At 36.6% G+C, this 57671-nt stretch carries 62 protein-coding genes, 2 tRNA genes and 1 other annotated feature (2 of these 65 cut by a window edge); of the genes, 53 read left to right on the top strand and 11 right to left on the bottom strand.

The annotated features are described in order from the left end of the window. On the top strand, positions 1-128 hold the final stretch of the coding sequence (gene leuS / locus AC6UD4_RS03810; protein ID WP_500693625.1) for a leucine--tRNA ligase. The gene continues 2290 nt to the left of window position 1, outside the view; the window shows 128 of its 2418 coding nt (coding positions 2291-2418); the start codon falls outside the window, past its left edge; the stop codon is at positions 126-128. A gap of 73 nt (positions 129-201) precedes the next feature. Continuing rightward, complete coding sequence (locus AC6UD4_RS03805; RefSeq protein ID WP_500693626.1) at positions 202-1884, top strand: putative polysaccharide biosynthesis protein; 1683 nt, start codon at positions 202-204, stop codon at positions 1882-1884. Positions 1885-1928: 44 nt separating this feature from the next. Here the strand turns inward: AC6UD4_RS03805 and AC6UD4_RS03800 are convergent, their stop codons facing one another. Then, the gene (locus tag AC6UD4_RS03800; protein WP_500693627.1) at positions 1929-2753 is read right to left on the bottom strand and encodes an NAD(P)H-hydrate dehydratase; all 825 of its coding nucleotides are present in this window, start codon (positions 2751-2753) and stop codon (positions 1929-1931) included. A 110-nt stretch (positions 2754-2863) separates the two neighbouring features. On the opposite strand from AC6UD4_RS03800, the gene pepV reads away from it, so the two are divergent. Next, on the top strand, positions 2864-4267 hold the full coding sequence (pepV, locus tag AC6UD4_RS03795) for a dipeptidase PepV (RefSeq protein ID WP_500693628.1): 1404 nt from the start codon (positions 2864-2866) through the stop codon (positions 4265-4267). A 37-nt stretch (positions 4268-4304) separates the two neighbouring features. Here pepV and AC6UD4_RS03790 read toward each other — a convergent pair whose 3' ends face one another. Further along, the gene (locus AC6UD4_RS03790) at positions 4305-4937 is read right to left on the bottom strand and encodes a deoxynucleoside kinase (protein WP_500693629.1); all 633 of its coding nucleotides are present in this window, start codon (positions 4935-4937) and stop codon (positions 4305-4307) included. Positions 4938-5094: 157 nt separating this feature from the next. On the opposite strand from AC6UD4_RS03790, the gene AC6UD4_RS03785 reads away from it, so the two are divergent. Genes AC6UD4_RS03785 through AC6UD4_RS03775 form a run of 3 tightly spaced genes read left to right on the top strand, consistent with a single transcriptional unit; the run spans position 5095 to position 6926 of the window. Continuing rightward, positions 5095-5781, top strand: coding sequence for a CPBP family glutamic-type intramembrane protease (locus AC6UD4_RS03785; protein WP_500709179.1), 687 nt, complete (start codon positions 5095-5097; stop codon positions 5779-5781). Between the two features lie 14 nt (positions 5782-5795). Continuing rightward, positions 5796-6422, top strand: coding sequence for a hypothetical protein (locus AC6UD4_RS03780; RefSeq protein WP_500693631.1), 627 nt, complete (start codon positions 5796-5798; stop codon positions 6420-6422). 3 nt (positions 6423-6425) lie between these two features. Beyond that, positions 6426-6926, top strand: a complete 501-nt coding sequence (locus AC6UD4_RS03775; protein WP_500693632.1) for a phosphatidylglycerophosphatase A family protein — start codon at positions 6426-6428, stop codon at positions 6924-6926. 32 nt (positions 6927-6958) lie between these two features. Here the strand turns inward: AC6UD4_RS03775 and AC6UD4_RS03770 are convergent, their stop codons facing one another. Continuing rightward, positions 6959-7186, bottom strand: coding sequence for an SH3 domain-containing protein (locus AC6UD4_RS03770; protein WP_500693633.1), 228 nt, complete (start codon positions 7184-7186; stop codon positions 6959-6961). A 588-nt stretch (positions 7187-7774) separates the two neighbouring features. Between AC6UD4_RS03770 and AC6UD4_RS03765 the strand changes: the two genes are divergently transcribed. The 3 genes from AC6UD4_RS03765 (at position 7775) to AC6UD4_RS03755 (ending at position 10530) form a co-directional block, all read left to right on the top strand. Beyond that, entirely contained in the window at positions 7775-8011 is a 237-nt protein-coding gene (locus tag AC6UD4_RS03765) for a hypothetical protein (RefSeq protein ID WP_500693634.1), read from the top strand. A gap of 297 nt (positions 8012-8308) precedes the next feature. Continuing rightward, complete coding sequence (locus AC6UD4_RS03760; protein ID WP_500693635.1) at positions 8309-9580, top strand: BspA family leucine-rich repeat surface protein; 1272 nt, start codon at positions 8309-8311, stop codon at positions 9578-9580. A gap of 104 nt (positions 9581-9684) precedes the next feature. Then, on the top strand, positions 9685-10530 hold the full coding sequence (locus tag AC6UD4_RS03755; protein ID WP_500693636.1) for a glycosyltransferase family 8 protein: 846 nt from the start codon (positions 9685-9687) through the stop codon (positions 10528-10530). Between the two features lie 111 nt (positions 10531-10641). On the opposite strand, the gene AC6UD4_RS03750 is transcribed toward AC6UD4_RS03755, so the two are convergent. Then, positions 10642-10725: transfer RNA gene (locus AC6UD4_RS03750), tRNA-Leu, on the bottom strand. Positions 10726-10856: 131 nt separating this feature from the next. Here AC6UD4_RS03750 and AC6UD4_RS03745 point away from each other — a divergent pair. The 4 genes from AC6UD4_RS03745 to AC6UD4_RS03730 all read left to right on the top strand — a co-directional run bounded on the left by AC6UD4_RS03745 (position 10857) and on the right by AC6UD4_RS03730 (position 15049). After that, complete coding sequence (locus AC6UD4_RS03745) at positions 10857-11315, top strand: MarR family winged helix-turn-helix transcriptional regulator (RefSeq protein WP_500693637.1); 459 nt, start codon at positions 10857-10859, stop codon at positions 11313-11315. A gap of 210 nt (positions 11316-11525) precedes the next feature. Next, complete coding sequence (locus AC6UD4_RS03740) at positions 11526-13073, top strand: UDP-N-acetylmuramoyl-L-alanyl-D-glutamate--2,6-diaminopimelate ligase (RefSeq protein ID WP_500693638.1); 1548 nt, start codon at positions 11526-11528, stop codon at positions 13071-13073. Next, on the top strand, positions 13063-14319 hold the full coding sequence (locus AC6UD4_RS03735) for a carboxylate--amine ligase (protein ID WP_500693955.1): 1257 nt from the start codon (positions 13063-13065) through the stop codon (positions 14317-14319). Before AC6UD4_RS03740 ends, AC6UD4_RS03735 begins: the two co-directional genes overlap by 11 nt. Before the next feature lie 4 nt (positions 14320-14323). After that, positions 14324-15049 carry an aspartate/glutamate racemase family protein gene (locus AC6UD4_RS03730; protein ID WP_500693639.1) on the top strand — a complete coding sequence of 242 codons (726 nt, stop codon included), beginning with the start codon at positions 14324-14326 and terminating at the stop codon, positions 15047-15049. A 22-nt stretch (positions 15050-15071) separates the two neighbouring features. Here AC6UD4_RS03730 and AC6UD4_RS03725 read toward each other — a convergent pair whose 3' ends face one another. Beyond that, a complete protein-coding gene (locus AC6UD4_RS03725) occupies positions 15072-15407 on the bottom strand; it encodes a DUF1516 family protein (protein ID WP_500693640.1) in 336 nt (111 codons plus the stop codon). A gap of 91 nt (positions 15408-15498) precedes the next feature. Here AC6UD4_RS03725 and AC6UD4_RS03720 point away from each other — a divergent pair. From AC6UD4_RS03720 to AC6UD4_RS03690, 7 genes are all read left to right on the top strand, one after another. Further along, positions 15499-15569: transfer RNA gene (locus AC6UD4_RS03720), tRNA-Gly, on the top strand. Between the two features lie 220 nt (positions 15570-15789). Beyond that, positions 15790-17481 carry an arginine--tRNA ligase gene (gene argS, locus AC6UD4_RS03715; RefSeq protein WP_500693641.1) on the top strand — a complete coding sequence of 564 codons (1692 nt, stop codon included), beginning with the start codon at positions 15790-15792 and terminating at the stop codon, positions 17479-17481. Between the two features lie 100 nt (positions 17482-17581). Beyond that, complete coding sequence (locus AC6UD4_RS03710; RefSeq protein WP_500693642.1) at positions 17582-19696, top strand: transglycosylase domain-containing protein; 2115 nt, start codon at positions 17582-17584, stop codon at positions 19694-19696. Positions 19697-19749: 53 nt separating this feature from the next. Then, positions 19750-20097, top strand: coding sequence for a YlbF family regulator (locus tag AC6UD4_RS03705; RefSeq protein WP_500693643.1), 348 nt, complete (start codon positions 19750-19752; stop codon positions 20095-20097). Between the two features lie 59 nt (positions 20098-20156). Then, positions 20157-21368, top strand: a complete 1212-nt coding sequence (locus AC6UD4_RS03700; RefSeq protein ID WP_500693644.1) for a metallophosphoesterase family protein — start codon at positions 20157-20159, stop codon at positions 21366-21368. Further along, positions 21358-23919 (top strand): AAA family ATPase, encoded by a 2562-nt coding sequence (locus AC6UD4_RS03695; protein WP_500693645.1) that lies wholly within the window; start codon positions 21358-21360, stop codon positions 23917-23919. Before AC6UD4_RS03700 ends, AC6UD4_RS03695 begins: the two co-directional genes overlap by 11 nt. A gap of 15 nt (positions 23920-23934) precedes the next feature. Further along, a complete protein-coding gene (locus tag AC6UD4_RS03690; RefSeq protein ID WP_500693646.1) occupies positions 23935-24894 on the top strand; it encodes a 3'-5' exoribonuclease YhaM family protein in 960 nt (319 codons plus the stop codon). 36 nt (positions 24895-24930) lie between these two features. On the opposite strand, the gene AC6UD4_RS03685 is transcribed toward AC6UD4_RS03690, so the two are convergent. The 3 genes from AC6UD4_RS03685 to AC6UD4_RS03675 form a co-directional block, all read right to left on the bottom strand. After that, a complete protein-coding gene (locus tag AC6UD4_RS03685) occupies positions 24931-25812 on the bottom strand; it encodes a peptidylprolyl isomerase (RefSeq protein ID WP_500693647.1) in 882 nt (293 codons plus the stop codon). 120 nt (positions 25813-25932) lie between these two features. After that, positions 25933-26223, bottom strand: a complete 291-nt coding sequence (locus tag AC6UD4_RS03680) for a hypothetical protein (protein WP_500693648.1) — start codon at positions 26221-26223, stop codon at positions 25933-25935. 3 nt (positions 26224-26226) lie between these two features. Next, complete coding sequence (locus tag AC6UD4_RS03675; protein WP_500693649.1) at positions 26227-26667, bottom strand: HIT family protein; 441 nt, start codon at positions 26665-26667, stop codon at positions 26227-26229. A gap of 115 nt (positions 26668-26782) precedes the next feature. Between AC6UD4_RS03675 and AC6UD4_RS03670 the strand changes: the two genes are divergently transcribed. Genes AC6UD4_RS03670 through trmB form a run of 3 tightly spaced genes read left to right on the top strand, consistent with a single transcriptional unit; the run spans position 26783 to position 29378 of the window. Next, positions 26783-27520: an ABC transporter ATP-binding protein gene (locus AC6UD4_RS03670; RefSeq protein ID WP_500693650.1), complete on the top strand. Its 738-nt coding sequence runs from the start codon at positions 26783-26785 to the stop codon at positions 27518-27520. Beyond that, the gene (locus tag AC6UD4_RS03665; protein WP_500693651.1) at positions 27513-28727 is read left to right on the top strand and encodes an ABC transporter permease; all 1215 of its coding nucleotides are present in this window, start codon (positions 27513-27515) and stop codon (positions 28725-28727) included. The genes AC6UD4_RS03670 and AC6UD4_RS03665 overlap by 8 nt, the downstream gene beginning before the upstream one ends. A gap of 9 nt (positions 28728-28736) precedes the next feature. Next, positions 28737-29378 carry a tRNA (guanosine(46)-N7)-methyltransferase TrmB gene (gene trmB, locus AC6UD4_RS03660; RefSeq protein ID WP_500693652.1) on the top strand — a complete coding sequence of 214 codons (642 nt, stop codon included), beginning with the start codon at positions 28737-28739 and terminating at the stop codon, positions 29376-29378. On the opposite strand, the gene AC6UD4_RS03655 is transcribed toward trmB, so the two are convergent. Beyond that, positions 29375-29707 (bottom strand): hypothetical protein, encoded by a 333-nt coding sequence (locus tag AC6UD4_RS03655; RefSeq protein WP_500693653.1) that lies wholly within the window; start codon positions 29705-29707, stop codon positions 29375-29377. The two genes, trmB and AC6UD4_RS03655, sit on opposite strands and share 4 nt — an antisense overlap. Positions 29708-29789: 82 nt before the next feature. Between AC6UD4_RS03655 and AC6UD4_RS03650 the strand changes: the two genes are divergently transcribed. The 25 genes from AC6UD4_RS03650 to rpmF all read left to right on the top strand — a co-directional run bounded on the left by AC6UD4_RS03650 (position 29790) and on the right by rpmF (position 52139). Continuing rightward, positions 29790-30113, top strand: a complete 324-nt coding sequence (locus AC6UD4_RS03650; protein ID WP_500693654.1) for a thioredoxin family protein — start codon at positions 29790-29792, stop codon at positions 30111-30113. Between the two features lie 19 nt (positions 30114-30132). After that, positions 30133-30771: a YtpR family tRNA-binding protein gene (gene ytpR, locus AC6UD4_RS03645; RefSeq protein ID WP_500693655.1), complete on the top strand. Its 639-nt coding sequence runs from the start codon at positions 30133-30135 to the stop codon at positions 30769-30771. 44 nt (positions 30772-30815) lie between these two features. Next, on the top strand, positions 30816-33134 hold the full coding sequence (locus AC6UD4_RS03640; protein WP_500693656.1) for a DNA translocase FtsK: 2319 nt from the start codon (positions 30816-30818) through the stop codon (positions 33132-33134). A gap of 77 nt (positions 33135-33211) precedes the next feature. Next, a complete protein-coding gene (murC, locus tag AC6UD4_RS03635; protein ID WP_500693956.1) occupies positions 33212-34543 on the top strand; it encodes a UDP-N-acetylmuramate--L-alanine ligase in 1332 nt (443 codons plus the stop codon). Positions 34544-34555: 12 nt separating this feature from the next. Then, positions 34556-35257, top strand: a complete 702-nt coding sequence (locus tag AC6UD4_RS03630; RefSeq protein ID WP_500693657.1) for a Bax inhibitor-1/YccA family protein — start codon at positions 34556-34558, stop codon at positions 35255-35257. Between the two features lie 93 nt (positions 35258-35350). Beyond that, positions 35351-38014 (top strand): DNA polymerase I, encoded by a 2664-nt coding sequence (gene polA / locus AC6UD4_RS03625; protein ID WP_500693658.1) that lies wholly within the window; start codon positions 35351-35353, stop codon positions 38012-38014. Between the two features lie 12 nt (positions 38015-38026). After that, the gene (mutM, locus tag AC6UD4_RS03620; RefSeq protein ID WP_500693659.1) at positions 38027-38869 is read left to right on the top strand and encodes a DNA-formamidopyrimidine glycosylase; all 843 of its coding nucleotides are present in this window, start codon (positions 38027-38029) and stop codon (positions 38867-38869) included. After that, positions 38862-39455 carry a dephospho-CoA kinase gene (gene coaE, locus AC6UD4_RS03615; protein ID WP_500693660.1) on the top strand — a complete coding sequence of 198 codons (594 nt, stop codon included), beginning with the start codon at positions 38862-38864 and terminating at the stop codon, positions 39453-39455. The genes mutM and coaE overlap by 8 nt, the downstream gene beginning before the upstream one ends. A gap of 17 nt (positions 39456-39472) precedes the next feature. After that, positions 39473-39964, top strand: coding sequence for a transcriptional regulator NrdR (gene nrdR, locus AC6UD4_RS03610; RefSeq protein WP_500693661.1), 492 nt, complete (start codon positions 39473-39475; stop codon positions 39962-39964). Then, positions 39961-41304, top strand: a complete 1344-nt coding sequence (locus tag AC6UD4_RS03605; RefSeq protein WP_500693662.1) for a DnaD domain protein — start codon at positions 39961-39963, stop codon at positions 41302-41304. Before nrdR ends, AC6UD4_RS03605 begins: the two co-directional genes overlap by 4 nt. 2 nt (positions 41305-41306) lie before the next feature. Further along, positions 41307-42233, top strand: coding sequence for a primosomal protein DnaI (dnaI, locus tag AC6UD4_RS03600; RefSeq protein WP_500693663.1), 927 nt, complete (start codon positions 41307-41309; stop codon positions 42231-42233). Positions 42234-42494: 261 nt separating this feature from the next. Further along, entirely contained in the window at positions 42495-44468 is a 1974-nt protein-coding gene (thrS, locus tag AC6UD4_RS03595; RefSeq protein WP_500693957.1) for a threonine--tRNA ligase, read from the top strand. A 17-nt stretch (positions 44469-44485) separates the two neighbouring features. Further along, positions 44486-44610: a sequence feature (ribosomal protein L20 leader region), on the top strand. 38 nt (positions 44611-44648) lie between these two features. After that, complete coding sequence (gene infC, locus AC6UD4_RS03590) at positions 44649-45155, top strand: translation initiation factor IF-3 (protein WP_500693664.1); 507 nt, start codon at positions 44649-44651, stop codon at positions 45153-45155. A gap of 41 nt (positions 45156-45196) precedes the next feature. After that, a complete protein-coding gene (rpmI, locus tag AC6UD4_RS03585) occupies positions 45197-45391 on the top strand; it encodes a 50S ribosomal protein L35 (RefSeq protein ID WP_010021583.1) in 195 nt (64 codons plus the stop codon). Positions 45392-45425: 34 nt separating this feature from the next. Further along, the gene (gene rplT, locus AC6UD4_RS03580; protein WP_010021582.1) at positions 45426-45782 is read left to right on the top strand and encodes a 50S ribosomal protein L20; all 357 of its coding nucleotides are present in this window, start codon (positions 45426-45428) and stop codon (positions 45780-45782) included. 103 nt (positions 45783-45885) lie between these two features. Beyond that, positions 45886-46431, top strand: coding sequence for a YqeG family HAD IIIA-type phosphatase (locus AC6UD4_RS03575; RefSeq protein ID WP_500693958.1), 546 nt, complete (start codon positions 45886-45888; stop codon positions 46429-46431). Next, complete coding sequence (gene yqeH, locus AC6UD4_RS03570) at positions 46431-47549, top strand: ribosome biogenesis GTPase YqeH (protein ID WP_500693665.1); 1119 nt, start codon at positions 46431-46433, stop codon at positions 47547-47549. The genes AC6UD4_RS03575 and yqeH overlap by 1 nt, the downstream gene beginning before the upstream one ends. Positions 47550-47561: 12 nt before the next feature. Then, entirely contained in the window at positions 47562-47873 is a 312-nt protein-coding gene (gene yhbY, locus AC6UD4_RS03565; RefSeq protein WP_500693666.1) for a ribosome assembly RNA-binding protein YhbY, read from the top strand. Between the two features lie 11 nt (positions 47874-47884). Beyond that, positions 47885-48454: a nicotinate-nucleotide adenylyltransferase gene (locus AC6UD4_RS03560; protein ID WP_500693667.1), complete on the top strand. Its 570-nt coding sequence runs from the start codon at positions 47885-47887 to the stop codon at positions 48452-48454. Next, on the top strand, positions 48447-49049 hold the full coding sequence (gene yqeK / locus AC6UD4_RS03555) for a bis(5'-nucleosyl)-tetraphosphatase (symmetrical) YqeK (protein ID WP_500693668.1): 603 nt from the start codon (positions 48447-48449) through the stop codon (positions 49047-49049). The genes AC6UD4_RS03560 and yqeK overlap by 8 nt, the downstream gene beginning before the upstream one ends. 8 nt (positions 49050-49057) lie before the next feature. Continuing rightward, complete coding sequence (rsfS, locus tag AC6UD4_RS03550) at positions 49058-49417, top strand: ribosome silencing factor (protein ID WP_500693669.1); 360 nt, start codon at positions 49058-49060, stop codon at positions 49415-49417. 1 nt (position 49418) lies between these two features. Further along, positions 49419-50156, top strand: coding sequence for a class I SAM-dependent DNA methyltransferase (locus AC6UD4_RS03545; RefSeq protein ID WP_500693959.1), 738 nt, complete (start codon positions 49419-49421; stop codon positions 50154-50156). A gap of 5 nt (positions 50157-50161) precedes the next feature. After that, the gene (locus tag AC6UD4_RS03540; protein WP_500693670.1) at positions 50162-51280 is read left to right on the top strand and encodes a nucleotidyltransferase; all 1119 of its coding nucleotides are present in this window, start codon (positions 50162-50164) and stop codon (positions 51278-51280) included. Between the two features lie 82 nt (positions 51281-51362). Continuing rightward, positions 51363-51917 carry a YceD family protein gene (locus AC6UD4_RS03535; protein ID WP_500693671.1) on the top strand — a complete coding sequence of 185 codons (555 nt, stop codon included), beginning with the start codon at positions 51363-51365 and terminating at the stop codon, positions 51915-51917. Between the two features lie 42 nt (positions 51918-51959). Beyond that, positions 51960-52139, top strand: a complete 180-nt coding sequence (rpmF, locus tag AC6UD4_RS03530; RefSeq protein ID WP_010021570.1) for a 50S ribosomal protein L32 — start codon at positions 51960-51962, stop codon at positions 52137-52139. A gap of 86 nt (positions 52140-52225) precedes the next feature. Here rpmF and yidC read toward each other — a convergent pair whose 3' ends face one another. Both yidC and AC6UD4_RS03520 read right to left on the bottom strand, forming a co-directional pair. Next, on the bottom strand, positions 52226-53197 hold the full coding sequence (gene yidC, locus AC6UD4_RS03525; protein ID WP_500693672.1) for a membrane protein insertase YidC: 972 nt from the start codon (positions 53195-53197) through the stop codon (positions 52226-52228). A 70-nt stretch (positions 53198-53267) separates the two neighbouring features. Next, positions 53268-53552 (bottom strand): acylphosphatase, encoded by a 285-nt coding sequence (locus AC6UD4_RS03520; protein ID WP_500693673.1) that lies wholly within the window; start codon positions 53550-53552, stop codon positions 53268-53270. A gap of 86 nt (positions 53553-53638) precedes the next feature. On the opposite strand from AC6UD4_RS03520, the gene AC6UD4_RS03515 reads away from it, so the two are divergent. The 5 genes from AC6UD4_RS03515 to pheT all read left to right on the top strand — a co-directional run. After that, positions 53639-54406, top strand: coding sequence for a TrmH family RNA methyltransferase (locus AC6UD4_RS03515; RefSeq protein WP_500693674.1), 768 nt, complete (start codon positions 53639-53641; stop codon positions 54404-54406). Positions 54407-54493: 87 nt separating this feature from the next. Then, positions 54494-54976 (top strand): HDIG domain-containing metalloprotein, encoded by a 483-nt coding sequence (locus AC6UD4_RS03510; protein ID WP_500693675.1) that lies wholly within the window; start codon positions 54494-54496, stop codon positions 54974-54976. A gap of 17 nt (positions 54977-54993) precedes the next feature. Continuing rightward, entirely contained in the window at positions 54994-55332 is a 339-nt protein-coding gene (locus AC6UD4_RS03505; RefSeq protein ID WP_500693676.1) for a winged helix-turn-helix transcriptional regulator, read from the top strand. 262 nt (positions 55333-55594) lie between these two features. Then, positions 55595-56632, top strand: coding sequence for a phenylalanine--tRNA ligase subunit alpha (gene pheS, locus AC6UD4_RS03500; protein ID WP_500693677.1), 1038 nt, complete (start codon positions 55595-55597; stop codon positions 56630-56632). Positions 56633-56646: 14 nt separating this feature from the next. After that, positions 56647-57671, top strand: partial view of a phenylalanine--tRNA ligase subunit beta gene (gene pheT, locus AC6UD4_RS03495; RefSeq protein ID WP_500693678.1) — the start only. Its footprint extends 1387 nt past the window's final position; only the first 1025 of its 2412 coding nucleotides appear in the window; its start codon is at positions 56647-56649; the stop codon falls past the right edge of the window.

The following is a 57671-nucleotide window of genomic DNA, read 5'->3' as shown; positions in this document are numbered from 1 at the left end:
ATGCTGGAAAGGACGAGTCTGAAAAAGTTGCTTTAGATGATGAAAATGTTAAATCATTCCTTGATGGAAAGACTGTTAGAAAGGTAATCGTCGTTCCAAAGAAAATTGTTAATATTGTTGCAAATTAAGCTTGAATAAATTTGAAATTATTTTTCGAAATGGTTAAAATTTATATTTGTAACGTGAAAGTAGGGGAAATTTGTGAACAACGATTTCGAACAAGATGAATTAGAAAAAGAAGAAATTGAAGATAGTGAAAGATCACAAGGTAAGATGGTTAAAGGATCAGCCTGGATGACCATTGGAAGCATCCTCTCACGAATTCTTGGTGCCATTTACATCATTCCTTGGCGATTGATTTTTGGAGCGTCATTGTTTCCGCTTGCCAACACGTTGTATACCATGGGTTACAACATTTATAGTGAGTTTTTGACAATTGCCATTGCGGGGATTCCGTCGGCGGTTGCAAAAGAAGTGGCCCATTATAATGCGTTAAATGAGTATGGGGTAAGTGCGCGACTTTATAAGAAGGGAATTACCCTTTCGGTTATTACCGGAGTCGTTTGTGCACTTTTAATCTATTTTTTTGCTCCAATCTTAGCTGGTAGTGGGGGTAAAAATGCGGTTCCGGTGATTCGTTCGTTAGCATGGGCCGTCCTAATTATTCCTGCGATGAGTTTAACTCGTGGATATTTTCAAGGCTTCCAACAGATGGCTCCGTCAGCAATGTCACAATTTGTTGAGCAACTCGCGCGTGTCATTTACATGTTGGCTTCAGCCTTCTTCATTATGATCGTGATCCACGGAAGTTGGGTAACCGCCGTTACCCAGTCAACTTTTGCCGCCTTCATCGGTGCTATTTTTGGTTTTTTAGCACTAGGATGGTATTACTGGCGACGACGTGATCATTTTCAGGGGCTTATTGCTTCAAGTGATAACGCTATTAACGTTAAGACTAACGATCTTTATAAAGAAATTATTAGTCAAGCGGTTCCGTTTATTATTCTTGGTTCTGGCATTACCATTTTTCAATTAATTGACCAATATTCCTTTTTTAGTATTATGCGTTGGGCAACTAATTATACTAATACTAATTTACAGTATATTTATGCTATTTTTGCGGCTAATGCGAATAAATTGATTATGATTGTGGTTTCGTTAGCTTCCGCCTTGGCAATTACCGTAGTTCCGTTGCTTTCTGAAGCCCGAACCAAAGGTGACATTCATTCAATTAGTAAGCAACTTAGTAATGCGTTAATTTTATTTGAATTTGTCATGCTTCCTGCAGCTTTAGGGATGGCAGCTATTGCTGGTCCGATCAACCGAACCTTTTATGGAACCGCCAATATGGATTTAGGAGCGGACATTTTAACGTTTTCTGCTATCATTTCAATTAGTCTAGGCTTGTTTACGGTGGTTACCGCATTAATGCAAGGAATCTCTGAAAATAGACGAGCAGTTAAATACTTTGTGGTTGGAATTGTAATTAAGTTAGTTGCGCAAGTTCCTTTAGTTTACTTCTTTGGAGCTTTTGGAGCCTTAATGGCAACCGCAGTTGGATTTACAGTTGCTAACTATCTGATTGTGCATTCCTTAAGACATGAGTTTGGATTGGAAATGAGTAGTATTAAATCTAATTCTGTTAAAATTTTAGCGTTTGCTTTGATCACATACTTTGTGGCCTTAATTGTAGTTTATGGAGCTAACTTCTTGTTTGGGATGGTAGTCAATTACAATAGTTCACTAATCAGTTTGTTTGTTTCGATTTTGGCTACGTTAGCTGGTGGATTTGTGTACCTATTCTTGGTACTTAAAAGTCGGGTAGCTGATAAGGTCTTAGGAAATAAGATGCAAAGTGTGAGGAAGTTTTTACACATTCGATAAAAAAAGAAGATCCAGTCAGGATCTTCTTTTTTTATAAATTAAATTCATGCTTCGTGTTCATGCATAAAGCGTGGAAGCCGTTGTGAAATTTGATGAGGGAGAACTATATATTGAGTGGCTGCTAGTTCGTCGGCAATTGCACTGTGGGAATAAACGGCTGCTAAAACAGCATCAACCTCGTCGTCAAATTGGGCAACGAATCCACCGATAATTCCTGCAAGAGTATCACCCATCCCTCCAGTTGCTTGAGCAGGCGTCCCAGTCGTGTTTTGGTATACTTCATCTGGGGTATAAACCTGAGTACGATCAGATTTAAGAACGACAATCCCACCAATTTTGTCGCGGGCTTCTCGGTTACGTGCCTCAGTTTGATCGGCCATTTTAATTCCGGATAAACGTTGCCACTCCATTTGATGCGGGGTAAAAATTAATTTGGCTTGTGGTAATTTTAACCCACGTTCAGCGATCATCGTGATGGACGAACCATCAATTAAGAGGATTTGATCGGGGGTGACATTATCAAATACGGTTTCCATAATTTCACAACTATGATCATCGGTCCCAAGTCCAGAGCCAATGGTAATAACTTTCATAGCTTTAATGAGTTGAACCATTTGATCAGTGTCGTTATAGTCTGCAAACATTGCTTCGGGTAGCCAAGAGTGGAGCGCACTTTGATTCGTTGAATCCGTGATAGTAGTTGTGAGTCCAACGCCAGAGTAAACTGCTCCAAGCGAACTCATTATGATTGCACCACCAAAGTTTTCGTTTCCACCAACTAAAGCGATTTTACCGTAAGTTCCTTTAAAACTATTTTTGGGTCGAATGCGGATGGTTTTAGTTAGAATTGATTTATCAATTTTCTTCATTTTGTTCACCTCGGTTGCATTATATCATGCGTTGGTTGAATGTTGTCCAAATGAGTTGTTACTTTCTTGATTATGTTAGAATAAGGAATAACTAAGTAGGAGGGTATAACATGGCAATTGACTGGAAAGATAAAGCACAAAATTACAAAGATGATTACTTAAATGACTTAAAAAAATTGATTTCAATTGATAGTTCGAGGGACTTGGAGCACGCAACGGACGAATACCCATTGGGCCCAGGTCCAGCTCATGCATTACAACAGTTTCTCTCTTTTGGTGATCGTGATGGGTTTACTACCAAAAACATTGATAACGTAGTGGGATACATTGAGTATGGTTCAGGCGATGAAACCATGGCAATTTTGTCACATGCTGATGAGATGCCCGGTGGCGCAGGTTGGAATTCCAATCCATTCGAACTAAAGCTTGAGGGTGACAATGCAATTGGTCGAGGAGTTTCTGATGACAAAGGACCAGGACTTGCCGCCTATTATGGATTAAGAATGCTTAAAGATGCAGGGATTCAGCCGAAGGTCAAAATTCGCTTGATAATTGGAACGGACGAAGAGTGTGACTGGACTGGAATGAAACGCTATTTTGAGGTTGAACCAGATCCTTCATTTGGATTTTCGCCAGACGCCGAATTTCCCTTGATCAATGGGGAAAAGGGTAATGTGACGCTTGAAACGCATTTTGCTTCCAATAAAAGCGATGGTGAGAACACTCTGATGCATTTTAATGCCGGATTGCGTGAAAATATGGTACCACGTGATGCGGAAGCCGACGTTGTTGCTGCGGATGTCTCCAAAATGGCCGATGAATTTGAAAAATATTTAGATAGGGTTCCCGTAACTGGAAGCTATGAAATCGAAGGGAACAATATTAAAATCAGTGTAGTCGGGAAAGCAGCACATGGAATGGAACCTAAGAACGGTATCAATGCTGGAACCTATTTAGCTGACTTTTTGGTTGATTATAGTTTTGATACTAGTGGTGCTAATATCCTGAACTTCATCGACGAAAAACTGCATGATGATTCTCGTGCTCATAAATTGGGGCTTAATTTTACTGATGATGTGATGGGGGAACTAACCATGAACGTCGGTCTAATGAATTTTGATCATGAAAATGGTGGGATGGTCAACACTAACTTTAGGTATCCCAAGGGGATTACGACTGATAAAATTTTAGCTAAAGTTCAAGATGCCGCTGATCGGTTTAACGGGTCAACCAAACAAATTTCGCAAATGGTGCCCCACTTTGTTGATGCAGACGATCCCATTGTAAAAACCTTAATGGGTGTTTATCGCGATCAAACTGATCAGGATGACGCTCAACCAGAAGTTGTTGGTGGTGGGACGTATGCGCGAATGATGAAACGTGGGGTTGCCTTTGGAGCACTTTTCCCAGGAACAGAGGACACGATGCACCAAGCTAACGAATACACACCTGTTAATGATTTGATTTTGGCAATGTCGATTTACGGTCAGTCAATTTATGAATTGTCTAAGTAGAGATAAAAAAACTTTGAACAACGTGTTCAAAGTTTTTTTATCGGATCGTTTTTAATTTTTTATCAATTTTTGCCAATACCTTAGAAACGTTTTGGGGATCTTCTAGATCGTACTTTTGAAGATTAATTTTCATCTTAGGACTGACATTGTATTCGTCATACCATTTTTGGTAAGCTTTCCACATTTTGTAATAATATTCTTCCAGTCCTGGATCGTTGTCCCATTGTTCATAATCACGACCACGCTTTTTGATTCGGTATAAGATGGTGTCGAAATCGCTGTAGGCATAGACTAAAAGGTCGGGACTTGTTTTTGGAAGCTCTTTAAGTTCATCCATCATATTGTCAAGTAGTTTTAAATAAACTTCTAATTCAACGTCAGAAATATTTCCCTCAGCATTATTTTCTTTGGTGAAAAGCGCGTCTTCATAAATAGATCGATCCAACACGTTGTTGTCTTGCTTTAACGCCTTTTTAATCATCGAAAAGCGTTTATTTAAAAAGTATATTTGGAGTAAGAAGCCATACTGTTTTGGATCTTTATAATAAAGTGGCAAAACAGGATTGTCTCCCACTGGCTCGTAGAAGGGCTCTGTTCCATAATGTGCGGCAATTTTTCCCGTTAAGGTTGTTTTACCGACACCAATCATTCCAGCTGTAATAATCACCATGCTTAGCTCCTCTTTTAGTTTAATAACGTCTTTTAGTATATCATTTCGAATCAGTTAGGTTAACGATGGATTTGAACACTAATTTTCCTTCTTTGTTTCAGACCTTATTATTATGGTATTCTATGTTAGTGGAAAAATTTGGAGATGAATTGGATTAATGAAGTGGGAAATGAGTTTAATTAAATTTTTGAAAAGAGCCGTTGTATTTATTGGACTAATTTTTTTGATTTTTGCGGTTCAAGTACCAGTTCAAATGATTGGAATTCACGATTATCATGGATTCAAGGCTTTTCTTTATGGATCCTCTTACATTGTTATTTTTCTTGTCGTAATTAGTTTAGCGCTATGGGCTTATCGAAGTGTGTACAGGCAACGAAGTCATCGGCTTACTGGTCACGATTTAAAGATTATTTTATTGTCAATCTTTAGCTTTTTTGTTATTGAGATTGTGCTTCAAGTTTTAAATAAATTGATTTTTAACCAACTGGGAACAAAGAATAATAATGCCATTTTAAGTCTTTTTCAAAGTAACATGACGGTGTTGGTCTTGATGAGCTTTTCGGCGATTTTTTTATCCCCAGTGTTAGAGGAATTGGTGTTTAGAGGATTTTTTATTAATGCCTTTTTTAATCAAAATGCGTTTTGGCTGCCAATTGTTTTTAGTGGGTTACTTTTTTCTTGTGGTCATATGAGTTCTAACGTGATTAGTTTTATGATTTATGCTATTTTGGGAATGATTTTAGCGTATGTATACAAGAAAACGGGGAAAATTGAAGTTTCGATTGGGGTCCACTTTTTAAATAACCTAATTGCAACCGGATTTATGCTAATGGCAGTCTTATAGTGGTGGAGTGAAAAATGGACGTAGTTGAATTTAATTATTTTAATCAATTAAAGAATCAATTAATGGCGGCTGATGAAGAGTTGGAGCAGCTTAAAAAGCAGTATTTACACTGGATCATGAATCTTGATCAACTCAAAAATGATTATGACGTGAACACAATTGATGAATTAGCTAGTGTTTTAAACGATGGGGATGACGATCAAAAGTCAGCGGATTTAAAAAATGCCCTACTCAATAATGATAAGGATTATTTGTTGAATGGGATGAAAGAGTTGAATAATACTGACTTTCAGAAGTGTAACGTAATTAATCAACGAATTCATAATTTAACTCAAAAATTACGTGAAGTTGAAATATTTTATAAGAATGTCGTTATTCCGATAGTTAACGAGATGAAGAAGAGTAAAATAATAGATGTTATTGGCGTTTCAAGTTCTAGAAATAGTAGTGACGTGGTTTTGAACTTTAGATTTTTATCGAGTTTTGCCGAATTTCAAAGAGATTTTCATAAAGAGATGTATGTTGATGCAATTATAAAGGGTCATCTTAAGGATAAAAGTGTAATGACAATGATGATTACTCAAGATAATTATCCAAACGAATATGATATGACCCTGATGAAAGATATGGAGGAAGATTAACTAATGGTAGATCGAGGAGACTATAAATATCCTGACACTCAGGCGTATAATTTTGTGCTTAAGCGACTGAATGAACATGGAGTAACGATTAAAGATATTGCACAGATTGCAATTGATTTACAGAAAAAATATTCAAATGTTCCTGATTTAGACTATGTTTGTGGGATTGTTAATGATATTTTGCATAAAAGGGAAGTATTGAATAACGCAATGGTAGGGCTTGAACTGGATCGTTTAGCACAAGATGGCGAGTTAGAAGAGCCACTTGAAAGCATTGTCTCCCATGATTTGGGGGTGTTTGGCGTTGATGAAACGTTGGCACTTGGAATTGCTTCAATCTATGGGACGATTGGGGTTACTAATTATGGTGAAATTGACACTAATAAAAATGGAATTGTAAAAGAACTCGATACAAACGGTCAAATTGTCAATACTTTTATTGATGATATTGTTGGAGCTATTGCTGGCGCTACTGCCGCTAAAATTGCACATGATAATGCTTAAAAAAAGGTCCTCACAAAAGTGAGGACCTTTTTTTAGTTTGACTTCTTTACTGCTTTGATGCATTTTGAATTAAACCTGAATTCATCATGAATACTGGTTGATTCACCAACGTCATGTCTCACGACTTTTAACCAATCGTCTTGGTTATCACCTAAGCCAGTTGGGTTAACAAATGTAACTTCGACTAAATCGCCAACTTCATAAGGAAGATTTTTATCGTATTCAACTAAATTATAAGTTTCATAAGCTTTTGTTTTCATATTATTTCCTCCATTGGTTAATTATATCAAATTATGTTTTAATCGCTAAAATTATGCAGTAAATTTTTGTCAATAAAGCGACTGATTGGTTATATTATATAATAATAATTATTATATTATGAGACAAAAGTGAATTAATAATTAGGATAAATACTGATGTCAAGGTATTATAATTATGTTTTGTGAAATTTAAGACTCTATTGTCGTTGTTTTTAATAAAGTTTATAATCTAAATTGTGAAGTAAGCAGTAAGAGATTCATAATGAAATATTGAATGTTGAGATTAAAAATAACTAGACAATTTTGTGAATGCTAATGTAGGAAATAGTGTTCACGTGGTGTTAGAAAGTGTGAGAAGCTTTTAACACCGTAATTAATACTGTCATAAATGATAAGTTGGTGGAAGATAAGTGTTATTGAGTACGTGAAAAATCATTTAATGATAGCCTATGTCTTGTTATAAGATTTGAAATTAAAACAACTATGCGAATTTATTCGTATTTCAATATGATGAATACTCTGAAATACCATTTAGGTCATGCTACTTCGTAGTATGACCTTTTTTGATGGGAAAGGAGGTGAGTCATAATGAAGGAGTTTAAACTAGTAGTTCCAAGTACAGATCGAAGCGTTCGGCTTAGTGGTAGAACTATTTACTATTACAGTATTGGAAATAAAAACAATTACTCCGTTGTTTTTCCATATGATGCCGAATATTTGAACTTACCGAACGGGAAAATGGTTTTTCGCTCGATTACAGACGATTATTTTGGCAAGGCCACAGATGGTAGTTCTTATCACGCTACTATTCGTCTAAACGACTAGTTATTGTAGAGCCAGAAGCTAATACTTCTGGTTCTTACATAGACTCCAATGATTTTTATTGGCATGGTGATAGTTTAATCAATGTTTTTATGGATAGATTATAACTATATAAATCCAATGATATAGATTTATAGAAACTAAAAGAGGGAATAATAACGCACATTATTATTCTCTTTTTACATAATTAATGTAATTATTATGGTATTTTTTTCACATGATAAAGCATAAATGTTGACATGACGGCATTTATGGCCTACTTTAGAAGTGTAAGGAAATATAAGAGAGTGAGATGATCTAATGAAAAAGGTAATTAAGGGAGCATTAATCGCAGGTGTGACCGTTGGTTTATTCTTTGGCTTGCAGATGAATAGTTCAGCAAATCACACTGAAACTACATATGCAGCAGCAACGGATACTAAGGAAATGACCTCACAAGCTAGACCTAGGATTTCTAAATTAAGATATGATAGTGGTACGTGGGGACAGGTCAACTGGAACTATAATGAGATCAATCGGACTTTAACGTTGAGCGGTAAAGATAAAACCTTGGGAACCTATGCATATTCACAACTTGGAGATTTACGTCAGGCTTTAAATGATGCGCAAGTTATTAATATCCAAGATAAGATGTATGCCCCATCAAATTCTGATTATCTTTTTTCTCAATCGGCAGATGATGACCCACTCCACCAGGGCAATCAAGGTTTAAAAAACCTGCAAACTATTAATGGTCTCGATAAATTGGATACATCAAAAGTATCTGGTATGGATTATATGTTTAATGGTGATACAGCACTAAAAAGTATTGATGTCACTCACTTTGACACCTCAAATGTTAATCGTATGAGACTGATGCTTGGTGCCGATATTCTTCTTAAAGACATCGACGTCAGTCATTTTGACACTTCTAAAGTTATTGATATGAGTTCAATGTTTGTTTATGACTATGCTGTTAAAAACATTGCCGGTTTAACGAGTTTTAAAATTAATCCTAATAATCGTAGTTTGAGTAATATGTTTCAGGATGACCATCAGTTACAAAGCCTAGATTTAACTAGCTTCGATACTCAGGCAGCTTCTAAGGGTAAATATAATGGATTGTCCGCTTTCATGAAGGGTGATAATAATCTTCACCAAATTAAGTTAGGTGATAAGACAATCTTAAGGGCTCCTGATGCACCTGGTGCAGGTCCAATTATTCCAGAACCGGTAGTAGGTACCCAGTTTGTATTTGACGGAAAAGATTACACTGTTAAATCACCCAATTGGATGAACATTGATAATAACAATCAATTGCAGAATAATTTAAGTCTTGCAGATGGACAATCACATCCCGGTAATTGGATTTGGGCAACCAATTACAATGTCCCTTCGATTTCCATAACTGAACAAGTTAATTTTGTAAATAAAAAGGGGCAGTACGTGAATGCAACTTCAGTTACTGGTATCCCAGGTGAAAAGCAAACTTTAATTGCTCCAACTGGATATCGATTTGAGAATAATAACGCTACCATTACCATTGGAAGTAAAAATGCGACGGTAAACGTTGTTGTTGTTCGAAATAGATAGGTCATAAAGTGGTCCACTTTTATAAATATCGCTACGAAAATTAGTGATACTTATTTTTACAAGTGGCCAAATAGTTTCAAATATTTTTGAAGGGGATAATGTGTATGATTACAATTGCATCTACTACTGATAACAATATGGCGATACCGCTGGCAGTCAACTATTCGTCAATATTGAACCATAATAAGAATTCAAGTTTCACGTTTTACGTTGTTAATGATCATTTAAGTTCCAACAGTGCTGATTTGTTAAAGGCCTTGGAAAAAGTCTACGACAACTGTAAGACAATTAACTTTTTGCAACCCAACACCGCTGCATATAAGGATGCTAATGTAAAATCTCCGGATAGTGCAATTAAAGAAAACACTTACTATCGAATTGAGATTCCTGAAGAAGTTCATGAACCTAAGATCCTTTATTTGGATGCTGATATGGTATGTGTGGGTGACATTTCGGATCTTTTTAATACCGATCTTGATGGCAACATTGTCGGTGCTGTTGAGGATTCTGGTTACGTTGACCGGTTAAAAAAGATGCATGTTAGTGATGAACCGGGTCAGTATTTCAATGCCGGATTGTTACTAATTGATACGAAAGCTTGGAATGATAATGACACTTCTGAGAAAGTTAGAAAGTTAGCAATTGATAAACCTGATATGCTGAAGTATCAAGACCAAGATGCTCTAAACGCCATTTTTAATGGACACTGGAAAAAACTTGACCCTAAGTATAATTTGCAAAGTCATCTAGTTAAGGGTGAGAGTGGATTAAATCCTATCCCAGAGCGTCGAGCAGCTGAGGCAAATGCACTTAAGCACCCTGTGATTATTCATTACACTAATTTTGATAAGCCATGGATCGTTAAAAATAACCATCTTCATCCATTACGCAATTATTATTACCAAGCTAAGAACCAATTAATTTACGATCTAGGCGATTATATTAGATAAAAAGTAGTGAGAGAGTGGACAATTGTCCACTCTTTTTGTTTACATAATTTAATTACTATTAATGAAAAAAGACGATATCAATAAGCTTGATAACGTCTTGTTAGTAACGAATGCCCGAGATGAGATTCGAACTCATACTCAGTAAACTGAACAGCGACCTGAACGCTGCGCGTCTGCCAATTCCGCCACTCGGGCAATTACTACCTTTCAATCATACAATAAAAATGTCGTAAAATAAACACTCAATTTTGTAGTATCCTTGTATTTATTATTTAATTGTGTAAAATATAAGATAGTACAAGAGTTTTTAGAAAGAAGAGATTATAATGGTTGAACCACGTAAGATTGAAAGCCAATTGTGCTTTGGAATCTATAATACAAGTAAAAAGTTTAGTCGGTACTACCAAATCGTTTTATCTCCATTTAATTTAACTTATCCACAATACATTACCATGTTGGTGTTATGGGAACATGCCCCAATGACCGTTCGTGAGCTTGGATCCTACTTAGACTTAGATAGTGGGACTTTAACCCCGTTGTTGAAACGGCTTGAAAAGCAGGGATGGGTGACAAGAACACGTAGTCATAAAGATGAACGAGTTGTCATCGTTGACACTACAGAATACGCTAAGGAACGTCGTGATAAAGTATATGAACACGTTAATCAATGTTTTTCTGTTTTGGATATGAGCCAGGATGATATTGAAAAATGTTTGAAGATGGTGAATGCAGTTGGTGACCGATTGGATAATGTTAGTGAGCAAAAATTAAAAGATGTTAAGTAGTAAAAAGACATTCTGTGTGAACTGGAATTAATTTAGTTTACGCAGAATGTTTTTTATTATATTAATTTATGTTTTCATTATTGGTTTTGAGTTAGTCATTATCTCTTTCTTTTGGTAGAATTGTCTAGGAGTAAATTAAAAACAAAATTAAAGTCCGAATGATTTATTTGGATTTCCATTACAAAAATTAGCGGAATGGAGCTGAATTTTTTGTCACTAAGCATTCAAGAAATTAAAAATATTCTTCGTGAACATGACTTATTAAAATCAGTTAATCAGACTAATGATAATGATTTTAACTACGTTAGTTATGATTCACGAGACATAAAACCGAAAACCTTATTCTTTGGGAAGGGAAACTTTAAGCCTGAATTTGTTACGTTAGCAAAAAAGGCTGGAGCAACTGGAATCGTGTGTGAAGATCATTTATCTGAAAGTAACGGAATGAATGAGATTTTGGTTACTAATATTCAAAAAGCAATGTCCTTGATCTCTGCTGCATTTTTCAATTATCCACAAGACGATTTGTTCATCATTGCCTTTACGGGTACTAAGGGGAAAACGACCTCTTCATATTTCACTCGGGATGCAATTAGGAGGGCGAGTGGGAATAAAACCGCCTTATTTTCAACTATCAATACCGTGGTTGGTAATGAACTAAATCAAACATTTAAGTCACATCTAACCACTCCAGAATCACTAGATATTTTTAAGAATATGAGATCCGCTGTCGATAATGGGATGAAATATCTCATTATGGAAGTTTCGTCTCAGGCATACTTAAAAAATCGGGTTTTTGGATTAAAGTATAACGTAGGTAATTTTTTAAATATTTCTCCCGATCACATTGGGGAAAACGAACATCCGACTTTTGCAAACTATTTGCACTGTAAAGAACAACTCTTGGTTAATTCAAATAAGTGCATTTTGAATGCCGATTCAGACCACCTGATTGATATTTATTATGCTGCCAAAACCACAACTGATCCCCAAAATATTTATTTGTTTGGTAAAAAGGGGACGACTCCACAACTTGAAATCGACCTTGATTTCACGTACGAGCCAGTTTCAGATAGCTTGACTGATAACGATATTCAATTAAGTTCCATTTCTGATAAAGCTAAAAAGTTAGGCTTAGACGGAAATTATCGCATTGGTATTCCAGGTGATTACAATGAATCAAATGCAACCGCTTCGATCATATCGGCTGGACTTGCTGGCTTTAAACGTGGTGATATGTTAGATGGTTTGGCAGGAGCAAAAATTCCTGGAAGAATGGAAATCTTTAAGTCTAAAAACCATGGGAACGTTCATGTGGATTATGCCCATAATTATGCTAGTATGAATGCATTACTAGGATTTTTAAAACGACAAGACCCTAGTGGAAAAGTTATTGTAGTGGTTGGAAGCCCGGGCAATAAGGGAATTGACCGTCGAGAGGGATTTGGCAAGGCGTTGACTCAAAATGCCGATGTAGCGTTTTTAACTACTGACGACCCCGCTTATGAAGATCCCATGAAGATTGCAAAGGAAATTGATAGTCATATCGATCATGATAAGGTTGACGTTCATTTCGAAATGGATCGTGAAAAAGCCATTAAAAAGGCCATTAATTTTGGTAAACGTGGAGATATTATTGTAGTAGCGGGTAAAGGACGCGATCCTTATCAAAAGATTAATGGTGTTGATACACCTTATCCAACCGATTCGGTTATCGTGGAAGATTACTTGGAGGGTTTAAATGGTAATGACAAATGAGAAAGTTCCAGATTTCACTCCGATCTTACTTGGAAGTGACTTTAATGTGTACGGGATGGCGCGTTCTTTCTACGAGTTGTATGGTAAGCGTGTCAAGGCTTATGCCCAGGAACGATTAGCCCCCACAAGATTTACCAAAATTGTGGATCTGACGTTTATTCCCGGCTTTAGTGAGGATCCAGTATGGTTTGAAGAGATGAAAAAGTTAAAAAAGAAGTATGCCAACCACAAAGAACCGGTCATTTTAATTGGATGTGGGGATGGTTATGCTGAGTTAATTTCTAAACATAAGAAAGATTTAGAAGATGTCTTTGTCTGTCCATACGTTGATTATTCGTTAATAAAACAACTTAATAGTAAAGAAAATTTTTATAAAATGTGTGATAAGTATGGAATGCCATATCCCGGCACCAAGATTATTTCCAAAAGCAATTTTGAAGATAATGACTTTGATCAACCATTTGATTATCCAATTGCACTTAAACCAACCAATAGCGTGGAATGGTTGGATATCCGTTTTAAGGGAAGAAAGAAAGCTTTTACCATTAAAAGTGATGCCGAGTATCGTGACATTGTTTCAAAAATTTATAATAATGGTTATACTTCAGACTTGATCGTCCAAGATTTCATCCCAGGTGATGACAGCAACATGCGGGTCTTAAATGCTTATGTTGACAAGAATCATCATGTTAAGATGATGTGTTTAGGCCATCCACTTTTGGAAGATCCGGCACCGTCTGCAATTGGTAACTACGTCACGATTATTCCTGACTTTGATCAACGGATTTATGATCAGATTCAACAGTTTTTAGAGTCGATTGAATTTACTGGGTATGCTAATTTTGACATGAAGTATGATGTTAGAGACGATACGTACAAGTTGTTTGAAATCAATTTGAGACAGGGACGCAGCAGTTTCTTTGTCACCCTAAATGGATATAACCTTGCTCAATGGGTGGTTCGTGATTACGTTCAAGATGACCTAGCGGACCAAAAGACAGTGTATGCCAATCAAGATCCTAAGAAATATTATTTATGGTTAGGGGTGCCCAATCGTGTTTTTCGTAAGTATGCCAAAGATAATGAAGATAAAAAGAAGGCGGAAGAGCTGATCAAAAAAGGTCAGTGGGGAACGACTTTTTGGTATAAAAAAGATGAAAACTTCATGCGTTGGCTACTTATGAAATGGATGGACCATAATTACGCAAAAAACTTCAAAAAATATTTTCATGTGAATAAGGAATAAGATAATGAAAAAGTTTTTCACAATTATTGGTGGGATGGGGACCCAAGCGACTGAGAGTTATGTTCATTTACTAAATCAACGGACCCCAGCTCACTGTGATCAAGATTATTTAAATTATATATTAGTTAATCATGCGACGGTTCCGGACCGGACGGATTATATTACTGACCCAAAAAATAATCCGAGCCCACTAGTTCCACTTGAAGAAGATATTAAACAACAGAGCAAACTGGGACCAGAATTTTTTGCGTTACCATGTAATACTGCCCATTATTTTTATGATCAGTTACAGAGTATGACGGATGTTCCAATTTTGCATATGCCTAGGCTAGCGGTAGCTGCAATTGCTAAGAAGTTTCCACACGCTAAAAGAGTGGGGCTAATTGCCACTAAGGGAACTCTAAAGGACAAGGTATATGATAAAGAAATTACTAAAGCTGGATATAAAGTTGTGCACCCGACCGCTGAAATTGCGGACGAGACGATGGATTTAATTTATAAAGGTGTTAAGGAGCACGATTATGTCGATCCAAAATTATACCATCATATTTTAAATCAAATGGTTAATGAATTGGATAGCGATGTAGTGATTTTAGGTTGTACTGAGATTTCGGTAGCAGAAGAGCGAGCTGGTAATCATGACTACCCTGTGATTGATGCGCAAGCGGAGCTAGTTGATGAATCAATTCGGTTAGCTGAAAAAATGCAAAAAAATAAATCATCCAAGTGATTGGATGATTTTTTAGTAGTAGTTATTGAATGAAAAACAAAAGCCCAATTGAGATTAAAATCGAAATCAGTGTCAATAAAATTACGTAGGGTTTTAAATTACCTTGGATTTTTCTCTGGTAACAAATATCAATGAAAGAAATCGCGACGATTGTCATTATAAAACTTAAAGAGACCAAATAACGATGCTCGTTAAAGTGATTCAGGGTAAAAACCACTTCACTAATCAACAAAAGAATGTAAAACGCGCGCGTATAGACGACACCCTTAATAATCTTTTTGTCTTGTTTACGCGTGATTCCGATTGTTAGTGAGATTAATAAAAGAATCCATAGTAAAGTAATTATGTAGATTAACATGATGTTTAGCCTCCAATCAAATTTTATCATACGGCTCTGTAGAAGTCTTGATGACAAGGGGTATAATTCATGATATAATTATACACGTATTGCGGGTGTAGTTTAGTGGTAAAATTTAAGCTTCCCAAGCTTACGTCGCGGGTTCGATTCCCGTCACCCGCTTTGGGAAGCTACCAACGATGAGAGTGTAGTACTAATTATAATTTCAAAGCAAATCTAAGTTGATGTGAGTTAGATAAATTGTGATTGGGAAGGCGTCCTTTCTAGGTATACAAATTTAATAATGAGTGGGTATTTCCAAATAGAGTGGTACCGCGGGTGATCTCGTCTCTTGCATTGATTTAATTAATGTAAGAGGCTTTTTATTTATGAGGAGGATATTATGGATTACAGACAACAAGTTGCAGACGTAGTTGCTGATGCAACTAACAACCAAATTTCAACGAGTGATATTTACGGAAAAATTGAGAAACCGAAAACTTCAGATAACGGGGACTTAGCATTTCCAACTTTTATTCTAGCTAAGGAGTTACATAAAGCTCCTCAACAGATCGCAAAGGATATCGTCAATAATGTTGATGGAAGTCAGTTTGATAAAGTCGTTGCCGTTGGTCCTTACGTTAACTTCTTCTTGGATAAAGGAAAAGTTAGTAAGCAAGTCATGTCAGAGGTTCTGACGGATAAAGAGCACTATGGTGATAATTACGATGGCAAGGATCAGACCGTGACCATTGATATGTCTTCTCCAAATATTGCTAAGCCAATGTCAATGGGACACCTTCGTTCCACTGTGATTGGAAATTCAATTTCCGAAATTTTAAGAAAAAATGGATATAAAACAATTAAAGATAATCATTTAGGTGATTGGGGAACTCAATTTGGTAAATTAATTACGGCTTACTTAAAGTGGGGAAATGAAGAGGACGTAAAGCGTCATCCAATTCATTACTTAGTTCAGTATTACGTCAAATTTCATAAGGAAGATCAGAAAAATCCTGAACTAGACGAAGAAGCACGCGAATGGTTTAAAAAACTCGAAGATGGTGATCCCGAAGCTACCAAACTATGGAAGTGGTTTAGGGATGTGTCGTTAGAGGCTTTTAATAATACCTATAAAAAACTGGGCGTTAAATTTGATACCTATAATGGTGAGTCATTTTACAATGACAAAATGGATGAAGTGGTTGACATCCTAAAAAAAGATGGATTGCTTCAGGAATCTCAAGGAGCTCAAGTGGTCGATTTAAGTAACGCTAACCTAAATCCAGCGCTGATCTTAAAGAGTGATGGGGCTTCTCTTTACATTACTAGAGACATTGCAACGGCGTTATACCGTGAACGGACGTATCATCCAGTCATGAATCTCTACGTGGTAGGATCCGAACAAACTAATTATTTCCATCAACTAAAAGCTGTCTTAAAAAAGATGGGCATAAAGAATGCGGACGGTGTTCATCATATCCCGTTTGGCTTAATTACGGTTAATGGAAAAAAGCTTTCAACTAGACGTGGGAATATTATCTTATTAAACAAGGTTTTAGATGATTCAATTACCATGGCAAAACAACAAATTGCTGAGAAGAATCCTGATTTACCGAATAAAGATGAAGTGGCTACACAAGTTGGGGTTGGTGCCATTATCTTTGGTGATCTTAAGAGTGAGCGAATCAATAGCATTGATTTCGTACTTAAAGACCAATTAAAATTTGAAGGTGAGACTGGCCCATACGTTCAGTATGCCCATGCTCGTGCTGAGAGTATTTTGCGGAAGTCGGGTAAAAAAGAATTTGATGAATCAGCAAATGAATTGACTGATGCAGGTGCTTTTGAAGTTATTAAGTTACTTCAGGCTTTTCCAGAAGTTGTAAAACAAGCTCGAAATGAATTTGAGCCTTCCGATATTGCTAAATATTCGCTAAGACTAGCTAAGTCATTCAACAAATATTATGCTCATTCTAAGATTTTAGCGGACGATGATGAGCAAGACGCCCGTCTCGACCTTGTCAAAAGTGTTGCGATTGTATTAAAAGAGTCGTTAAGATTGTTGGGAATTAAAGCACCCGATCAAATGTAGAATAAAGTGGATGTCAATTGACATCCACTTTATCTTTTAAAATCCATTAATGTCCATGTGTTACAATAGCATTTAATGATAAAAGGAGATTTGGACTTTTATGGATAACAACAGCAAAAGTAAGTCAATATTTAAAAGAATTTGGGGTTACTTCAGAAAATTCTGGCGTAGATTTCAAATTACGAGATGGATTATTGTAGTTGTTTTATTCGTTATCTTGGTTTTAAGTAGTTATTTGACGATTGTGGCAAAGACTTCGCACGTTCGTGATCTTCAGTCTAATTTATCAAAATCGACTGTGATTTATGATTCACATCACCAAGAAGCTGGCAAATTGTACGCACAAAAGGGTACTTACGTTCAGATGAATAAGATTTCAAAAAATATTCCTAATGCGATTCTTTCGACGGAAGATCGTAATTTCTATAAGGAACATGGCTATTCGGTTAGTGGTTACGGGAGAGCCATTTTACTTGCAATTAAGAATAGGGTACTTGGTCGTGACTACATTAGTGGTGGAGGAAGTACAATTTCGCAGCAGTTAGCCAAGAACACTTTTCTTTCCCAGCAACAAACTTTAACCAGAAAACTTAAAGAATTATTCATTTCAATTGAGATTGAGAACGTTTATTCAAAGAACCAAATTTTGACGATGTATATGAACAACGCTTACTTTGGTAATGGCGTGTATGGGGTCGAAGATGCCTCGAAGCGATACTTTGGGCAGTCTGCGGAAGATTTACCGGTCCAGGATGCAGCTGTGTTAGCAGGGATGCTATCGAATCCTAGTAATAATCCGATTGATCATCCGGAGGCGGCACGTCAGAGGAGAAATGTGGTTCTTGATTTAATGGCAAAGAACCATAAGATCACTAATTCAGAGGCAAAAAAATACCAGGCCATGCCGTTGAACACTAAAAATTCCTATCGTTCTACTAATGGGTATAAATATCCCTATTATTTTGATGCTGTTATTAATGAGGCTATCTCAAAATATGGATTAACTGAATCTGACATCATGAATCACGGGTATAAAATTTATACGAATCTAAATCAGCAACAGCAGCAAAGCTTTCAGACTGATTTTAAAAATCCTAATTTGTTTCCTAATGATGCTTCGGATGGGACCAAGGTCCAAGCTGCATCAGTTGCTTTGAATCCAAAAAATGGTGGGGTTCAAGCGGTTGTTGGTGGACGTGGTAAGACGGTTTTCCGTGGTTATAATCGTGCGACCGATATTAAACGTCAGCCTGGTTCGACGATGAAACCACTTGCGGTCTATACGCCAGCTCTTGAAAACGGGTATTATTATGATTCTGAACTTGAAAACCAGAAGAAATCGTATGGATCAAACCACTATACTCCGCATAATTACAATGATGTTTATACAGGAAAAGTTCCGATGTACCAAGCTCTGGCACAGAGTATGAACGCGCCCGCAGTTTGGTTATTAAATAAGATCGGAGTAAACAAGGGATACGATTCGGTTAAAAAATTCAACTTACCGGTCACGGATAAGGATAAGAATCTAGCATTGGCCCTTGGGGGCTTGTCCAACGGAGTTTCCCCACAACAAATGGCTGGTGCCTATACTGCTTTTGCTAATAAGGGGAAAATTTCACAGCCGTTCTATATTACTAAGATCGTTGATTCGACAGGGAAGACGGTCGTTGATAATGAACATCCAAGTTCAAAACAAATCATGTCTCCTTCAACGGCACGACAGATGACAAGTATGATGCTTGGTGTCTTTGATAATGGAACTGGTGTTGATGCTAAACCGAGCGGGTATCAAGTTGCCGGAAAAACTGGAAGTACTGAGGCTGATAATACTCCAGATTCCGATGCTACCAAAGATAAATGGATCATCGGATACACTCCTAACGTTGTGGTAGCAACTTGGGAAGGCTTTGATAGTACCAACTCTACGCATCATTTAGAGAATTTGACTGGGACCGACGTTGGTCCGTTGTACAAGACACAAATGCAACAAATTCTTCCGTACACCAAGGGAACCCAATTTGGTGTCCAAGACGCACAAACGGTGGCACGTGATGGTGATGAAGATAATGATACGCAGAATTCTAAACTATTTAAGGGTATTACTAATGATACTGGTAAAGTCGTTAAGGGAATCGTTAAAGAAGGTGCCAGTGGAATTAAAAAGGGTGCCTCAGAAGTTATTAGCGGTGCGAAAGCTTTACTAGGCCGATAGCTTCACGTATGTTAAAATATACACTGTAACAATATTTAAGGAGGGAAATAATTATGGCAGAAAATGATGTAATGAAAGACGCACAAACTTTACAGGATGCACTAGTAAAGACTGATGAATTTAAAGAACTCCAAGCCACATACGATGAGTTAAAGAAGGACAAAGATGCTTTTAAGACATTTAAGGACTTTCAAACTAATCAAAATGAATTAAGACAAAAGCAAATGGCTGGTCAACAAATTTCGCAAGATGATATGAAAAAAGCTCAAGATCTTGCCAATAAAATGAACAGTCTTGATATCATCAAAAAATTGATGGGTAAAGAAAAAGCAATGGGCAAAGTCATTGATGATGCTAATATGTTAATTACTAAGCCTTTACGTGATATGTATGAAGCTTAATTGACCGTTAATCGGAGCGCCCATTGGTGCTCCGATTTTTTTGTATGGGAGAAATTATAATGAAGTTTATTCATGCGGCAGATTTACATTTGGATAGTCCGTTTTTAGGAATCAGAGAGGATGCTACCACTCCGAGTAAGCTGTGGGACATTTTGCACGAGGCTCCATTCGATTCATTAAAGAAGATTATTGATGATGCCATTTTAGATGATGTTGATTTTGTTTTGCTAGTGGGAGATTTGTTTGACAGTAGTCACCAAAGTGTCAAAGCCATTAGTTTTTTGATTAAACAGTTAGAACGATTGGATGAACATGGTATTCCTGTACTTCTTTCGTTTGGTAATCATGATTATCAAAGTGAAGGTGCCAAAAATTTCAATTTTCCGGCTAATGTTTACGTATTTCCCAAAGAAGTGACGACGCACACATTGACTCTTAAAGACGGAAGAACAGTTGCTATTACAGGTTTTAGTTACGCTACTAGGAATATTTCAGATGATATTATCTCTGGATTTCCAGAACGTTCAAACGCTGACTACCAAATTGGGATGGTTCACGGTGCTATTAAGGGTGGCAAAGACTCACAGTATGCACCGTTTACCATTAACGAAATGGAAAATTTGGGATATGATTATTGGGCATTAGGGCATATTCATAAGCGTCAGCAGTTAGGTCATCATCCTTTAATTGAATATCCGGGAAATATCCAGGGCCGTCATAAAAATGAAATGGGTGAAAAGGGGTACTTATTAGTCAGTGATGAGACTAATGGAGGTTTAAACGTTCAGTTTGAACCCACCTGTCCGCTCATTTGGTCAAATCTTTCAATGAATTTACGGGGAACTGACTCAGAAGAAGCGGTCGTTAATCAAATTATGGAGAAAATTGAGTCGAGTGATTTTTCCAAACTTAATTTATTGAGTGTGAAATTAAATATGAGCGAAGAAGCCAATTTTTCGTCAGAAGAATTGCTCGACCGGGTTAAGGAAAAGTTACAATATGATTTTGAACGATTTAATGCTTGGGTTTATGAAATTGACGTTGTTGATAATTCTGGGATGAAATTTAATGATCTAGATCAGAAATTCTGGGATGACACTAAGCATGAAGTTTATAATGAAGAAAACCTTAAAAATTTGGCGAAGAAGCTTTTTAAGCACTCTTACATTCGTGACAACTTTTTAAGTGATGAAGCCATCTCTAAATTACTTGATGAAAGTATGAATTTAATTACTAGTAAAACGAAAGGGAACGTGAAGGATGAGGATTAAAAAAGTTGAAGTATTCGGCTTTGGAAAACTTCATAATTTAACACTGAACTTTAGTGGGTTCCAGGTTATTTATGGAAGAAACGAGGCTGGAAAAACAACCCTCTTAAATTTCATTAAAGATGTTTTATTTGGCTTTCGGGACAGTCGGAGTAAGCGAGACTTCACTCCCAAAGATGACTATAAAATGGGTGGTCGTTTAACGGTTGAACAAAATGGAACTACTTATCTTGTTCAAAGAAATGAAGGTAAAAATGGTGGGTTATTAACCGTTTTTGATCAAAATAAAAATGAATTACCTGCTGGAATTTTGGATAAAATTTTAGGTCCAATCAATCGGGAATCATATGATAACCTGTTTTATTTTGGCAACGTTGATTTAAATGATATTTCGAGATTAAATCGTGAAGAATTGTCAAAACGAATCCAGCGTGTTGGGGTCGTAGGGATTGATAACTGGATTGAACTAGAGGACGAAAATCAGGAAAATGGTGGTAAGATCTATAAGCCGACTGGTAAAAAGCCTGAGTTAAACCGACTTTTAGTTGATCGAGAAAGATTGAACGCGAAAGTACATGAAGCCAGTAATGAATATCCCAAGTACCATGAATTGACCATTCAAGCTAAAAAAGAACAAGAAAAAAAGACTCAGAATCGCAATAAAAGAAATAAATTTTCTGAGCGATTAAATCAGGTTAATCAAGATTTAGCGAACTGGGATAAATATGCTCAATTAAGACAATTACAAGACGATAAATTAGCGGTTAAACACGGCTTTTCTGAGCATGACTTTGAAACATTTCAAGACATCCAAAATAAGATTAGTAATATTCAATTAGATGTTAAGAATGATGAACAAAACATTATTGATTTTAAGAATACGCATCAGGAATCCAATTCTGATTTGAAATTTTACAATGATAATGCTGATTTAATTCGTAATTTATATTTAGAACTGGACGGCCAAATCCAACAGGTCAGACGGATTGAACAGCTTGATCATGATATCAAAACATATCAGACTCGTTTGGCTAATGATGAATTTGATGCTGGTGGAAGTGAAAGTATTCCGTTTAATGATGATGAGATTGACAAAATATCGACCTTAATAGATGAGTATCAAAATGTAAAAGCACAAATAAACTATCAGGTTCATGCGATGCCCACAAATGAGAGCGGAGATAATTCGTTATCATTAATTGCTGATGCGGTTGGTCTAATAATTATTGGAATTGGAATTTTTATGGGTGGAGTAACTCTTCCTATTTTGGTGGTCATTGGGTTATTGTGTATTGGTTTTGGCATTTATCGTTATGTGCAAAAATCGAACCAACCAGTTAAAGAGGAGAATGATACTGACCATTTAAAGCGAAAATTGACTCAGATTGAGCAAGAGTTGGGTCAAATGGGAAACGAGCATCACATCCAGAGTATTCCATTTAACCAATGGACAAGTGCTTTACAAAACTCCATTAAACGACGTGACTTAGATCGTGATAGTTTACAGAATTTCATTGGAAACCAAAAGACAATGAATGAGAAGGTTGAGAGTTACCTCGATCGTTGGAATTTTGCTTCCAGTAAAATTGGTTTAAGTGATTCTGATAATGAAATGGTAGCGTTAAGTAAAATTAGACAGTTCATCTCAAATGTAAATGATCAAAAGCGAAATGCAGAACAGGTGAGCCATGAATTGAGTAGTTTAACTTCAATGGTTGATCGCCATCGTGAGCAGTTGAAAGAAGTAAGTGATCGTCTTGACCATTTCCTAAGGGAACGAAACGTTGCAAGTAGTAGTGATTTTAAAAAATTATACGATGAGCAGCGGATCGCTACGGATAAAAACAAACGTAAAATGGAGTTAGAAAACTCACTTGATCAGACAATTGTTGAAAGATTACAAAAATACGATAATGTTAATCAGTTAAAAAACGTGATTAATGATCTTCAGAAACAAATTGGACAGTTGGACGCAGATTTTTCCGATCAATCTGATCGGTTGGCGCAACTTAACGTGCAAATTAATCACATGGAAAAAGATGGGACGCTTGATTCATTGACCCAGGAATTGGCCAGTATGGATACTAAAGTTAACGAATTGGTTCAAAAGTGGTTGGTTTACCAGTTAACTAATCAGTGGATTGAAAAAGTACTCGATGCCGCTAGTAGTGGAAGAATTCCTAAAGTTAGAAAGGATGCAGCTAAATTCTTTGAAACACTAACGGACGGTCATTATAGTAAAATTGATTATAATAAGAGAAGTATTACGGTTGTTAACTCTGATGGGGTTAAGTTCAAGGTTGAGGAACTTTCAAAAGGAACCATGCAGCAGTTATACTTATCGTTGGTTTTTGCGTTAACGTTGGCTTTTAGTGATGAATATCCAATGCCAATTATGATTGATGATGGTTTTGCTGACTTTGATCACTTTAGAACTGATAAGGCAATTGAATTAATGAAAGCTTTGGCTAAAAGCACGCAGGTGATTTATTTTACGGCTGATGATCGAATTAGACACGATGTAAGTGGCGATCATTTAATTGAATTAAAGTAGTGGAGGTGGAGTCAAATGAGCAAAAAATTGAAAGAATATCAAATGGATGAAGAAATCGATGCGTTTGTATTGGTTAAGTCGGCCGATACTAGAATTGCTAAGAACGGAAAACAATTCATTTCGTTTGTTTTTGAAGATAATTCCGGAGAGATCGGTGGAAAACTTTGGGGTGCCAGTAATGAGGATGTAAAGACTTTTAAAGCTGGGCAGGTCGTTCACATTAATGGCAAACGGGAAGCTTACCAGGGAAGTCCACAAATTAAGATTAATCATCTTCGACAAACAGAATCTGGTGAACCCAGTGATCCATCTAAGTTTATGCAACATGCTCAAATGACTCGTTCTGAGATGGAAGAATATATTGGTCAGACAATTTTCGAAATTATTAATCCAACGTGGAATCGAATTGTTCGGGTACTTCTTAAAAAGCACCAGGATGAATTCTTTACTTTTCCGGCAGCTAAATCGAATCATCATGCTTATGCAGGTGGATTAGCATTTCACACCATTTCGATATTGAAGTTGGCCAAGGAAGTCGCTAAGCTCTATCCACAAGTTAATTCTTCACTTCTGTGTGCAGGTGCCATCCTTCATGATTTAGGCAAGACTACTGAGCTGTCAGGACCCGTTTCGACATCTTATACTAGTGAAGGTGATCTGTTAGGACATATCAGTATTATTGATGGGGAAATTGTTGAAGCTGCTGACCAACTAAAAATCGATCAGCATTCTGAAGATTTATTACTTTTAAGACATATGGTGCTCTCACATCATGGGATTAAGGAGTATGGATCCCCGGTTACGCCTGAATTGCTGGAAGCGCAGATTCTCCATGATTTAGATGAACTTGATGCTTCAATTAACATGATTACTGGGGCTTTAAATGATACGGAAGCAGGATCATTTAGTAAACGAATTTTTGGAATGGATCGAAATAAGTTTTATAAACCTGATAAAAAAGAAAATGGTCAGTAACTTTTAAGTTACTGACCATTTTCTTTTTATGATTGATTATTTCATTGGTTTTGGAGTTGATGTGTAATCAGCTAAGATGTTTTGTAAGTCTTTGTCTTGGATCTTTACATCTCCATCTTTAAGAACTTTTGAAACGACAGCGTGTAAGACATTACTATCGCTCATGCGTTCAGTTGCCAACTGGTCTTTTAATTCAGCTTTGTGATCCTGATATTTACCCTTGGAAGGGTGGTTGACCATTTGGATTACTTGGTATCCAGCTTTAGTTTTGACAGGTTCTTTGGTGTATTCACCATTTTTGAGTTTAAAGGCAGCATTTTTGAAGTTATTGTCAAGACTTGGATCCATATTATCGAATGGAGCCATCTTGCCGCCGTCTTTCTTGTTAGCCTCAGTTGAGTACTTCTTGGCTAAGTCAGAGAATTTTTGACCGTTTTCTAAGCCAGAAATTACTTTTTCAGCGTCACCTTGATTTTTGGTGGTAATCTCATTAACGGTTACTTTAGGTTGATATTTCTTGAATTGGTTTTGCAAATCTTTGTCAGAGAAACTTGTGTTAGCAATCACAGCTTGCTTTAACAGAAGATTATCTTTGATTTGTTCTTTTAAACTTTTCTCAGTTAAACCTTGTTGACTGAGAAGGGTTTTAAATTGAGAACCATATTGTGACTTGTATTGGTTAAATTGGTCATCAACTTGAGATGATTTAACTTTATTACCATATTCTTTGTTAAGAACTTTGTTCAAAATCATAGTTTGGAGAACTGTTTTACCCTGTGGGGTCTTTTTCATACTATTGTAATATTGACTTTCTGTAATTTTACCACCACTAGTAGTAGCAACTGTTTTACTACCACAGGCAACCAGTGAAACACTTAAAAGTAATCCTGCAACTCCAACGAGCCATTTTTTCTTCATATATTAGCACATCCATTTCTTCAAAATATTAAAGTACTCAAGACATTCAGTACTCCATTTATTTTTAATATAACATATATTTGATGCAAATTAATATTTGGTCGAATAATTTAATTGAAATTAAATGTTATTTATTTCGTTAGATAAAAGATCAATTCTAGGCTTTAGCTGAAATTGGGCTTCCTGTACGTCACGATTAAGACCATCTATTATTGGTTTTGCATCATTTAAAGCTTTTGTGAATTGGTTTAAATTTTGTTTAACTGAACTAGCTGAATGAAAAATGTTTTTAAGGTCGGCAGTGGTTACGTTATCTGTGGGATTAGACTTCCTTTTTAAAAGGAGTAGACCCGTAACAGAAACACCAACTATTATTCCGGCACTAACTAAGCAAGCGGTCTTTTTTTTCATGAGTTAATCCCCCAATTTTTTGGTAATTGAATCGGCAACTTCTTGGTATTTAGTTTCGTCATATTCTTTAGAATTATCAGAAAAGTTAATTGAAAAAGTATCACCCACACTGTAACGGGGAATTAAATGAAAGTGAGCATGTGGAACAGATTGATAGGCAATTTTCCCGTTATCATTGACAATATTCATTCCCTTGATGTTTGGGTTAGAATTTTTGACCGCACGTGCAATTTCTGGTACTTTCGCAAATACTTTACTAGCTGTGGCTGAGTCAAAATGAAAAATATCCTGAATATGTTTTTTAGGAATCACCAGAGTGTGGCCAGGAGTTGTTTGGGAAATATCTAAGAATGCAAGAATTTCGTCATCTTCATAAACTTTATAACTAGGGATTTCACCCTTAACAATTTTACAAAAAACGCAATTTGGATCGTAATCAGTCATATAAATCTCTCCCTTCAAGTTAATCCAATTATACACTAACATTACCCGCATAATAAGTGATAGCAGGCAATTATGGTATACTGATTACAATAATGAAAAGAAATGAAGGGTAAATATGAGTTTGCAAGTAGAAGACTTGACTGGTGGCTACTCTAGTATGCCAGTCTTAAAAAATGAGACTTTTGATGTTAATGATGGCGAATTAGTTTCTTTAATTGGTTTAAATGGTGCTGGGAAGTCAACTACCATTAATCATATTATTGGACTCATGAAGCCATTTACTGGAACCGTTAAAGTCAATGGTTTGCAGATTGGTCAAAACATTGAAAAATACAAACAACAAATTGCATATATTCCGGAAATGCCAGTATTATACAAAGAATTAACTTTAAAAGAACACATTGATACTACTATCATGGCTTATAATTTGGATAAACAAGTAGCGTGGGAGAAAGCTAATCAGTTACTTAAGACTTTTCGGTTGGATAAACGACTTAATTGGTTTCCTGCCAACTTTTCTAAGGGAATGCGTCAGAAAGTGATGATTGTTTGTGCGTTCATTACTAATGCGTCGCTTTATGTAATTGATGAACCATTTTTAGGTCTCGATCCGCTCGCGGTCGATGATCTTTTGCAGTTGATTGAAGAAAAGAAGAGTAAGGGTGCCAGTATTTTAATGTCGACTCATGTTCTTGATACCGCAGAAAAGTATTGTGATCGTTTTGTGTTAATTAACAAAGGTGAGATTCAAACGGAAGGAACGATGGAACAGATTAGAAAAGAGTATCCAAATGATGGGAAGTCACTTTCAGATATTTATCTGTCTTTAGCAAGGGATGATAAAAATGAATAGGATTTTCCAAAAAAGGTTAAGCAATCATTTAATCGAAATGACTAAATACCTTAAATATGTTTTTAACGATTTTTTTGTGATTGCGATTATGTTCTTTGTGGGTGGCCTTGGCTACGCTTACTCTGGATTTTTAAAGCAATTATCAGGCAATTTATGGTGGGAGCGCCCGATTGCAATTTTGATTTTACTAGTGGTGCTTCAACTTGGTGGACTGGCAACTTTAATCAAGTCCGCTGATAAGGTTTTTATGGCCCCTAAGGAATACCAATTTGCTGGTTACTTTAAGGGAGCATTTCTCTATAGTTTGTTTATGGCATTACTGATTGATTTAGTAACGTGGTTTGTACTAATGCCATTTTTAAGTGTTTCGATTGGATGGACAATTTCAGAGTTAATCGGGTTGTTAATCGTAATTTTGCTTTTGAAAACCGGTTGGATGTCATATCAAGTAATCAAACTCTATTTTCAGTTAAATCGACATGTAGTATTAGCCGGTGTAACTGAGTGGGTTATCCCCCTTATTATTCTGGTATTAGCATTGTACTTTAATGTTTTTATAGCTGCACTATTAGCATTAGTTGTGGCTGCATTGTTAATGTATGTCGCTATTCTAACCAAAAATAAGATCTTAAACTGGAATTATGCAATTGAACATGAAGATTCTCGTATGAATCGGATTTATCATTTTTATAGTTTATTCACCGAAGTCCCTGAACTTTCAGGTCGGATTCACCGCAGAAAATACTTGGATCCAATTTTTAAGTTGTTAAAAAAAGATCAAGGTCACGTCTATTCGAATTTGTATCTTCGATCATTATTAAGAGACAGTGGACCAGGTTCACTATACTTTCGCTTAATAATTATTGCCGTTATTTTGGTATTGATTATTCCTAATCAAATTATTGTTTCGTTAATGACAATTATTTTTGTTTATTTAGTCGGATTTCAGTTAATCCCATTTTATGAGCATTTTGAAAGTAATGTGTTTACCCATATTTATCCGGTTAGTCAGAAGATCCAGCTGACGGATTTTCGACAGATCGTTCAAATTTTACTTTTGTTTGAATGCTTTATCCTCCTGATTGCAATGTTAATCGCTCGGATGTCGGCTCCTGTAATCTTAATAACGGTGGTAATTTGGATTGTTGAGGGATATGTCTTAACGATTCCCTATTTAAATAAAAAAGTTAAACAAATTAGAAACTGAGGTTAAATGATGAGAGTTAGAAATAAGCCCTGGGCAAATAAATTTATTTTAGATCATCCTGAATTAATTGTTGATGATCCAGAAAAATACATGGGAAAGTGGGAAACACGTTTTTCTAGAGACGCCCCAATTTATGTCGAAATTGGTTGTGGTAAAGGAAAATTTATTACTGAAATGGCAGAAAAAAATCCCAATATTAATTTTATTGGGATTGAAATTCAAAAGTCAGTAATTGCAATGGCACTAAAAAAAGTCGTAAATAGTCGTTTAGATAACGTTCAATTGATTCATACTGATGGCGGTCTTGTGAACACCATTTTTAAAAAGGGTGAGGTTTCAAAAATTTTTCTAAACTTTTCTGATCCCTGGCCAAAGAAACGACATACAAAACGGCGACTTACCTCGCCGCGTTTTCTTAAGAGTTATCAAGACGTGTTACCTGACCAAGCTAAACTGGAGTTTAAAACTGATAATCGTGGATTATTTGAGTATTCGTTGGTTAGTTTGAATAATTTTGGGATGAAGTTTGAATCCGTTAATCTTGACTTGCATGCTAGCGATGCTGCTAAAGATAATGTAGAAACTGAATATGAAGAGAAATTTAAAGAAAAGGGCCCAATCTATAAGATTGTAGCCCAATTTGTTGATTAACTAATCGACTTTGTGTTTAAAAGTTGAACGTTATCGAGGTTATTTGTGGTCAAATCGAATGTAAATCCATATGATTTAATGTCATGGTTATCATCGTCTAAAATGTTGATTCCGCCAAGGAACTGGCCATCTTCGTTTTGGTTAAAGTCGATCCAGTAACCATACAACTCACTATTATCAAACTTTTTGCTTAATGTATCGGACAAGTGACGTCTAACCCGATCTTGGTCGCGTTCTTGCTTGAATTTAATAAGTGAATACAGCGAAACTCCCGCAATTACGGATCCAGTAATAAAAGCTAGTTTGTGTTTTATGATAATAAAAAGCATCCCTTCGATTGAATTTGTTGAATTTATTATATAACATTTTTAATACGAGTGGGTTATAATATTAATGTTTAGGAGGGATACGATGGAACAATTACCAGTAATGAATCTTAACGAATTAAAGCAAAAAATTAAGCATGGAAAGTACATCCTATTTTTCTCTGCCACATGGTGTCCAGATTGTGCGTTTATCAAGCCTGTTATGCCAGAAATTGTAAAAGATTTTCCAAACTATGACTTTATTGCAGTTGATCGGGATGAAAATCTCGATTTAGCTAAGGAAATGAACATTTTTGGAATTCCAAGCTTCGTTGCCTTTGATAATGGGATTGAGACTGGTCGTTTGGTTAATAAAGATCGAAAAACCAAGGAACAAGTAGAAGATTTTATTAAATCTCTTCCACAATAAATTCGGAGGTGAGCTAAATTTGATGATCGCAAGTTATAATCCAAGCCAAATGGGTGATGTTTTGGTTGTCATTCTTGGAGAAGGATCGGAACCACAGAAAATATCAAAATCAAATGATATTGTTCAGATTAAAGATAAGAAGGGACACGTAGTTGGCTATAATTTTTTCAATGCCAGTGAGATTTTAGGGAACTTAAAATCAGAGAATGGAAAAGTTGATCTTTCAAGTAACGATGTTGAAGTTTTAAATGATGCGTTGAAAGAGGCTGGGTTTAAAACTTTCTTACCTACTAGTACCGAACCAAAGTTTGTGGTTGGCTACGTTGAAAAAATGGAAGATCATCCGAAGTCTGATCATCTTCACATAACTCAAACAAAAGTCCAGAATGGGGAAATGCTGCAACTTGTTAGTGGGTCTCCCAATATGAGACCGGGAATCAAAGTTGTCGTAGCGGAAGTTGGAGCCATGATGCCAAATGGACAAATTATTTGGCCAGGAGAGCTTCGTGGGGTAAAAAGTGATGGAATGATTTGTTCTGGAAGAGAATTAGACATTCCTAATGCACCCGATAAACCAGGAGCTTTAGTTTTACCCGATTCTTATGAAGTTGGGCAACCATTTGATTTTGATAAAGCAAAAAATCTTTTTGACGAATAGTTTCTATTCGTTTTTTTATACATAATTCTTTAAGGGTGATTAAATTGGAACATTATGATGGACCGGCATTTTATCGTAAATACTTTAATGGGAAAGTTCCCTTTAAGAGTAGCGATAAAAAAATCAATGATTTTCATAGAACAACAAAAAAATCAAATCAAGAAATTATCCGTAGTGACGATTCTAATGTTAAACAATCAGCCTATCAGTCTCGTTATCAACCAAAGTATCAGAGCGGATTTCAGTTGCGATTTAAAGATGATAAAAAGCACTATGTTGAGTCCCGAAATTCCTTAGTGGAAAGAACAAAAGAATTTACTCCGCGTTCCCGTAACCAAAATAGTAATTTCTATTCCGTTCATCAGTCAGTCGGAAAACCATATCAAGATGCAGCCGTTGAATTGGAGAAGAATGATGATGATTTTGTTCTTTATCTAAATCCTAAAGATCCAACTGCCGTTCCAGCTGATGATCTAGATTTATGGGAAAATGACGTTCAACCAATTGTTAAAGAAAATGTAAATAAGAATGAAAACATTGTGGATAACTCTAAGCCTGTGGATAACTCTGAAGATGATAAAGAATCTTCAGCCAGTAAACGTGAATTAGGCCACTCGCTCGCAGATATCTTTAAAGAGGAGAGTGGCTTAGCGGCTAATCTAGCTTTGTTTAGTGATGATAGAAGAGATAATGATGATCAAAACGCATCAGGTACGGTATCAAGTAATCCCACTTTAAGTGAATCGGATCCACAAGATAAGTTAAAAGAACCTGATGAAAGAAGCGATAACGAGAAGACGTCTTCTCCAATTGATAGTACTGATAAGCGTCAAGATGAGGAAAAAGCACTTCTTCAACCTGCTAACGAACTTACTGATTCAAAAAGTGAAACCACAACGAATCATAGGCATTTGGCCGACACTTCAAGCAATCAGGAGGGTCAGACTAATTATCAATTTCCTCGTCGTGACCTGCTTAATCCACCAATTTCGACTTCTGATGATGGTTTGAGTGAATGGATTGAAAAGCAAGTTAAAACACTTGATGATACATTAAGGGCGTTTGGGGTTCATGGTCACGTAGTCGATTGGACCGATGGACCGACCGTTACTCAATTTCAAGTTAAGTTGGAGCTTGGTGTTAAAGTAAGCAAAATCACTAACCTAACTGATGATTTAAAGATGGCCCTAGCAGCCAAAGATATTAGAATCGAGGCTCCAATTCCTGGTAAGTCGACGGTTGGAATCGAGATTCCTAATCCAAAGCCTAGACCAGTGATGCTTTCAGAGATTCTAGATTCAAATGAATTTGAATCTAGTCATTCACCGTTAGAAGTAGCATTAGGGATGAGTATTGGCGGCGCTTCTAAGACTGCCGATATTCAAAAAATGCCACATGCTTTGATTGCTGGTGCAACTGGATCTGGAAAGAGTGTGTTCATAAACAGTTTGCTTGTTTCATTGTTGTATCGCAATTCGCCCCGTGATTTAAGGATGATTTTAATTGATCCTAAGGCGGTTGAATTAGCGCCATATAATGGGATTCCACATTTGTTAACCCCGGTTGTTTCAGATCCGAAAGAGGCTTCTGCTGCTTTAAAATGGGTCACTGAGGAAATGGACAACCGTTATGAGCGATTAGCTGCTGCTGGGGTAAGAAACTTAACTCAGTATAATCAAGCGGCACATAAAAATGGCCGTGATGCGGATAAGTTGCCTCAAATCCTAGTTGTGATTGATGAACTTGCTGATCTAATGATGGTTGCATCAACAGAAGTCCAAGATTATATTGTTAGGATTACACAAAAAGCTCGGGCAGCTGGGATTCACTTGATTGTTGCTACTCAAAGACCGAGCGTTGATATTGTAACTGGGACCATTAAGAATAATATTCCAACACGAATTGCCTTTATGGTTTCAAGCCAGATTGATTCAAGAACAATCATTGATCAAAGCGGAGCTGAACGACTACTCGGTAAGGGAGATATGCTTTATCTGGGTAGTGGTGCCAGTCAACCTGTGCGACTTCAGAGTGCTTTTGTTACTAACCAAGAAGTTGAGCGAGTTTGTGATCAAGTTCGAAGTCAGGAAACACCAAAGTACGAGTTTCAGCCCAAATCATTGCTTAAAAGTGCAGAACAAGCTCAACAACATGATGACTTGTGGAAATCAGTTTTGAGTTATATCGCAGACGAAGATGGAATTTCAACTTCAAAATTGCAACGAGTGTTTTCCATTGGATACAATCGAGCTGCTAGTATTATTGATGATTTGGAGCAAAATAATTTTATTTCAGGTGAGCATGGCTCTAAACCGCGAGATGTTTATTTGACGAAAAATGAACTTGCTAAATTGAATATTTAAATTTTTAGATTTTCATTACTTTAATTGGTATTATTAAACCAGACAATAAAAAGGGGAATTCCAACTAAATGACTAACATAAATAAAGACACTACTTATTTTTTTGTAGGAATTAAGGGTACTGGGATGAGTGCGATGGCACTCATTCTCCATGATCGCGGTTGTAAGGTCATGGGTTCTGACATTGAAAAATATACCTTTACTCAGCAAGGATTAGAAAATGCTGGAATTAAGATTGAACCATTCAATCCTGATAATATTAAAAAGGGAATGACGATTATTAAAGGGAATTCTTTCCCTGATACGCATCCGGAGATTGAAAGAGCCGAAGAGTTAGGACTAAAAATTTATAGTTATCCTGATTTCTTGGAAGAATTAATTGAGGGGTACACGAGCATCGGAGTATGTGGTGCTCACGGAAAAACCAGTACCACTGGACTACTTTCTCACGTATTAGGCGGGATCGCACCAACTGATTATCTGATTGGTGATGGATCTGGGAAAGGAACCACTGATGCGCGTTTCTTTGTCTATGAGGCCGACGAGTATCGCCGCCATTTTCTGGCAACTTATCCGGATTATGCCATTATGACTAACATTGATTTTGATCATCCGGATTACTATACCGGAATTGAGGACGTTTTTGACGCCTTTCAAACCTTTGCGAACCAAGTTAAAAAGGCTATTTTTGCTTGGGGCGATGATCAGAATTTACGGAAGTTAAAAGCTTCAGTTCCAATTTATTACTATGGAACTAGTGATGATGACGATTTTCAGGCGGTGGATATTAAGCGAACAACTGCTGGATCGACTTTTCACGTTAAATATGACGGAAAGGACCTAGGGGAATTCAGTATTCCTTTGTATGGAGAACACAATGTCTTAAATTCTTTGGCGGTAATTGCCGTTGCATATTTTGAAGACGTTAATTTGGACGAAATCAGGCGTGAACTTCAAACTTTCAAGGGGGTTAAGCGTCGTTTTTCTCAAGTTAAAGTTGGCGATATGACAATTATTGATGATTACGCACATCATCCCTCTGAGATTAAGGCCACTTTAGATGCCGCTAGACAAGAATATCCCAATAAGGAGATCATTGCTGTTTTTCAGCCCCATACTTTTAGTCGAACGATTGCCTATCTTGATGACTTTGCTAAAACGTTAAGCAAAGCAGATAAGGTATACGTTACTAAAATTTATAGTTCTCCAAGAGAAAAGTCGGGACACGTTAAGAGCGAGGATTTGGTTAATAAAATTACCAAAGATGGTGGATTAATTGAGGAAGAAAACATGTCTCCACTGTTGCAATATCACGATGCCGTGGTAATATTTATGGGTGCTGGAGATATTCAAAAGTACGAAAGAGCCTATGAGGAATTGTTAAGTCATTTAAGTAAGAAGGTTAATTAAAGGAGAATAAAAATGAATAATTTTGATGGAGAAAGTGGTCGTCGGGTAGTTGGCGATAATGCTGGACTCAACGCGTTTTTTACCAAAGTATATGGGATTATGGGAATTGCGGTTTTAATTTCTGCTATTTCTGCGTATTTAAGTAGTGTTTTTATGCCAAACATCAGTAGTGGGGCCTCAGGATTAGTAATTTTAATCGTTTGGTTCATAATTTCCTTTGTGATTTCGGGATTTGCACAAAGTAATCCGACGTTAAGCTTTATCGGATTATTGGTTTTCTCGGTTTTAACAGGGCTTTCACTTAGTTACATTTTCATTGCCTTTAATCTTGGTACCATTGGAGCAGCGTTAGTATCCAGTGCTAGTATTTTCTTGGTAATGAGTGCGATTGGTTTCACTACTCACAGAGATTTAACCAAGTTAAGCACGCAATTGTTTGCAGCATTAATTGCTTTAATTATTGCGATGGTAATTAACTTATTCTTGAGAAATCCATGGATTGAGTTATTTATTTCAGCCGTTGGGATCATTATTTTTACTGCGTTGAGTGCTACTGATACACAAAACTTAAAGAAAATGTACATGCAGTACTCTGGTAACATTAATGTAAACGGACTTGCAATTTCTGGGGCACTTCAGTTGTATCTTGATTTTCTAAACCTATTTACATTTCTTCTTGAGGTCTTTGGTATTTTTGGAAATAATCGAGATTAATAAAAAAACATGGTCGATTGACCATGTTTTTTTTCGCAATTGAACTGATTATAAGTGTTAAAATAATAGTAATTAATTCTAAAGGAGAATTTTATGGCAGACAAGAAATTATTATTAATTGACGGAAATTCTTTAACGTATAAAGCATTCTTTGCGTTATTTACTTCCTTGGAACGTTTTACCAATGAAGACGGATTGCACACCAGTGCGATCTATGGTTTTAATCGAATGCTAGATGACATTTTAAAGGATGTTCAGCCAACGTCAGCTCTTGCCGCTTTTGATGCAGGTAAAACAACCTTTAGAACCAAAATGTACGAAGATTATAAAGCCGGACGGGCAAAAATGCCCAACGAATTACGTGAACAATTCCCGTTTGTAATGGATCTGCTCCATGATCGGGGAATTAAAACCTATGAATTGCAAGACTATGAAGCTGACGATATTATTGGGACGCTTTCAAGGAAAGCGGCTGATGACGGCTATCAAGTTACTATCATAACGGGAGACCGTGATCTTACCCAACTTTGTTCGGATAAAGTTACCGTTGCGATTTCAAAGAAGGGTGTGAGTGAAATTGAGAAATACACGCCAGACTTTGTAAAAGAGACGATGGGAATTACTCCTAGACAGATTATTGACGTAAAGGGTCTTCAGGGAGACAACTCGGATAACTATCCGGGTGTTGAAAAAGTTGGTCCAAAGACCGCGATCAAGTTAATTCAAAAATTTGATAGTATTGATAATCTTTATAATCATATCGATGAAGTTTCTGGTAAAAAATTGAAAGAGCATTTGATTAAGGATAAAGACCAGGCATTTTTGTCTAAAAAATTAGCCACCATTGACTGCAATGCTCCCCTCACAATTTCATTATCAGATTTAAAGTATGATGGTCCCGATAATGATAAGTTAGTTGATTTTTATAAGAAAATGAACATGAAATCCTTTTTAAAGGAAATGGAAGGATCAGAGAGTCAGTCGGCTGAGAAACTTCCAGATGTTAAATATACGATTTTAAATAAAGACAATTTAGCCGAGTTAGATCACTTGTCAGAAGATGTTGTCTTTAACATTGAAATGTTGGATGAAAATTACCATACTGCTCCATTTGTTGGTTTTGTTATTGGGGATAAGGATCATTGGTTTGTAAGTAAGGATATTGATCTTTTAGATGATCCGAAAATAAAAGGCATTTTAGAAAATCACGATATTAAAAAAAATGTTTTCGATGCTAAAGCGCAAATTGTGGCTGCCAATCGCGAACATATTCAGTTAAATAACGTTGATTTTGACATGTTATTAGCTTCATATTTACTGAATACCCTTGATAATAGTAATGATTTGGCTAAAGTGGCTAATCGGCACGGATATTATGGGGTTAAACCAGATAGTGAGGTTTATGGAACTGGAAAGAAAAAACAGCTGCCAGAAAATGATGAGACTTTTTTTGCTCACATTGTCAGGAAAGCATTGGCAATTAATGATTTAAAAGATAAAATGATTGATGATTTAAAGAAACACAATCAATTAGATTTGTACCGTAACATAGAAGTTCCATTGTCTTATGTGCTAAGTGCAATGGAGATTGAAGGAATTACGGTGGACGTAGATACCCTCGAAGCATTGAAGAGTAAATTTACTGAGCATTTATCAGAAATTGAGCAGTCGATTTATCACGAGGCTGGAGAAGAATTCAACATCGGGTCACCAAAGCAGTTAGGTGAAATCCTGTTTGATAAGTTGAAATTACCAGTTGTGAAAAAAACCAAAACAGGGTACTCTACGTCGGTTGATGTGTTAGAAAAAATTGCGGGTCTGAATCCGATTGTCGATAATGTCCTGGCGTACAGGCAACTGTCAAAATTGATTTCAACTTATATTGATGGAATCAAAAAAGACATTTATTCTCGTGATCATAAAGTTCATACCCGTTATCTACAGACCTTAACTCAAACTGGAAGATTGTCCTCGGTTGACCCAAACCTTCAAAATATTCCAGTTCGAACTGAAGAAGGTCGCAAAATTCGTGAAGCGTTTGTTCCTCGTCATAAGGGATGGCAACTATTTTCATCGGATTATTCTCAAGTTGAATTACGTGTCTTAGCTGCCATTTCTGGAGATAAGAACATGCAGGAAGCTTTTAAAAATGGGGAAGATATTCATGCAGCGACCGCACGACGGATATTTGAACTTCCAAGCAACGAGGATGTTACTCCCGAGTTGAGAAGACAAGCAAAAGCTGTCAATTTTGGGATTGTCTATGGAATTAGTGCTTATGGACTTGCTAAAAATACTGGCATATCACGAAAACGGGCTCAAGCATTTATTGATAAATATTTTAAGGAATATCCAGGGGTCAAAAAATACACCCAAGATAGCGTTAAGTTCGCCGAAGATCATGGGTATGCTGAAACCATCATGAAACGTCGTCGCTACCTGCCGGATATTAATTCTAAGCAATTTCAGAAGCGTTCGTTTGCCGAAAGAACGGCAATGAACTCACCCATTCAAGGGAGTGCTGCCGATATTGTTAAAGTTGCAATGATCAGAATGCAAAAAGAACTTAAGAAACACGGTTTAAAGGCCACGATGTTACTGCAAATTCATGATGAACTAATCTTTGAAGCACCAAAAGAAGAGATTCCAATTTTAGAAAAATTAGTTCCAAGTGTTATGGATTCTGCGGTTGATCTGGATGTACCGCTAAAAGTTGAAAGTCATTACGGACCAAATTGGTATGATATAAAAAAATAATGGGGTGTAGGAATGCCTGAGTTACCTGAAGTTGAAACGATAAGAAGAGGGTTAACCAATCTTGTACAGGGTAAAAAGATTGTTTCCGTGGATGCTTTGTATCCAAAAATGTTGAATTTACCAGTAAAAGAATTTGAAGATTTGTTAGCTGGTAAGGATATTTTACAAATTGATCGGAGGGGTAAATACCTCTTAATCCGGCTAAGTGACGATTATACTTTAGTTTCTCACTTACGAATGGAAGGTAAATATGATGTGGTACCTGAGGGTACTGAGAATCAAAAACATACTTACGTTGTTTTTCATTTAAGCGATGGTCGAAAGCTTCGTTACAATGACACAAGAAAATTTGGAAAGATGAATTTAGTTAAGGATTCTCAGGTTTATGATTTGTCAGGATTGAACAAAATTGGACCGGAGCCAACTGAGAATGATTTAACGTTTGATTATTTAAAGAAGCAACTGCATAAGTCTCACCGAAAAATTAAGGCATTTTTATTAGATCAATCTAACATTGCTGGGATTGGGAATATTTATGCTGATGAAAGTTTGTGGTTATCTAAGATTCATCCGGAACAGGCTACTAACTATTTAAGTGATCAGGAAATTGAAACTTTAAGGGAAAACATCATTAAAGAAATTCAGTTAGCCATCAAGGGTCATGGAACAACGGTGTTTACTTATAAAAATGCCTTTGGTGAAGAGGGCAGCTTTCAAAATCATCTTCATGTTTATGGTAAAAAAGGACAACCGTGTGAGCGTTGTGGAACTACTATTGAAAAAATCAAGGTTGCACAAAGAGGTACTAGTTTCTGTCCTCATTGTCAAAAAGTTCATGGTGATCTAAGTGAGTAAAGTTATTGGATTAACCGGTGGAATTGCAACCGGCAAATCGGCTGCAAGTGATTATTTAGTTACTTTAGGGGTTTCTACATTAGACCTAGATTCCATCACACATGAATTGGAACAAGATAATCGTGAGTTAATTCATCAAATTAGTGAGCAGTTTGGCAGTTTAGTGATTAAAAGTAACGGGCAAATTGATCGAGGTGTTTTGGGTAAGATTGTTTTTTCAAATCGTGATGGTATGAAAAAGTTAGTCCAAATTGTTAACCCATACCTTTTTCGTGAAGTTAATACTCGGCTAAACAAGTTACACGATCAACGTTTGGTGATTTTAAACGCTCCCACCCTTTTTGAAAATGGATTTCAGATTTTAACTGATGCTAATCTGATGGTTACGTGTGATCCAGTTGTTCAACTGCAACGGTTAGTTAGAAGAAATGATATTTCAATAAGTCGAGCTAGTAAAATGATTGGTGCTCAATGGGCACAACCAATAAAAGCACGACTGTCTGATTGGTGTATTGATAACTCTGGCACTTTCGATCAATTGAAGTCGTCGGTTAAAGATTGGTATGATTTAGTAATTGTTATGTAATTAGTGAAGGTGAAAAAATGCAATGTCCACGGTGTCATCATATCGGTTCAAAGGTTTTAGAAAGTCGTCGAGTCAAAGATGGTGAAAGTATTCGTCGAAGACGGGAATGTGAAGAATGTGGATTTCGGTTTACGACATTTGAAGTGATTGAATCAAGCCCCTTGTTAGTTGTAAAAAAGAACGGTGATCGAGAAGAATTCAATCGTTCTAAGATTTTGCGTGGAATTGTCAGATCATCTGAAAAGCGTCCAGTTTCGATGGAACAGATGAACCATATTGTTGATAAGGTTGAAAAAATAGCTTATGACGCTGATGATGGCAGCCATGAAGTGGCTAGCCAAACTATTGGTGAGGGTGTTATGAAAGGACTAAAAGAAGTTGACGAAATTGCTTATATTCGGTTTGCAAGTGTTTACCGCCAATTTAAGGATATGTCAGTCTTTTATAATAAACTCAAAGAATTAATGGATGATGAAGACGAAAATAATGAGGATAAGAATAAAGAATGATCAACGGAATTAATCCTAAAACTGATTTTAAAGTTTATCGATCACAGCCCATTAGTGATGTTGAACGTCATTATGTCGATTTGTTGTACATGCCAGTCATTGGTAAAAATGCATATGCCTTATACAATTGTTTATGGTTAATTGATGATGAGAAGCACGTTAATTTTGAATTAATGTCTGATCTTAGCATTGATGCCAAAGAACTAGATGATTCACTTATGAAACTTGAAGGATCGGGTTTGCTTAAGACGTATGTTGATCATTCTTTTGAAATCGACTTGTATGAGTATCAACTTTTACTGCCACTTAATCCTGACCAATTTTTTTGTGATAGTCTTTTGAGTCTGTTATTACTTGAAATGGTTGGTGAAGATCGCTATTTACAACTTTCAGATGAACTCTTACCAGAACATTTTGATTTTAGTGGGTTAGATGATCAAACTCGTAATTTCCTGCAAGTATTTTCAGTTAATAATGAGAAAGTAAATGACCAACCAAGTGTAATCAAGGCAGTTCAAGGCAAGGCTAATGTAAAAAAAGATTCCTTTGATGATAAGCTTTCAAATGATCAGTTTGACTTTAAGCTATTGATGAATATTTTGGATAAGTCCTTTGTCGAAAATGAAAGTGTTAAAAAGTATGAGACACTCTTTAGTAACACCAACCGATTATATGGAATTGGTGAACTTGAGATGGCACAATACATTGAGAAGGCCAGTAACTTGGTTAACAATCGTTTTGACCCTAAAAAGTTTAAGATATTAATTTCTAGACGAAATCAAATAAAGGCTCCAGCAGAAAATCAATCCAAGCAAAACCATGTCCATGAGGCAGACAAGTTACAAAGTAAGCTAACGGCCAAGGAACAGCAATTGGCCCAAATTGCTGATTCTTCCGCTCCAGTAGAATTTCTTGATTCTTTAAAGAGTGAAAAAGGTGGCTTTACTACTTCCGCTGAAGAAAGGATTCTATCTGAACTTATTAATCGCAACACTTTGAGTAATGGAGTGATCAATATCCTTGTTTATCACATCTTGATTGACGAGGGGAAACCTACCATTAATAAAAATTTAATTGACACCATTGCAAATGATTGGGCGCAAAGAAAAATTAATAGTGCATCGAAAGCGATTGACGATATTAAGCACCGTCAGGAACAGGTTACTGAAAGTAAAAACAATCGACAAAGAAGATACCGAAGGCGTACAAATGTCAAAGAAACATTGCCTGACTGGGCTAAGGAAAATAAAAGTCGGGGTAATGAAAAAATTTCGACTACTCAGCGAAAACGAATTGCTGAGAAATTAAATTCATTAAATAAAAAGTCTGGGGATGAGTAATCATGAAGAATGTTAGTGATGAGATGAGCCAATTGATGAAAAAGAAAAATTTGAATCATAATTACCAACAGTTAATGAATTCGGTTTATTCTGATCCAGACGTTAAACAATTTTTAAGTGACAATGAGAGTGAGTTAAGTGATGATGTTGTGAAACGGTCGGCATCAAAACTGTATGAATTTGTCAATGAAAAGAAAAAGTTGGAAGAGGGAAACGCTAACTTTGCTAAGGGATACCAACCAACCTTGGTTTTAAGTGACCATTTGATTGACGTTTCGTACGAACCTACGCAAGCGTTGTTAAACAAGCAGAAGCGAGAACAATTTGCGTCACGCATTAAGTCCATTTCAATGCCCAAAGAAATTAAATCGGCAAATTTAAGTGACTATGAACAGACAGCTGAACGAGCTCAAGCTTTGGAAGGAGCACTTGATTTTATTGGTTCATATGAAAATAATCCTCAGCATTTTCAGAAGGGGTTGTACCTATATGGTCCCTTTGGCGTAGGTAAAACTTATTTACTTGGAGCAATTGCCAATCGTTTGGCCTCTGACGGTTATAGTTCGGTTTTGATTCATTTTCCAAGTTTTGCCGTTGAAATTAAAAATGCAATTGGAAACAATCAAGTTGGCGGTAAGCTGGATGAAATTAAAACTGCTCCAATTTTGATGATTGACGATATTGGAGCAGACTCAATGTCATCTTGGATCAGAGACGACATTCTTGGGGTTGTTTTAGAGTATCGAATGCAAAATGAGCTTCCCACCTTTTTTAGTTCTAACTTTTCCATGGATCAATTGGAACAAGAGCATTTAAAGATTAATGCTCAGGGAGATGTGGAACCACTTAAAGCTAAGCGATTGATGGAACGAATTAAATTTTTAGCAAAGCCCATTGAACTTGATGGTAGGAATCGCAGGAATAAATAATGATTATTCTTGACATGTAACAGGTCGTTGTTTAGACTGTTAATTGTTAAGGACATGAGTGATTACGAATTTCACAGAGAGGATAGGTTTTCTGGAAACTATCTGTTTGGAGTAACTTACTTACCACCTTTATTAAATGACATTAATAAATAGGTTTTAAACGAGATGTCCAAATAAATGGACGAATTTGGGTGGAACCGCGCTAATGGCGTCCCTAGTATTGATTTACTAGGGACTTTTTTTATGAAAGGAATGAGTAAAATGGCTAAATTATCATTTGAGTTTCCAGATGGTAACAAGAAAGAATTTGATTCGGGGGTTACTGCAGCAGATATTGCCAAGTCAATTTCAGTTAGTCTAGCCAAAAAGGCAGTTGCGGCTAAGATTGATGGAAAAGTTGTTGATTTGATGCAACCACTAAAAGATGGTGGCAAGATTGACATCATTACTTCCGGTTCTGATGAGAGTCTTAAAATCCTACGACAGGGTGCTGCTCAGTTACTGGAAACGGCGGTCAAAGAAAAGTATCATGATATTCGCATTGGTGAAATTGCCGCTGATGAAGATGGTTTCTTTGTTGATACTGACAAGGAAGATCGTCAAGTTAGTTCAGATGAACTAGATGAATTAGCTGATAAAATGAAAAAGATCATCAAAAATAACGCTATCGTCGAAAGGGTTTATCTAAGTAAGGAGGACGCTTTAAAAGAAGTTGATGGTGATCCTTATCAAGCACAACTAATTGCCAATATTGATTCTGATAATATTCTTTTTTACAGTATCGATGGGGTTAAAACGCTAGCTCAAGGGGTAGTAGCTCCAAGTTTGAAAGACCTAAAACACTTTAAGCTCTTGTCTGTTGCTGGTGCTTATTGGGAAGGTAAGTCATCCAATCCAATGCTTCAAAGAATTTATGGCACGGCCTTCTTTAAAGCTGATGACCTAGATGAAGATTTGAAGAAGCGTAAAGAGGCTAAAGAACGTGACCATCGTGTTATTGGGAATAACCTTGACTTATTCTTTGTCGATCCAAAGGTTGGAGCTGGTCTTCCTTACTGGATGCCAAAGGGTGCAACGATTCGTCGTACAATTGAGCGTTATATCACTGATAAAGAGATTGCTCATGGTTACCAACATGTTTATACCCCAGTATTAGCTAATTTGGATTTGTATAAGCAATCTGGTCACTGGGATCACTATCGAGACGACATGTTTCCACCAATGAAGATGGATGATGACGAAATGTTGGAATTACGTCCAATGAACTGTCCATCTCATATTCAGATTTACAATCATCATATTCGTTCTTATAAAGAGCTTCCTCTACGAATTGCTGAACTAGGAATGATGCATCGATACGAAAAGTCTGGTGCACTTAGTGGTCTTCAACGAGTTCGTGAAATGACTTTAAATGATGGTCATACGTTTGTTGCACCCGATCAAATTCAAGAAGAATTCAAAAAAATCTTGAATTTGATGATGGAAGTTTATCATGATTTTGACATTAATAACTATACGTTCAGATTAAGTTATCGTGATCCCAAGAATACCGAAAAGTACTTTGACGATGATGAAATGTGGAACAAAGCGCAAACGATGTTAAAGGGCGCTATGGATGACTTGGGCCTTGATTACGTTGAAGCCGAGGGTGAAGCTGCATTTTACGGTCCTAAGCTTGATGTTCAAACTAAGACGGCTCTAGGAAATGAAGAGACGTTATCTACCATTCAACTTGACTTTATGTTACCGGAACGATTTGATCTTCATTATGTTGGTGAAGATGGTAAGGAACACCGTCCGGTTATGATTCATAGAGGAATTGTTTCTACCATGGAACGATTTACTGCTTACTTAATTGAAATGTATAAAGGTGCTTTTCCGACATGGCTTGCACCCGATCAAATTCAAATCATCCCGGTTAGTGATGAAAAACACGGAGATTACGCACGTAAATTAAACGAAAAGTTTCGTGCGTTAAACTTACGTTCCAATGTCGACGAACGTGGTGAAAAGATGGGATACTTGATTCGTGACGCACAAACCAAGAAGATTCCATATACGTTAGTTGTTGGTGATGATGAAATTAAGAATAATACCGTTTCTGTTCGTAAGTATGGTGAAGATGACAGTCGCGATATGTTAATTGATGACTTTATTTCAGAAGTTCTTCATGATATTGCTACTTATTCACGTAACGATGAAGAAGAGTCCAAGCCAGTTGACAAAATTAAATAAAGTTGGTACTATTATGTAGTCAAAAGCAGAAGCTTCCCGCTTCTCGCCTGAGTGATTTTGATCGCTGGGCATTCTACGAATGAAAGTCCTAATGTTTTTAGGTGTAGCGGGTGCTCTGTAGCATCCGCTATTTTTCTGCTTAAAATTACCTGGAGGTGAATTACCATAGCAAGAGATAAGATGGTTAACGAGGGTATCCATGCTCGCGAGTTGAGATTAATCGGTGCTAATGGAGATCAATTAGGAATCAAATCTACTAAAGAAGCTTTGTCAATTGCTGAAGAAGCTAATTTGGATTTAGTTGTTGTTGCTCCCAAAGCAAAACCACCCGTAGCCAAGATTATTGATTACGGGAAATATCGTTTTGATCGCCAAAAGAAAGAGCGTGAAGCTCGAAAGCGTCAAAAAACTGTTAGTGTTAAAGAAATTAGGTTAAGTCCGACAATTGATAGTAATGACTTCAATACCAAGCTTAAAAATGCCAAGAAATTTTTGACTAAGGGCGAACGTGTTCGAGTTTCTATTAGATTTAAGGGACGTGCTATTACCCATAAAAGTATTGGAAGAGACGTCTTAAACAAAATGGCGGAAGCTACTTCTGACGTTGCTGATGTTACTCAACGAGCAAAAATGGATGGCCGAAGTATGTTCTTAATGCTTGCACCAAGTAAGAATGAAAAGAAATAACTCATTTAATTGGGTTATGAATCGATGAGGAGGAATATAATATGCCAAAATTGAAATCAAATCGTGCTGCCGCAAAGCGTTTTAGAAAAACTGCTAATGGTGGTTTAAAGAGTGGTCATGCCTACACTAGTCACCGTTTTCACGGTAAAACTAAGAAACAACGTAGACATTTACGTGGAACACGTATGATGGCTAAGTCAAACTTGAAGACTTACAAAGAATTACTACAAAAATAAGCGAATAATATAGTTTGTATAGGGGGATTTTAATATGCCACGAGTAAAAGGTGGAACTACCACACGTAATCGTCGTAAGCGTGTTCTTAAATTAGCTAAGGGATACCGCGGTGCTAAGCATCGTTTATTCAAAACTGCTAAAGATCAAGTAATGAAGTCACAGGAATATGCCTTTCGTGACCGTCGTGCCAATAAAGGTAATTTCAGAAAGATTTGGATTGCAAGAATTAACGCAGCCACTAGAAATAATGGATTGAGTTACAGTAAATTCATGCATGGTTTGAAACTTGCTAACATCGATATGAACAGAAAAATGTTAGCTGACTTAGCAGTTAACGATGCTGATGCCTTTTCTGCATTAGCGGAAAAAGCCAAAGCAGCATTAAAATAAGCCTAAAAAACTTTCACCGCTCTTGTTTGGTGGAAGTTTTTTTATCGGATTGGGATGCTCCCAATCTATACATAAATGATTTAAAATAGAAACATCAATTCTTATTTACAGAGAGGTCTATATGCTATCATTATTCAAACCGACTTGGATGGTTAACAATATTTATCAAATTTCCCCAGAAAAACTTGAAAGTTACGGGATTAATGTAATTCTGACCGATTTAGATAATACCCTAATTCCGTGGAATAATCCTGAGGGAACCGTAGAACTGCACGATTGGCTCAAAAGAGTTCGAGATCATGGAATCAGGGTGATTGTGGTTTCAAATAATAATCGGGAAAGACTAGAGAAAGCTCTTACTAGTCTTGAGTTACCATTTATTGCCCGGGCTTTAAAACCACTTACTTTTGGGATTTTAAGGGCTCTTAAAACGTATCGTTTAAAACGAAGCCAAGTGGTAATGGTGGGAGATCAAATTTTAACGGATATATGGGCCGCTAATAATACTCGAATTAGAAGTATTTTGGTAAAGCCATTGGTTACTTCAGATGCGTGGAACACACGGATTAATCGTTTCTTTGAAACGTTTGTATATGCACAATTGATGCGAAAGTACAGTGATTTAAAGTGGAAGGATGATATTGATTAATGGATAATGATGAAAATAATGAGCCCTTATATTGCATTGGGTGTGGGGCACAAATTCAAGATACCGATCCGAAACAGGCTGGTTACACGCCTAAATCAGCAATCAAGAAGGGAATTGATTCTGGAAAATTATACTGTCAGCGTTGTTTTAAGCTTCGTCATTATAATCAAATTGAACCAATCAGCATCTCAAATGACGAGTTTGTAAAGTTATTGAGTGAAATTAGCGACACTGATTCGTTAGTAGTATACGTCGTGGATGTATTTGATGTAGATGGAAGTATGATTCCTGGGATTCAGCGCTTTGTTGGTAACAATCCGATTATTTTAGTTGGTAACAAATTAGACTTGTTGCCATCGTCGTTCAACCAGAACAAAGTTAAAGATTGGTTACGTCAAATGGCAAATAAGAATGGAATTAGACCTATTGATATTGAATTAGTATCTGCCAAGACGAATCAATCAGTCGACGATCTGTTAAAAGCCATTTCAAAAAATCAGAAGGGCCGAGATGTCTATGTGGTTGGAGTAACTAACGTTGGCAAATCTACCTTAATTAATCAAATTATCCAACAAAGCACTGGTGAGAAGCAGGTTATTACTACCTCTAAGTTTCCTGGTACTACCCTCGATTTGATCAAAATACCGTTGGAAGATGGAAAAGAGTTGATCGATACACCTGGTGTTGTTCATGAAGATCAGATGGCTCACTATTTAAGTTCTAAAGACTTGAAGTATGTTTCACCGCAAAAACGGATTAAACCCAGGACTTATCAGTTGGATCCAGGGCAGACGTTATTCTTAGGTGCAATTGGCCGGTTTGATTTTATCTCGGGGGAACGTCATGGCTTTACCGTTTATGCTGACAATAATCTGATGATTCATCGAACCAAATTAACAAATGCTGATGAATTTTTTGAGAAACATGCCGGTGAATTATTGACCCCACCAACTGGTAAGGACAACGTCGTTGAGTTAAAACGACATGAATTTAAAATTACTGACAGAAGTGATTTAGTGATTGAAGGACTGGGATGGATTACCGTTCCGAAAGGTTCCACGGTTGCTGGATATGCTCCTAAGGGTGTGTCAGTGTTAGTTAGAAAAGCAATGTTTTAGGAGTATTTAATAATGAATTTAAAGGGAAAACAAAAACGATTTTTAAGAGCAAAAGCGAATCATATGCGGCCCATTTTCTCAGTTGGAAAGAATGGGTTAGATGAGACTTGGATGAATGAAGTTAAAAATGCTGTTGATCACCGTGAATTAATTAAAATTAATCTTCAACAATCTGCCGATGTGGATGTGAGTGACGTTAAACAATTTATTGAGAATAACTTGGACATCCAAGTTGTCCAAACGATTGGTAAGACACTTTTATTGTTTAAGGAATCAAGTAAGGACAATTATCGTAAATTATCGATTGAAGTGGCAAATTTGTAGGAGATTGATTGATGCGCAAAAAGGTTGGAATTTTAGGTGGAACTTTTAACCCCATTCACTATGGTCATTTAATTATGGCTGAACAAGCTTTAACCCAATTAAACCTCGATTTAGTTCTATTTATGCCCGATTATTTGCCACCACATGTTGATTATAAGTCCGCAATTGATGCTTCTGATCGGGTTAACATGATTAATTTAGCCATTAGGGATAACGCTAATTTTAAAATTGAAATGATTGAAGTAAATCGCAAGGGGAAAAGTTATAGCTATGATACGATTAAGGAATTAACTAAAATTCATCCCGATGTTGATTATTACTTTATCATTGGTGGCGATATGGTCGAATATCTGCCAAAATGGTATCGAATTGATGATCTTATTAAAATGGTTAAATTTGTTGGCGTTAATCGTCCGGGTAATTCTGAGTCTTCTAAGTACCCAGTAAGTTTTGTTGACTCACCTGAGATAGCTATTTCATCGTCTTTAATTAGATCACATCTTGAAAAGGGTGAAAGTGTCAGATATTTGTTGCCAGATGCGGTGTTACGGTACATTAAGGAGCATGATTTATATGGATAAAGAGAAAATTAATTATCAAAAATATTCTAAGTATGATCGTGATCAAATTGTTGCCAAACTAAAAGCGACGTTAAAAGAGAAAAGGTTTCAACATTGCTTGCGAGTTGAAGAGACCGCCATTACCTTAGCACGAGAGTTTAATGTGGACGAAACTTTAGCTGGACTTAGTGGTCTGGTTCATGATTATGCCAAACAACGGCCGGATTCGGAATTTATTGACATTATTAAGTCCCATCATTTGAATCCAGAACTACTTAATTATGGAAATGCTATTTGGCATGGCTACGTGGGTTATCTGATTGTGGAATCAGAACTTGGGATTCATGATAGTCGAATTCTAAACGCGATTAAATATCATACGATCGCATCGCCTGACATGGACAAAGTTGCACAGATTACTTATATGGCTGACTACATTGAGCCGGCCCGTGATTTTGATGGGGTTGAAAAAGCTCGTAAGATTACCAATCAAAATTTATGGGATGGTGTTAAATATCAAACTAAAAGTACCATTTCATATTTGGCAAGCAACGGAAAGGCAATTTATCCCGGTGCGATTACAGCTTTTAATGTAATTGTTGCTGGTAAAAAGTAGGGGATTATATGGATAATAATAAGATTTTACAAAATATTGTTGAAACTGCTGATAGTAAACGCGCCCACGATATTGTGGTTTTAGACATTGAAGAATTGTCGTTGGTCGGTCGTTATTTTGTCATTATGGATGCTCCTAGTGTTCGTCAGGTGAAGGCAATCGCAAATGATATTATTGATCGATTGAGTGAGGAGCACGTTGAAGTTTTACGGGTCGAAGGGCTAAATACAGGATCTTGGGTATTAATTGACCTCGGTGATATTATTATTCACGTCTTTAAGAGTGAACAACGTTCCTTTTACAACTTAGAGAAGCTTTGGTCTGACGCTCCTGATCTTGATATAACTGATTGGGTCAGTGAAGACTGATATGATTTATTCTGAGTTTGCGTCATTTTATGATAAATTATTTGACAATCATCTATATCGAAAGTGGTATGAGTTTGTAGCTGATAACGTCCCTAAAGAAAAGCATATTTTAGATTTAGCCTGTGGGACTGGTCGTCTTTTGGTTACTTTAAAAAAAGCAGGTTATGTCGTATCTGGAGCTGATTTATCGGATGATATGCTGGCCATCGCAAATGATCATTTAAATGAAAGCCATGTGTTTGACGTGGCGTTAATTAATGCCAATATGCTAGACCTGGATGGTGTACCCAATTATGGTGCCATTACGTGTTTTGACGATTCGATTTGTTATTTAGAAAATATTGAGCAAGTTAAAACAATGTTTGCTCAGGTTAAAGGACATCTTGTTAAGAATGGTAAATTCTTATTTGATGTGATCACCCCTTATCAGACCGATGTTGTTTATCCAGGCTATATGTTTAACACCAACGATGGTGACCATGCTTTTATGTGGAATACCTTTGTTGGTGATTTTCCTCATTCAGTGGAACATGATCTATCTTTTTTTGATTACAATCGGAATATTAACGGTTTTGATGAATATAATGAAACCCATAAAGAACGAACCTATCCCTTGGTAAAATACACTCAGGCACTGAATGAAGTCGGATTTAATAACGTTAAGGTGACGAGTAACTTTGGAAAAGATAAGGTTAAAGATGATACTACCCGTTGGTTCTTTGTATGTAGTGAGGAATAATCCAAATGAAAGCTGTTGGAATAATAACCGAATATGATCCTTTCCATAATGGTCATCTGTATCAATTACAGGAAGCTAAAAGACGAACTGAAGCGGATGTAACGGTAATATTTATGAGTGGTAATTGGACTCAGAGAGGCGAGCCAGCTATCTATGATAAATGGATCCGCACTCAGATGGCTTTAGATAACGGAGTTGATTTAGTAATTGAACTTTCAATATCGGATGCGGTTCAACCTGCCAGTATTTTTGCAGAGCGGTCGATGAAACTTGTAGAAGCTTTGGGCTGTTCATACTTATCGTTTGGTAGTGAGCACAGTGACTGGAATTTTACGAAGTTGGCATCTATTGACGTTCATCCGTCTGATAATTTTCATAATTATAATTTTTCCTATCCAAAATTATTTCAACGAACAATTAAAGAACAGAGTGGAATTGATTTAATTAAGCCAAATGATACACTTGCGTATTGGTATGCAAAGGCCAATCAGAAGTTGGGTTCCCCTTTAAAGCTAGTTCCGGTTAAGCGGTACAGTAGTGAGCATAATAGTGGAGAGTTGAGTGGAAAAATTGCGAGTGGCAAAGCTATTCGCGCTTCAATTAAATCACAGGATCGTCGTTACCAAAAGTTTATTCCCAATTCTTCTGTCGTCCTAGACAACGAAAAACCAGTTTTCTGGTCAGACTTTTGGCCCTTTTTACGTTATGAATTGACTCAGAGTTCGATAGCTGATTTAAATCAAATTTATCAGATGACTGAGGGATTAGAGAATCGTCTAAAGCAAATGGCGGTTAAAGACACAACCTATCAGGCGTTTATTAAAGATGTTAAGACAAAACGGTATACCTACACTAGGATTCAAAGACTGCTGGTCTATACGTTATTTAAAATAAAGAAAACACAAATGACTAGTTATAATCCGGTTGTCCGAGTTTTGGGAATGAACGATACCGGGAAAAGTTATCTGAATCAAGTTAAAAAAGCAATCCCATATCCGATCGTTGATCGAATTGGAAAAGAAGAATTTAATAATACGTTGGAACTAGAATGCCGTTCTGGAATTCTTTATGGAATGATCAATGGTCGAATGCAAGATAAATTTACTTATCCCATTGTTATATAGAAGACCGTGCTATCAAGGATAGGACCTTGACAATGAATTTTATGGTATGTATAATTAGTCGTGTTGCATTGGAGGTTAAATTATGAAGTGGTCATTTGAAAAACTACTAGGATATAAGAAAGAACCGTTTACAACCCATGAGACAGTGGATTTAAAAGACGATTTAATGAATCGATATCCGAAAAGTATTCTTGATGCCACTTCCTTTGACGTTGATGTATCTGCCACTCCTGACAACGGAGATGTGATTATAGATGCTCACGTCAAAGGTAGTGTAACAGTTCCTTCTTCACGATCGTTAACTCCAGTTAAGTTACCCATGGATTTTAATATTAGTGAGATTTATGTGTTAACTGAAACTGCGTTAAACCGATATGATAATGAAGAAGTAGTGTTAGTTGTTGGTGATGACTTGATGATTGATTTTGATAAAGCAGTTGTCGATAACATAATTGTCAACATTCCGATGCAAGTTCTTTCACCAGAAGAGCAGAAGGGTAAAGCAATGCCTGAAGGAAATGACTGGGAAGTTATTTCTGAAGATGATTTTAATCGACAGGTGGAAGAAGATAAAAATGTTGATCCACGTCTTGCAAAATTAAAGGATTTCAAACCTTCAGACGATGACAAGACTTAAAAATTCACTAGTGGAAATCAAATTAAGAGGAGGTTGTGAATAATGGCTGTACCAAAGAGAAAAACTTCTAAAGCAAGAAGAAACATGCGTCGTTCGCATGACAGTTTATCAGTTCCTGGCATGAGCCCATGTCCTAACTGTGGCGAACTACGTAAGTCACATTTTGTATGTCCTAACTGTGGTTACTATGACGGTAAAGAAGTAGTTGCCAAAAAGGGTTAATTTAAAATAAAGAACTTCAAAAACACCATGGGTTTTTGAAGTTCTTTTTTGTATTAAAAAACCGACAATTTAATTGTCGGTTTTATTTACTCGTTATGATTATGATGCTGTTGTTTGCCCGCATTACGTTTTCGGTTGTTTTCGTGTTCAATCTCAGTCTCGGATTCTCCGGATTTAGAAACTGTATTTTTGGAGCTGTTTGTTGAACTTGGTTCGGCTCCTGTCTTAATCTCTTCTTCTAATTCCTTTGGAATGACAACTTTGGGAGGATTCTTTTTGGCTTTTTCATTAATTTGTTTTCTAATTCGTGGACGGGACAAATTGATGATAAAGGTCTGAACGCAGGCAAATAATCCACCAATAAAGAAGTAAATTCCTAATCCAGCTGGTGATGAAAGGGTAACAAATAGAATCATGATCGGACTAATTAACATCATAATCGCCATTTGTTTTTTCTGTTCTTTAGGGATCCCAACGGTTGAAAGATATCCCTGAAGTGCATAAGCCAGAAATGACAAGACGGCTAATAAGATGCTGGATTGACCTAGTTTAATTCCCATAAAGACGGTATGAGAAACTTCAGGTGAGTAACGAATAGCTGCATACAGAGCAGCAAACACTGGTAACTGGATCAATAATGGCAAGCATCCAATCCCACCTGTCATACTGATTCCGTTGTCTTTATAGAGTTGCATCATCTGCTGATTTAAGGCAACCTGCTGTTCTTTGGTCGTTGCTTTTTTTAGGAGTTGTTGAATCTTGGTCATTTGTGGTTTAACCAAATTCATTTTTTCCTGTTGAATAGTAGATTTTTTCATCTGACTAATCATCATTGGTAAAAGCAAGGTTCTAACAATTACGGTAATTGCAATTAAAGCCCATCCATAGCCACCAACGTATTGTGCTAGCCAATCCATAACGTGTTGCCCGGGAACGGCTAAATAATGATAAACGAATCCAAAGGGACGTCCCTTTGAATCGGTTCTTATACATCCAGTTAAAAAAATGCCAACCATGGCAATAAAACCGAATAAACCTAGTTTCTTAATTTTTTTCATTTAGTTAACTCCTAACTTTTAAGTAACATGTTACATACTAACCTAATAAGAATATTTCAGCAATTTCAAGTTAGATTTTAATTGAAAATGAATTTGGAACTTTTGGAAGTTTAATTGACTGTGTTTTAATGTTTTGGATCTTAGCAAAACTATTAGGTGCAGTTTTAATTGAATGAATAAAATCGTCTAACTCCGATTTAGTCCCATTTGCGATGATTAAAACGGTTCCGTTGGGCATGTTTTGGACACTTCCAGTAATCGAATATTGATCTGCGATTTTTTTAGTACTATATCGAAATCCAACGCCTTGGACAAGTCCTGAAACGATTATTTTGACTGACTGATTGTTTGACAAAATGATTCTCCTTAAAAGCGTTTACCGTAACTGTGATATTATAAGAACAACAATATCAATTCTAATTCATTTTAAGGGGAATATAAATGGAAAGAATTAATTCTAAACAAAACCAAACCATTAAAGATATTAAAAAGTTACATACCAGTAAAGGAAGAAAAAAGAGCGGGGAATATTTAATTGAAAGTTGGCATCTGGTATCCGAGGCAATGAATTATCTTAAAGCAGATCAGTTGGTAACCATCTTAGCAACCGAAGATCAATATTTGGCTCATGGAGATGACCTTTCTGGTGAAAATATCATTGTTATATCAGATGAAGTTGCTACTGAATTAAGTGATACTTCGACAACTCAAGGAATTTTTGCCGTGTGTAAGATTGAAGAACCAAAGATTGATGTTGCTAAAGTTAGCGGAGCTTGGCTTCTGCTTGATAACGTTCAAGATCCCGGTAATATCGGAACGATGGTAAGGACAGCGGATGCCGCAGGTTTTTCTGGAGTGATCTTTGGTGACGGAACTTCTAGTGAATATAACGGGAAGGTTTTACGTGCCATGCAGGGAAGTCAGTTTCATCTTCCGATTATTAAAATGAATCTAGAACATGCCGTTGAGATGTTTAAGAAGCTAAAAATTAAGGTATATGGGACAGAGCTTAATTCCAGTGCCATTAACTATCGAGATGTCCCTTCTAAAAATGATTTCGCTTTAATTATGGGTAATGAGGGGAATGGAATGAGCTCTGGCTTACTAAAATTAACTGATGATAATTTGTATATTCCCATTGAGGGGAAGGCTGAATCTTTAAATGTAGCAATTGCGGCTGCTGTTATCATGTTTCGAATCAAAAATTAAATTGTTTCTTAAAGTGAGTTCTTATGATTGAATGGAACTTATCTAATTGGGTAGAATTAACTTAGAGACGGATTGGAGTAATGTAGTATGGAAACAGAATCGTGGAAAGATGACCCTGAATATGTTTCAATCATTTCTGATTTGTTAGAAAGTCCGCAAATTCAAAAATTAGGTGATTACACCCAACATCACCATTCGACTAGATTGAAGCATTCAATTGCAGTGTCTTATGAGAGTTATAAAATTGCTAAAAAGATGAATTTAGATTATCGAGCGGCTGCCCGTGGCGGATTATTGCATGATCTATTCTATTATGATTGGCGAACTACTAAGTTTGATTTAGGTTCACATGCATATATTCATCCACGTGTTGCCCTAAGAAACGCCAAAAAGATCACTGATATCACTCCGAAGGAACAAGATATTATTCTAAAACATATGTGGGGGTTAACCCTTGCAAGACCCAAGTACATGGAAAGTGTGATTGTTTCACTTGTTGATGATTATTCGGCAGTTGATGAATTTTTCTCACCGATGAAGAAAAAAGTTAAAGGATTATTAAAAAGATAAGTTAGGAGGATATGAGAATGGATTTAACTGATAAAGAAATCATTCATTTGTGTCCTAAATTTCAAGTGGCGTTTCAAATTCTAGGGAAAAAATGGAACGGTTTAATCATTGAATCATTTTTATTAGCCGGACCACTTCGATTTCGCGAATTAGCCAATAAAGTTGAGGAATGTAGTGATCGTGTATTGACCGAACGCTTAAAAGAGTTGGCTAAAGTGGGAATCGTAAAAAGACAAGCTGATAAGAACTCTGGAGTGGTTTATTATCAGTTAACTTCTAAGGGTGAAGAGCTTCGTCCGATTATGAAGGCGGTTCATGGATGGTCTGACAAGTGGTGTGATCCTGATCATGCTTGACCAGTGATAAAAATTGCTATAATATTTATTTAAATACAATGATAAAAGAAGTAGTAGACCGACGAACACAGAGAGTTCATGTTAGCTGAAATTGGACGTTACGGTTGAATTCGCTTTTTGATGTTAGCATTGAATATTAAAATGTTCGGTCGATGTCGTTATTCATCATTATAAGTGCGCACTTTGGTGTGAATTTGGGTGGTAACGCGATGCTTCGTCCCTTTTTTGGGATGGAGCTTTTTTTATGGAATTGGAGGTTAGTATGGCTTTAAAAGAAGATTTAGAACAAATTAAATCCAGTGGGTTGCAGGATATTGAGGCTATTAGTGATAGTAAAGCTTTAAATGATTTAAAGGTGAAACTTTTAGGAAAAAAGGGCTCAATTACTAAAGCCCTTCATGGAATATCATCACTTCCAGTCGAAGAAAGACCGAAGATTGGTAGCTTGGCGAATAAAGTTAGAGACGAACTTTCAAAAAAGATTGATTCCAAAAGATTGGAATTAGATCAAGTCGCTCTAAACCAAAAGTTAAAGGATGAAAAGATTGATGTCACCCTGCCAGGTGACTCGGTTCCAAAGGGGCATCCTCATGTTATCCAACAAATTATTGATGAAATTGATGATATTTTTATTGGAATGGGCTACCAGGTTCTTTCGGGTCCTGAAGTAGAAGAGGAAGTTTATAATTTTGAAATGATGAATCTGCCGAAGAACCATCCCGCAAGAGACATGCAGGATACTTTTTATATTACCAAGGATATTTTAATGAGAACTCATACCTCACCGATGCAGGCACGAGCACTTCAAAAACATGATTTTTCTAAAGGCCCCTTAAAGATGGTTTCCCCGGGCGTAGTTTATAGACGTGATACTGATGATCCAACTCATTCTCACCAATTTCATCAGGTAGAGGGAATTGTGATTGATAAGCACATTACGATGGCCGATTTAAAGGGAACTCTTGAGGTAATGACACACAAATTGTTTGGGGATAAATTTAAAGTCCGTCTCAGACCAAGTTACTTTCCGTTTACCGAGCCATCAGTTGAAGCAGACATTACCTGTTTTAATTGTAATGGAAGGGGTTGCGATGTATGTAAAAATACTGGTTGGATTGAGGTCCTTGGGGCAGGAATGGTTCATCCTAACGTTTTAAAAATGGCTGGAGTAGACAGTAGTGTATATGGTGGATTTGCCTTTGGGGTGGGTCCCGACCGATTTGCCATGCTGAAATACGGAGTAGACGATATTCGAGACTTTTATCTTAATGATCTACGTTTCTTGTCACAATTTGATTAAGGGAGGAAATAAATTTGCTGATATCTTATGAATGGTTGAAAGACTACGTTCAAATTAAGCTTTCTCCAAAAGAACTAGCTAACAAAATTGAAAAAACGTCAGTTGAAGTTGACTCCGTTTTTAAGCGGAGTGATGGATTAAAGAAAATCGTGGTTGGAAAAATCTTGTCCATTAAGGATCACCCCGATGCAGATCACCTTCACATTACGCAGATCGATGTCGGCGAACAAGAACCGATTCAGATTGTTTGTGGTGCGCCAAACGTTCAGGTAGGCAAAAAGGTTATTGTTGCTTTATCTGGAGCGCGAATTGCCAATAACGTTAAAATTAAGAAGTCCAAGATGCGTGGAGTTGAATCAAACGGTATGCTCTGTGCCTTAGATGAGATCGGGTTTGATAAGTCATTGGTACCTGATGAATGGAAAGACGGAATCTATTTCTTACCAGATAATGCCCGAATTGGTGACGAGGTTTATAACTATTTGGGAATGAATGAATCGTTAATTGATTTGGACGTCACTCCTAATCGTGGAGACATGTTAAGTGTTCGTGGAACTGCTTATGATTTGGGGGCGGTATTTAATGAGTCGGTTGACTTCATCGAACATGCTAGTGCTCCAACTGGAACGCACGACAGCGAGAAATTTGTTTCAGCAAAGGCTGATACTAATTTAGCGCCAATTTATAAGCTTAAAGTTGTTAAGGGCGTAAACGTGAAGCCTAGTCCACTTTGGCTTCAAATTAAATTATGGAATTCGGGCATTAAACCAATCAATAATGTCGTTGATATTACTAATTTTGTTATGACTAAGGTTGGACAGCCAATGCATGCCTATGATCTTGACAAATTAAAAACTAATAAGGTTGAGGTTAGAAATGCTAAAGATGGTGAGTCAATTACGACTCTAGATGGCAATGACCGTAAATTAACCGACACGGATGTTGTTGTTGCGGCTGACCAGCCAATTGCTTTAGCAGGACTAATGGGTGGAAAAAATTCGGAAGTTACTTCTGACACTAAAAATATTTTATTGGAGGC

It is taken from the genome of Fructilactobacillus sp. X3R5C2 (assembly GCF_059901175.1).
This window is presented reverse-complemented; position numbering and strand designations above follow the sequence as displayed.

Coding starts and splice junctions, on each gene's coding strand:
- AC6UD4_RS03800 (WP_500693627.1), bottom strand. CDS start 2,753: ATGAAGAAAATTGATAAATCAATTCTAACTAAAACCATCCGCATTCGA.
- pepV (WP_500693628.1), top strand. CDS start 2,864: ATGGCAATTGACTGGAAAGATAAAGCACAAAATTACAAAGATGATTAC.
- AC6UD4_RS03790 (WP_500693629.1), bottom strand. CDS start 4,937: ATGGTGATTATTACAGCTGGAATGATTGGTGTCGGTAAAACAACCTTA.
- AC6UD4_RS03785 (WP_500709179.1), top strand. CDS start 5,095: ATGAAGTGGGAAATGAGTTTAATTAAATTTTTGAAAAGAGCCGTTGTA.
- AC6UD4_RS03780 (WP_500693631.1), top strand. CDS start 5,796: ATGGACGTAGTTGAATTTAATTATTTTAATCAATTAAAGAATCAATTA.
- AC6UD4_RS03775 (WP_500693632.1), top strand. CDS start 6,426: ATGGTAGATCGAGGAGACTATAAATATCCTGACACTCAGGCGTATAAT.
- AC6UD4_RS03770 (WP_500693633.1), bottom strand. CDS start 7,186: ATGAAAACAAAAGCTTATGAAACTTATAATTTAGTTGAATACGATAAA.
- AC6UD4_RS03765 (WP_500693634.1), top strand. CDS start 7,775: ATGAAGGAGTTTAAACTAGTAGTTCCAAGTACAGATCGAAGCGTTCGG.
- AC6UD4_RS03760 (WP_500693635.1), top strand. CDS start 8,309: ATGAAAAAGGTAATTAAGGGAGCATTAATCGCAGGTGTGACCGTTGGT.
- AC6UD4_RS03755 (WP_500693636.1), top strand. CDS start 9,685: ATGATTACAATTGCATCTACTACTGATAACAATATGGCGATACCGCTG.
- AC6UD4_RS03745 (WP_500693637.1), top strand. CDS start 10,857: ATGGTTGAACCACGTAAGATTGAAAGCCAATTGTGCTTTGGAATCTAT.
- AC6UD4_RS03735 (WP_500693955.1), top strand. CDS start 13,063: ATGACAAATGAGAAAGTTCCAGATTTCACTCCGATCTTACTTGGAAGT.
- AC6UD4_RS03730 (WP_500693639.1), top strand. CDS start 14,324: ATGAAAAAGTTTTTCACAATTATTGGTGGGATGGGGACCCAAGCGACT.
- AC6UD4_RS03725 (WP_500693640.1), bottom strand. CDS start 15,407: ATGTTAATCTACATAATTACTTTACTATGGATTCTTTTATTAATCTCA.
- argS (WP_500693641.1), top strand. CDS start 15,790: ATGGATTACAGACAACAAGTTGCAGACGTAGTTGCTGATGCAACTAAC.
- AC6UD4_RS03710 (WP_500693642.1), top strand. CDS start 17,582: ATGGATAACAACAGCAAAAGTAAGTCAATATTTAAAAGAATTTGGGGT.
- AC6UD4_RS03705 (WP_500693643.1), top strand. CDS start 19,750: ATGGCAGAAAATGATGTAATGAAAGACGCACAAACTTTACAGGATGCA.
- AC6UD4_RS03700 (WP_500693644.1), top strand. CDS start 20,157: ATGAAGTTTATTCATGCGGCAGATTTACATTTGGATAGTCCGTTTTTA.
- AC6UD4_RS03695 (WP_500693645.1), top strand. CDS start 21,358: ATGAGGATTAAAAAAGTTGAAGTATTCGGCTTTGGAAAACTTCATAAT.
- AC6UD4_RS03690 (WP_500693646.1), top strand. CDS start 23,935: ATGAGCAAAAAATTGAAAGAATATCAAATGGATGAAGAAATCGATGCG.
- AC6UD4_RS03685 (WP_500693647.1), bottom strand. CDS start 25,812: ATGAAGAAAAAATGGCTCGTTGGAGTTGCAGGATTACTTTTAAGTGTT.
- AC6UD4_RS03680 (WP_500693648.1), bottom strand. CDS start 26,223: ATGAAAAAAAAGACCGCTTGCTTAGTTAGTGCCGGAATAATAGTTGGT.
- AC6UD4_RS03675 (WP_500693649.1), bottom strand. CDS start 26,667: ATGACTGATTACGATCCAAATTGCGTTTTTTGTAAAATTGTTAAGGGT.
- AC6UD4_RS03670 (WP_500693650.1), top strand. CDS start 26,783: ATGAGTTTGCAAGTAGAAGACTTGACTGGTGGCTACTCTAGTATGCCA.
- AC6UD4_RS03665 (WP_500693651.1), top strand. CDS start 27,513: ATGAATAGGATTTTCCAAAAAAGGTTAAGCAATCATTTAATCGAAATG.
- trmB (WP_500693652.1), top strand. CDS start 28,737: ATGAGAGTTAGAAATAAGCCCTGGGCAAATAAATTTATTTTAGATCAT.
- AC6UD4_RS03655 (WP_500693653.1), bottom strand. CDS start 29,707: ATGCTTTTTATTATCATAAAACACAAACTAGCTTTTATTACTGGATCC.
- AC6UD4_RS03650 (WP_500693654.1), top strand. CDS start 29,790: ATGGAACAATTACCAGTAATGAATCTTAACGAATTAAAGCAAAAAATT.
- AC6UD4_RS03630 (WP_500693657.1), top strand. CDS start 34,556: ATGAATAATTTTGATGGAGAAAGTGGTCGTCGGGTAGTTGGCGATAAT.
- polA (WP_500693658.1), top strand. CDS start 35,351: ATGGCAGACAAGAAATTATTATTAATTGACGGAAATTCTTTAACGTAT.
- mutM (WP_500693659.1), top strand. CDS start 38,027: ATGCCTGAGTTACCTGAAGTTGAAACGATAAGAAGAGGGTTAACCAAT.
- nrdR (WP_500693661.1), top strand. CDS start 39,473: ATGCAATGTCCACGGTGTCATCATATCGGTTCAAAGGTTTTAGAAAGT.
- AC6UD4_RS03605 (WP_500693662.1), top strand. CDS start 39,961: ATGATCAACGGAATTAATCCTAAAACTGATTTTAAAGTTTATCGATCA.
- dnaI (WP_500693663.1), top strand. CDS start 41,307: ATGAAGAATGTTAGTGATGAGATGAGCCAATTGATGAAAAAGAAAAAT.
- thrS (WP_500693957.1), top strand. CDS start 42,495: ATGGCTAAATTATCATTTGAGTTTCCAGATGGTAACAAGAAAGAATTT.
- infC (WP_500693664.1), top strand. CDS start 44,649: ATGGTTAACGAGGGTATCCATGCTCGCGAGTTGAGATTAATCGGTGCT.
- rpmI (WP_010021583.1), top strand. CDS start 45,197: ATGCCAAAATTGAAATCAAATCGTGCTGCCGCAAAGCGTTTTAGAAAA.
- rplT (WP_010021582.1), top strand. CDS start 45,426: ATGCCACGAGTAAAAGGTGGAACTACCACACGTAATCGTCGTAAGCGT.
- yqeH (WP_500693665.1), top strand. CDS start 46,431: ATGGATAATGATGAAAATAATGAGCCCTTATATTGCATTGGGTGTGGG.
- yhbY (WP_500693666.1), top strand. CDS start 47,562: ATGAATTTAAAGGGAAAACAAAAACGATTTTTAAGAGCAAAAGCGAAT.
- AC6UD4_RS03560 (WP_500693667.1), top strand. CDS start 47,885: ATGCGCAAAAAGGTTGGAATTTTAGGTGGAACTTTTAACCCCATTCAC.
- yqeK (WP_500693668.1), top strand. CDS start 48,447: ATGGATAAAGAGAAAATTAATTATCAAAAATATTCTAAGTATGATCGT.
- rsfS (WP_500693669.1), top strand. CDS start 49,058: ATGGATAATAATAAGATTTTACAAAATATTGTTGAAACTGCTGATAGT.
- AC6UD4_RS03545 (WP_500693959.1), top strand. CDS start 49,419: ATGATTTATTCTGAGTTTGCGTCATTTTATGATAAATTATTTGACAAT.
- AC6UD4_RS03540 (WP_500693670.1), top strand. CDS start 50,162: ATGAAAGCTGTTGGAATAATAACCGAATATGATCCTTTCCATAATGGT.
- AC6UD4_RS03535 (WP_500693671.1), top strand. CDS start 51,363: ATGAAGTGGTCATTTGAAAAACTACTAGGATATAAGAAAGAACCGTTT.
- rpmF (WP_010021570.1), top strand. CDS start 51,960: ATGGCTGTACCAAAGAGAAAAACTTCTAAAGCAAGAAGAAACATGCGT.
- yidC (WP_500693672.1), bottom strand. CDS start 53,197: ATGAAAAAAATTAAGAAACTAGGTTTATTCGGTTTTATTGCCATGGTT.
- AC6UD4_RS03515 (WP_500693674.1), top strand. CDS start 53,639: ATGGAAAGAATTAATTCTAAACAAAACCAAACCATTAAAGATATTAAA.
- AC6UD4_RS03510 (WP_500693675.1), top strand. CDS start 54,494: ATGGAAACAGAATCGTGGAAAGATGACCCTGAATATGTTTCAATCATT.
- AC6UD4_RS03505 (WP_500693676.1), top strand. CDS start 54,994: ATGGATTTAACTGATAAAGAAATCATTCATTTGTGTCCTAAATTTCAA.
- pheS (WP_500693677.1), top strand. CDS start 55,595: ATGGCTTTAAAAGAAGATTTAGAACAAATTAAATCCAGTGGGTTGCAG.